The sequence below is a fragment of the Mycobacterium paraffinicum genome, from assembly GCF_025822865.1.
In the GTDB taxonomy this organism is placed as follows: Bacteria; Actinomycetota; Actinomycetes; order Mycobacteriales; family Mycobacteriaceae; genus Mycobacterium; species Mycobacterium paraffinicum.
Window position 1 is genome coordinate 1 of record NZ_JACKUR010000025.1, and the last position, 56,669, is coordinate 56,669.

Genomic DNA, 56,669 nt, shown 5'->3' on the forward strand with positions numbered 1-56,669 from the left:
ACTAGTGGTGTGTCCTGTATTTAGCTGACTTTTTCGAGTGCGATCCGTCCGCGCGCAACCTTGGCGAGGATGGATTCGGCGGTGGCGGTCCATACGTACGGTTTGGGGTCGTCGTTGTGGGCGTCGATGTATTCCTGGATAGAGGCGACGAGGTCGGGCACCGAGTGAAAGACGCCGCGTCGCAACGCTTTATCAGTCAGTTCCCTAAACCAGCGTTCGACAAGGTTGAGCCACGACGACGAGGTTGGGGTGAAGTGCAGATGGAACCGGGGATGTTTGGCCAGCCAGCTGCGGACTTCTTCGTGCTTATGCGTGGCGTAGTTGTCCAGGATCAGGTGTATTTGGAGGTCTTTGGGCACCTGTCGGTCGATGGTCTTGAGGAACTTCAACCATTCCTGGTGCCGGTGCCGAGGCTGGCACTGGCTGATGATCATGCCGGTCAGCACGTCGAGGGCGGCGAACAAGGTGGTGGTGCCGTGACGCTTGTAGTCGTGGGTCATCGTCTCACCGCGGCCTTTGACCATCGGCAGCGATGCCTGGGTGCGATCGAGGGCCTGCACCGAGGACTTCTCGTCGGCGCACAAGACAATCGCCTTTTCCGGCGGATTCAAGTAGAGCCCGACGACATCAATAAGCTTGTCCTCGAACTTTGGATCGTTGGACAGCTTGAACGTCTCAACCCGATGTGGTTTAAGTCCCCGTGCCGACCACACCTGCTGCACCGTCGATTTCGATACCCCTGTGGCAGCGGCCATGGTCCTGCAGCTCCAATGGGTTTCGCCGGCCGGACGATAGTTCAAGGTCAGATCCACGATCTCCTCGATCGTCTCCTGCGGGATCGACTTCTTACGACCCCGACCCTGGCGGACCTGGGCGAAGTTGACCAGCCCCTCTTCGGCGAACCGAGCGCGCCAGCCGCTCACCGACGCCGGCGACACCGACAACGCCTGGGCAATCGCTGTGTTCGCCAGACCGTCGGCCGCCATCAACAAGGCCCGCGCCCGGACCACCTCGCGGTGCGGCGCCGACGACGAGCGGGCCACAGACTCAAGAACCTCACGTTGTCCCGCAGACACCAACAGAGCTGGAACAGGTGGTCGCATGCAAGACATCATACCAACCAACAGCCAATTATTTGCGGGACACACCACTAGCCGAGCGGGCCACAGACTCAAGAACCTCACGTTGTCCCGCAGACACCAACAGAGCTGGAACAGGTGGTCGCATGCAAGACATCATACCAACCAACAGCCAATTATTTGCGGGACACACCACTAGTTACAGCCCTACAGTCGCCCTGAACAACTTGGTGGGCTCGCGCGCGACCAGCCGGATCGGGGCGTCGTCGGCCGCCACCCAGGCGGCCATCCCCCGGTGCAGCGTCAGCGACCCGGACTTGCCGTGCACGGTCGTGCAGCCCTCGGTGCACAGCAGGATCTGCGGACCCTCGTGGCTGCACGAGGCGTCGACCTCGTGGCCCAGATAGTCGCCGTCGAGTTCCAGCAGCGCGACCGCGAACTCGTCGGCCGGGGTCTCGTAGATCAGGCCGAAGCCCTCGCGGCGGATGTGGGGCCGCACCTCCGCCTCGGTCGTCGGCGTGAAGTCCAGCACCCGCAGCAGCTCGGGGACGTCGACGTGCTTGGGGGTCAGGCCGCCGCGTAACACGTTGTCGGAGTTGGCCATGACCTCGACGGCGAAACCCCGCAGGTAGGTGTGCAGGCTGCCGGCCGAGACGAAGATCGCCTCGCCCGGGGCCAGGGTGATGCGGTTCAGCAACAGCGCCGCCAGCACCCCGGCGTCGCCCGGATAGCGTTCCCCGAGCTCCAGCACCGTCTTGACCTCGCCGGCGAATTCCGTTGCGCCGGAGCTGATGTACTGGATGGCGCCGTCCAGCACTGCCGGCACCAGCACGTCGATGTCGGGCTGCGGTGCGGTGATCCAGGTGGTGAACAGCGCGCGCAGGCCGTCGGCGTCGGACTGGTCGTTGAGCAGGTCGATGAAGGGGTCGAGGTCGGAGACGGCCAGGGCCCGCAGCAGCTCGACGGTGCGGGAGGCCTGCCGGAATCCGGCCAGCGCCTCGAACGGCTGCAGCGCCACCAGCAACTCGGGTTTGTGCGAGGTGTCCCGGTAGTTGCGCACCGGGGAGGACAGCGGAATGCCCAGCCGCTCCTCACGCAGGTAACCCTCGGCCGCCTGCGCCGCGCTCGGGTGGGCCTGCAGGGACAGCGGCTCGTCGGCCGCGAGGACCTTGACCATGAACGGCAGCACGTCGCCGAACCGGGCGCGCGTCCCCGGGCCGAGCTGCCCCTCCGGGTCGGCGACCAGCACGTCCATCAACGAGATCTCACCCGTGTCGGTTTCCAGCCAGGCCGGGTCGCCCGGGTGCGCGCCGAACCAGAGCTCGGCCTCCGGGTGGGCGGCCGGAACCGAACGCCCGGTGAATTCCGCTAAGGCGGTACGCGATCCCCAGGCGTAGGTCCTCAAGGCTCCGCGAAGCAGTTCCACTGTTCTATCTATCCCCGCACCAGTCGCGCGTAAACCGCGGCCATCTCCAGTCGAACGGCCAATACTGCCAGTTGCTGCTCGGCGCTGATGGCGCCACCCAACGCCGGCGCGACCGTCGAGCCCGCCGAGCCGCCGGGCCCGTCCGGCACATCTTCGGCGGCGAGCAGATACACGTCGTCCAGCCCGGCGGTCCGGGCCGCCACGATCGGCTGTTCGGCGGACAGGGTGAGGGCCAGCACCAGCGGGCGCGGGGGCAGCGGCCCGTCGATCTGTTCGTCGTGGAAGAGCGCATCGGCGGGGTCCCGGAAGCCGCCGGAGATCCCGGCCCGCAGCGCGACGACGGCGTCCGACAACCCGGTTGCGCCGACCACCTGGTGGGCGATCCGCAGCAGGACCGAACTGCCATGCCGGGCCAGCGCCAGCGTCGCGGCGCAGTCGCCGGCCAGCGCCACCTGGCGGTCGGCGATGCGCGCGGCAATTGTCTTGGCCGGGTTGGTGAACAGCTCGCGGCTCGCGCTGTTGCGCAGCGCCTCGGCGTCCAACTGGTCGGCCAGCGCGCCCAGATCGATGCCGGGTCGCTGGTCAACGCTTTGCACGACGGCGAGGCCGGCAGCCAGGTAGCGGCACAACCCGAACTCGTCGGGGAGCGGAAGCCGCGGCGCCAGCACCGCCGCCCGGCCGGCCGTGGCGTCCCGCAGCGGACCCTCGTACGGGGCGGTGACGACAACCCGCGCCCCGCGGCGCACCCCGGTCGCGGCGGCGGCGACCAGCGCGGGATCCCCGGGATCGTCACCCGCGACGATCAGCACATCGAGCGGCCCGATCCACGGCGGAACGTCGGCCATCTGCACGATCGGCTCGGACGCCGCACCGCCCACCGTCGCGGCCACCATCGCGCCGGCGTTTTCGGCGGCCCCGCGGCCCGCGACCCAGATCAGGCTGCGCGGTCGGTCGTCGGCCCGCAGTGGATCCAGCGCGCCCTCGTCGACGGCGGCGGCAATCGCGCGCACCTGCGCGCCGCCTGACGAGGCCGAGCGCAGCAGGCCGTCCCGGTCGGCGGCCAGCAGGCCCTCGGTGTCCTCCAGATCGATCGCCCGGACCACGCTCACGGCGCGGCCCCGGCGGGCGCCGACTGCGCGTGGATCTGCTCGCTGATCTGGGCGACCACCGCGTCGACGTCCTCTGTGCTGCGCGCCTCCACGTTGAGCCGCAGCAACGGCTCGGTGTTGGAGCTGCGCAGGTTGAACCAGCTGCCGTCGCCCAGGTCGACCGTCACCCCGTCCACGTGGTCGAGCGAGTGGATCCGGGTGCCGAAGGACTTCAGCACTGCCTCCGTGCACAGCGCGGCGTCGGCCACCGTGAAGTTGATCTCGCCGGAGGATTCGTAGCGCTGGTAGTCGGCGGTCAACCCCGACAACGGCCGGTCCTGCTCGCCCAGGGCGGCCAGCACGTGCAGCGCGGCCAGCATTCCGGAGTCCGCGCCCCAGAAGTCGCGGAAGTAATAGTGCGCCGAGTGTTCGCCGCCGAAAATGGCGCCGGTGTCGGCCATCATCGCCTTGATATAGGAGTGCCCGACGCGCGAACGCAGCGGGGTGCCGCCACGTTCGGTGATCAGCTCGGGCACCGCCCGCGACGTGATCACGTTGTGGATGATGGTGGCGCCGATCTCTCGGCCCAGCTCGCGGGCGGCCACCAGGCTGGTCACCGTCGAGGGCGACACCGGCCGGCCGCGTTCGTCGACGACGAAGCACCGGTCGGCGTCCCCGTCGAAGGCCAGCCCGATATCGGCGCCGCTGTCGCGGACGTAGGCCTGCAGGTCGACCAGGTTGGCCGGATCGAGCGGGTTGGCCTCGTGATTGGGAAACGAGCCGTCGAGCTCGAAGTACAACGGCAGCAAGGTGATCGAGCCGATCGCGCCGAGCACCGCGGGCGCGGTGAGGCCGGCCATGCCGTTGCCGGCGTCCACGGCCACTCGCAAGGGACGCAGCCCCGAGGTGTTCACCAGCGAACGCAGGAACGTCCCGTAGTCGTCCAGCACGTCGCGGTCGGTGACGGTTCCGGGTGGTCCGTCATAGCGCTCGACCCCGGCGATCACGTCCTCGCTGATGATGCGCAGGCCGCTGTCGGCGCCGACCGGCTTGGCGGCCGCACGGCACAGCTTGATGCCGTTGTAGGCCGCCGGGTTGTGGCTGGCGGTGAACATCGCGCCCGGGCAGTCCAGCGATCCGGAGGCGAAGTACAGCTGGTCGGTGGAGGACAACCCGATCCGCACCACGTCCAGGCCCTGGCCCGTCACGCCGGACGCGAAAGCCGCGGCCAGCGTGGGCGAACTGTCGCGCATGTCGTGGCCGATCACCACCTGCCGGGCACCCTCGCCGCGCATCAGCTTGGCGAAGGCCGCCCCCAAGGCGGTGACCAGCGGCTCGTCCAGCTCCTCGCCGACCAGCCCGCGTACGTCATAAGCCTTGACGACGCGGTGCACGGTCGCGGCGAGCCGAGACATGCCGGGGCCTCCTGACGCCATCGATTCCTGAGCCTCTTGGCCGTCAGCCTATCGGCCTCCGGGAAACACCGACCGCAGCGGTGCGCGGGGAATGGGATGCGACGCCGGAACGGCTAGTCACTGGGGTCGGGCAACACCCGCAGATGCCCGCGGCGGCGGCCGGATCGATGCTCGGGCGGCGCGAGCACACTGCTGCTGGGGGCGGTGGCCTGCGACCCGCCGTGGTGAATGTGCGGGTCGGCGAAACCGTTCACCGGCGTTGCGGTGTACGGCACGCCGCGATCGCCACCCTCGCGAACCGCGTCGGCCAGGGCGACCAGGTCGTCCTCGTCGGGGTGGGTGGGCTCAGAAACGAGGGGGCCGGCGTGGCGCACCAGATCCCACCCGCGGGGCGCGGTGATCCGGCCGGCATGGCCGACGCACAGGTCCCAGGAATGCGGTTCCCGCGCGGTCGCCAACGGGCCGACGACTGCCGTCGAGTCCGAGTAGACGAACGTCAGGGTCGCCACGGCGTAGTGCGGGCACCCGGGCCGGCAACAGCGACGGGGAACGTTCACGCCGAAAGGCTATCGTGCGGAAACGCCGTCGAAGCGCCGGACACGCGCAACCGGCCGACCCCCGATGTGCAACCGTTACCATCGGCGCGTGGGCGATTCGCGCAGCTCCCCGCGGAGGGATCGGTCCCAGGGCCGATTCGCTTCCCATCGGTCGCGCGGCCGCGACGTGCGCGGCCCGCTGCTACCGCCGACGGTGCCCGGGTGGCGCAGCCGGGCCGAGCGATTCGACATGGCGGTGCTGGAGGCCTACGAACCCATCGAGCGGCATTGGCAGGCCCGCCTGGCCGACCTCGACGTGGCGGTCGACGAGATCCCGCGCATCGCGGCCAAGGATCCAGACAGCGTGCAGTGGCCGCCGGAGGTGATCGCCGACGGGCCGATCCCGCTGGCGCGATTGATCCCGGCCGGCGTCGACGTCCGCGGCAACGCCACGCGGGCACGAATTGTCTTGTTCCGCAAGCCGATTGAGCGACGGGCCAAGGACACCGTCGAGCTCGGTGATTTGCTGCACGAAATCTTGGTGGCCCAGGTGGCCATCTACCTCGATGTCGAGCCGTCGGTCATCGACCCGACGATCGACGACGAATGACCCTGACGTTCAGGCGCCTTCGGCGCCTTAGATGATGCCGCGCTTGAGGCGGCGGCGCTCGCGCTCGGAGAGCCCGCCCCAAATGCCGAAGCGCTCGTCATGCTCCAGGGCGTACTCCAGGCACTCGTGGCGTACCTCGCACCCCAGGCAGATCTTCTTCGCCTCGCGGGTGGAGCCGCCCTTCTCCGGGAAGAACGCCTCGGGATCCGTTTGGGCACACAGCGCCCGGTCCTGCCACTGGTCCGCGACGGGCGCCGGCATCGGCTCGGGCTCGAATGCGACTGGCGCATCGGGAACCACGGTCAGGTGCGGCCGAACGGCTAGGACCGGCGCTGAGACGATGGGGGTGTGCGGCGTGCTCGCCATGACTCCTCGAAGATGTTCGTAAGACATACGGTCGTCCGCCTCCTCAGTTTGATTGGGAGAGTGAGTGGTTCCCACTTTTCTGATGTGTACCGACAATTCGAACAAGTGATCGAATCTCGGTCTGCGACACCGGAACCGGCCGGCCAACCGGGAAATGACACTGTTGTGATTAGACACGGGTTAATCTGCCGGGTCAAGCATTACGGCGCATTTCCATACCATCTCGTGACCGAATTACGGCGTTTCCGTTGTTTTGCGCATTCGGCGTGTCGATCACACCGCGCGCGACTACGCTTAAGGGCCGCGTAACGGCCCCGCCACCGCACAGTCGTCGGGCAGTACTGTCGTCCACGTGAAGGTCACCGTTCTGGTCGGTGGGGTTGGCGGCGCCCGCTTCCTGCTGGGGATTCAACAGTTGCTCGGGCTGGGACAGTTCGAAACGCAACAGCGCCCAGACGCGGGAACCGGCAACCACGAACTTAATGCAATCGTCAACATCGGCGACGACGCCTGGATTCATGGACTGCGGGTCTGCCCGGATTTGGACACCTGCATGTACACCTTAGGTGGAGGGGTAGACCCGGAGCGAGGGTGGGGTCACCGCGACGAAACCTGGCACGCCAAAGAGGAATTGGCGCGCTACGGCGTGCAGCCGGATTGGTTCGGGCTCGGCGACCGGGATATCGCCACCCACCTGGTGCGCACCCAGATGCTGGGCGCCGGCTACCCGCTCTCGCAGATCACCACGGCGCTGTGCGATCGCTGGCAACCCGGCGCCCGACTGCTGCCGGCGAGCGACGACCGCTGCGAGACGCACGTGGTGATCACCGATCCGGACGACGGCACCCGGCGGGCGATTCACTTCCAGGAGTGGTGGGTGCGCTACCGCGCCGACGTGCCCACGCACAGCTTCGCGTTCGTCGGCGCCGAAAAGGCCACCGCCACAAGTGATGCTGTCGCGGCCATCGCCGACGCCGACGTCATCCTGCTGGCGCCGTCCAACCCGGTGGTGAGCGTCGGCGCCATCCTGGCCGTCCCCGGCATCCGGGCCGCCTTGCGCTCGGCGACCGCCCCGGTCGTCGGCTACTCGCCCATCATCGGTGGAAAACCATTGCGCGGCATGGCCGATGCGTGCCTGTCGGTGATCGGGGTGGACTCCACCGCGGAGGCGGTCGGCCGGCACTACGGGGCGCGCGGTGGCACCGGGATCCTGGATTGCTGGCTGGTGCACGAGGGCGACCACGCGGACATCGACGGCGTGGCGGTGACGGCCGCGCCGCTGTTGATGACCGACCCGAAGGCGACCGCCGAGATGGTGAGCGCCGGGCTCGAACTCGCGGGCGTGCAGCCGTGACCGAACACGGCACCGGCGCGGCGATCGAGATCCTGCCCGTCCCCGGGCTGCCCGAATTCCGGCCCGGCGACGACCTGAGCGCGGCCCTGGCCGCGGCCGCGCCCTGGCTGCGCGACGGCGACGTCGTGGTGGTGACGAGCAAGGTGGTGTCCAAGTGCGAGGGCCGGCTGGTGCCGGCGCCGCAGGACGCCGAGGAGCGCGACCAACTCCGGCGCAAGCTGGTCGAGGCCGAGGCGGTGCGGGTGCTGGCGCGCAAGGGCCGCACCCTGATCACCGAGAACCGCATCGGCCTGATTCAGGCCGCCGCGGGTGTGGACGGATCCAACGTGGGCCGCGACGAACTGGCGCTGCTGCCGGTCGACCCGGACGCCAGCGCCGCGGCCCTGCGCGCCGCGCTGGCCGACCGGCTCGGCGTCGACGTCGCCGTGGTCATCACCGACACGATGGGCCGCGCCTGGCGCAACGGCCAGATCGACGCCGCGGTGGGGTCGGCCGGTCTGGCTGTGCTGCACGGCTATTCGGGGGCCGTCGACCGCCACGGCAACGAGCTGGTGGTCACCGAGATCGCGGTGGCCGACGAGGTCGCGGCGGCGGCCGACCTGGTGAAGGGCAAGTTGACCGCCATGCCGGTGGCCGTGGTGCGCGGCCTGGCGGTGGCCGACGACGGCTCGACCGCCCGGCAGCTGTTGCGGCCCGGCGAGGAAGACCTGTTCTGGCTGGGCACCGCCGAGGCCCTCGACATGGGGCGCCGGCAGGCGCAGCTGTTGCGCCGGTCGGTGCGCCGGTTCAGCGCCGAGCCGGTCGCGGCCGGGCTGATCGAAGCCGCCGTCGCCGAGGCGCTCACCGCCCCGGCCCCGCACCACACCCGACCGGTGCGGTTCGTCTGGCTGCAGACCCCCGAGGTTCGGACGCGCCTGCTGGACCGGATGAAGGACAAGTGGCGGTCGGACCTCGCCGGTGACGGCCGGCCCACCGACTCGGTGGAGCGGCGGCTGGCGCGCGGCCAGATCCTCTACGACGCACCCGAGGTCGTCGTCCCGATGCTGGTCCCCGACGGCGCGCACACGTATCCCGACCCCGCCCGCACCGACGCCGAGCACACCATGTTCACCGTCGCGGTCGGGGCGGCCGTGCAGGCCCTGCTGGTCGCGTTGGCCGTGCGGGGGGTGGGCAGCTGCTGGATCGGCTCGACGATCTTCGCCGCCGACCTGGTGCGCGCCGAGCTCAACTTGCCGGGCGATTGGGAGCCGTTGGGCGCCATCGCGATCGGCTACCCCGAGGAACCCGCCGGGCCGCGCGACGCCGCGGACGCCGGGGATTTGTTGATCCGCAAGTGATACTGGCCCCATGAAGACGTTCGCGGGCAAGGCGGCGGCGTCCGCCGACAAGGCCCGCGGCGGCTACTACACACCGGCGCCCGTCGCCCGGTTCCTGGCCCGCTGGGTGCGCGACGCCGGACCGCGCATCGTCGAACCCTCCTGCGGGGACGGTGCGATCCTGCGCGAGCTGGCCGCCCTCGGCGGGCGGGTGCGTGGCGTCGAGCTCGTCGCCGACGAGGCGGCCAAGGCACGGGAATTCGCGCCCGTCGACGCCGCGAATCTGTTCGCCTGGCTCGCCACCGCCTCGCCCGGCGGCTGGGACGGGGTCGCGGGGAACCCGCCCTACATCCGGTTCGGCAACTGGGCGTCCGAGCAGCGCGACCCCGCGCTGGAGCTGATGCGGCGCGAGGGATTGCGGCCCACCCGGCTGACCAACGCCTGGGTCCCCTTCGTGGTGGCGAGCTCGATCTTGGTGCGCGACGGCGGCCGGGTGGGCCTGGTGCTGCCCGCCGAGCTACTTCAGGTCAGCTACGCCGCACAGCTGCGCGAGTTCCTGTTGAGCCGGTTCAGTGACATCACGCTGGTGACGTTCGAGCGATTGGTGTTCGACGGCGTCCTGCAGGAGGTGGTGTTGTTCTGCGGGGTCGCCGGCCCGGGGCCCGCCCGGATCCGCACGGTCCACCTCACCGACGCCGATGCCCTCGCGCACGCGGATCTCGACGCCGACTGGGCACCCGCGCTGTTGCACGAGAACGAGAAGTGGACCAAGTACTTCCTGGACCCGGCCGCGATCCGGCTGCTGCGAATGCTCAAGGGGTCGACGACGCTGACGCGGCTCGGGTCGGTCGCCGACGTGGACGTCGGAATCGTGACGGGCCGCAACAGCTTCTTCACGTTCACCGACGCGCAGGCCCGCGAACTCGGGCTGCTGCCCCACTGCGTCCCGCTCGTCTCGCGCAGCGCGCAGTTGTCCGGGTTGGTCTACGACACCGACTGCCGGGCAAGCGATGTCGCCGCCGGGCGCCGCGGCTGGCTGCTCGACGCGCCGCGCGACCCCGTCGACCCCGCCCTGCTCGCGCACATCGATGCCGGTGCGGCCGCCGGCGTGGATCGGGGCTTCAAGTGCTCGATCCGCAAGCCGTGGTGGAGCACGCCGTCGCTGTGGATCCCGGACCTGTTCATGCTCCGCCAGATCCACCTGGCGCCGCGGCTCACCGTCAATGCCGCGGCGGCGACGAGCACCGACACGGTGCACCGGGTCCGGGTCGCCGCCGGTGTCGACCCGGCCGGGCTGGCCGCGGTGTTCCACAACAGCGTGACGTTCGCCTTCGCCGAGATCGTCGGCCGCAGTTACGGCGGGGGGATCTTGGAGCTGGAACCACGCGAAGCCGAGCAGTTGCCCATTCCCGCGCCGGCGCTCGCCGGCCCCGGGCTCGCCTGCGACGTCGATCTGCTGTTGAAGGCCAACGAGATCGAGAAGGCGCTCGACCTCGTCGACCGCCAGGTCCTGATCGACGGGCTGGGGTTGGCGCCCGACGTGGTGACGCACTGCCGCGCGGCCTGGGTCGCGCTGCGGGACCGCCGGAAACGACGGGGTTCGCGGTGAGCGTCCGGGAGTCGGCGGTCTCGCTGCTGTCCGGGTGGCAGGCGCCCGACGCGGCGCAGGATGCGTTGCGGCACGCGGTCCTGGCGTTCGTGCACGCCCGCCCCGACGCGTGTCGCCGCGAGTGCGTGCCCGGTCATGTCACCGCCTCGGCGCTGGTGCTCGACCACACCGGCGACCGGGTGCTGCTCACCCTGCATCCCCGCGTGGGCCGCTGGGTGCAACTGGGCGGCCATTGCGACGAGGACGACGGCGACATCGTCGCCGCGGCGCTGCGCGAGGCCACCGAGGAATCCGGCGTCGACGGTTTGCGCATCGAGCCGCGGCTGGCCGCGATCCACGTCCACGCGCTCACCTGTTCGTTGGGCGTGCCCACCCGCCATCTGGATCTGCAGTTCGTCGCGCACGCGCCGGCCGGCGCGCGGATCGCGATCAGCGACGAGTCCGACGACCTGCGGTGGTGGCCGGCCGACGCGTTGCCGGACGGCACCGACCACGCGCTGGCGTACCTGGTCGCCCGCGCCACCCGCCCCTAGCCGCCGAGTGTGAAGCTAGCTTCACACTCGGGCTCGAGCGTGCGGCTAGCTTCACACTCGGCGCAGAGGGGTGAAGCGCTCAGACGTCGGACGAGTAGCGGATCCCGCCGTCGGGAATCGAGACCCCGGGCCACACCCGGGCGCCGCGCAGCAGCTCGCAGCGCGCACCGATGTCGGCGCCGTCGCCGATCACGCCGTCGCGAATCAGCGCCCGCGGGCCGATGCGCGCGCCGAAGCCGATGATGGACCGCTCGATCACGCTGCCGGCCTCGACCTTGACGCCGTCGAAGATCACGGCGCCGTCCAGCCGGACGCCGGGGCCGATCTCGGCGCCCCGCCCGACGACCGTGCCGCCGACCAGCACCGCGCCCGGCGACACCGCCGCCCCGTCGTGCACCAGCTGCTCGCCGCGGTGGCCGTGCAGGGCCGGCGACGGCGCGATCCCGCGCACCAGGTCCGCCGATCCGCGCACGAAGTCTTCCGGTGTGCCCATGTCCCGCCAGTAGGTGGCGTCGACATAGCCGCACACCTTGACGTCCGGGTCGGAGAGCAGGGCGGGAAACACCTCGCGTTCGACCGACACCTCGCGGCCCCGCGGGATGCGGTCGATGATGCGGCGCTCGAAGACGTAGCAGCCGGCGTTGATCTGGTCGGTGGGCGGATCCTGCGTCTTCTCCACGAAGGCGGTGACCCTGCCGTTCTCGTCGGTGGTGACGCAGCCGAAGGCCCGCGGGTCGCCCACCCGCACCAGGTGCAGGGTGACGTCGGCCTGCTGGGCGCGGTGGAAGTCGATCATCTGACCCAGGTCGGAACCCGAGAGCACGTCGCCGTTGAACACCATCACGGTGTCGTGTCGCAGGTGGCCGGCCACGTTGGCGATGCCGCCGCCGGTCCCCAGGGGCCGGTCCTCGGTGACGTAGTCGATCTGCAGGCCGAGCTTGGAACCGTCGCCGAACTCCGCCTCGAACACCGCGGCCTGATACGAGGTGCTCAGGATGACGTGCTCGATGCCCGCCGCCGCGATCCTCGACAGCAGGTGGGTCAGGAACGGCAGCCCGGCGGTCGGCAGCATCGGCTTGGGCGCCGACAGCGTCAGCGGCCGCAGCCGGGTGCCCTTGCCGCCGACCAGAATTACGGCATCGACTTGCGGGTTAGCCATCTCAGCGCCGCCCTTCCGCCAGTTTCCGTCTCCGACTGCGCAGCGCGCCACGCACCATCAGGCGGGACCGCAGCGCCAGCGAGGCCCGCAGCGTCCAGCGCAGCGGCGCGCGCCGCCACCCCGAATGCCGGTCGGCCAGGAACATGTAGGTGCTCTCGTGATGCGCCGCCAGGTGGCTGGCCGGGTCGTCCCCGGTGGAGTGGCCCTTGTGATGCAGCACCTCGGCCGACGGCACGTAGACGTTCAGCCAACCGGCCCGGCCGAGCCGGTCCCCGAGGTCGACGTCTTCCATATACATGAAGTAGCGCTCGTCGAACCCGCCGACTTGACCGAAGGCGGACCGGCGCACCAGCAGGCACGACCCCGACAGCCAGCCCACGGGACGTTCGGTGGGCTCCAGCCGCTCCTGGCGATAGGCCGCCGTCCACGGATTGCGTTTCCAGATCGGGCCGACGACCGCGTGCATGCCGCCGCGGATGAGGCTGGGCAGGTGGCGCGCCGACGGGTACACCGAGCCGTCGGGGTCGCGGATGAGCGGGCCCAGGGCGCCGGCGCGCGGCCAGCGGGTGGCGGCGTCCAGCAGGGCGTCGATGCTGCCCGGGCCCCACTGCACGTCGGGGTTGGCCACGATCACCCAGTCGTCGTCGACGTCCGGCGTCTCGGCGAGCTGCGCGACCGCGCGATTGATCGCGGTGCCGTACCCGAGGTTGGCGCCGGTGTGGAACAGCCGCACGTTCGGGTAGCGCTCGACGGCGGCCTGCGGGGTTCCGTCGGTGGAGCCGTTGTCGGCCATCAGCACACACACGGGCCGCTCGGTGGCCAGCGACAGCGAGGCCAGGAATCGCTCGAGGTGTGGGCCCGGTGAGTAGGTCACCGTCACGACCGGCAGGACGTCAGTCACGCGTAGAGGGTAACGGTAGATCGGCGGCAAGCGCCGCGACAAGCGCAGCGCGCCAGGGCCTTAGCGGCCGCAGGCCCGCCGCGGCGGACTCGCGGCCCGACAGCGCGGAATAGGTCGGCCGCGGCGCGGGGCGGGGAAATTCCGCGGTGCTGACCGGGCGTACGCGCTCGGGGTCGGCGCCGCATTCGGAGAAGATCGCGCGGGTCTGCTCGAAGCGGGACACCGCGCCCTCGTTGGCGGCGTGCAGGATCGGCCCGGGCACATGGTCGTCGACGATCTGCAGCAGGGCCTGCGCCAGGTCGCCCACATACGTCGGAGACCCGACCTGGTCGTCGACGACCTTCACCGGGCCGTCCCCCGCGGCGAGCCGGCGCATGACGGCGACGAAGTCCTTGCCGTCACCGCCGGTGTAGACCCAGGCGGTGCGCACGATGACGGCGTCCGGCAGCGCCGCCAGGACGGCCTCCTCCCCGGCATGCTTGCTGCGCCCGTACACGCCCGCCGGGGCGGTTTGATCGCTGGGCTCGTAGGGCCGCGGTTCGGCGCCACCGAAGTCTCCGTTGAAGACGTAGTCGGTGGAGACGTGGATGAACCGGGCGCCGGCGCGCGCGCAGGCCCGGGCGATGTTCTCGGGGCCGGTGGCGTTGACGGCGTAGGCGCCGGCCTCGTCGCTCTCGGCGCCGTCGACGTCGGTGTACGCCGCGCAATTGATCGCCACGTCGCCGCGCTCGATGATCCGTTCGGCGGCGGCGGGGTCGGTGATGTCCCATTCCGACGACGTCAGCGCCACCACGTCGCGGCCCTGACTGGCCGCCAGCGAGCGCAAATAGCTGCCCAGCTGCCCCCCGGCACCGGCGATCACGATCCTGCTCGACATGGTTTGAGTTTGGCATGCCCGGGAAGGCCCGGGCGAACGCCCGGGGCGCGCGGGGGTTCGCTACCCGCGAAGCGGGTGTGCCGCAAGTAACCTAGTGGGATGCCTGTGCAACGTGTGGTTCGTGTGATTGCCACTGCGCTCACGCTCGTGGTGGTCCTCGGCACCGGGCTGGCGTGGAGCAACGTCCGGTCCTTCGAGGACGGCATCTTCCACATGTCCGCGCCCTCGCTCGGCAAGGGCGGCGACGACGGCGCGATCGACATCCTGCTGGTCGGCCTCGACAGCCGCACGGACGCGCACGGCAACCCGCTGTCCCAAGAGGAGCTGGCCAGCCTGCGGGCCGGCGACGAGGAAGCGACCAACACCGACACGATCATCCTGATCCGGATCCCCAACAACGGGAAGTCGGCGACCGCCATCTCGATCCCCCGCGACTCCTACGTCGCGGCCCCCGGGCTGGGCAAGACGAAGATCAACGGCGTCTACGGCCAGACCCGCGAGGCGAAGCGCACCAGCCTGGTCAAGGCCGGCGATTCGGCCGAGGACGCCGCGGCGCAGGGCACCGAGGCCGGGCGCGAGGCCCTGATCAAGACCGTCGCCGACCTCACCGGCGTCACCGTCGACCACTACGCCGAGATCGGGCTGCTCGGCTTCTCGCTGATCACCGACGCGCTCGGCGGCGTGGACGTCTGCCTCAAAGAGCCGGTGTTCGAACCCCTTTCGGGCGCCGACTTCCCGGCCGGCCCGCAACGCCTGGACGGGCCGGAGGCGCTCAGCTTCGTCCGTCAGCGCCACGAGTTGCCGCGCGGCGACCTGGACCGGGTGGTGCGTCAGCAGGTGGTGATGGCCTCGCTTGCCCACCGGGTCATCTCCGGCAAGACGCTGTCCAGCCCCGCCACCGTGCGACGGCTGGAGGCCGCGGTGCAACGCTCGGTGGTGATCTCGCAGGGTTGGGACGTAATGGATTTCGTCCAGCAGATGCAGAAGCTCGCCGGCGGCAATGTCGCGTTCGCCACCATCCCGGTGCTAGACGGGGCCGGCTGGAGTGACGACGGCATGCAGAGCGTGGTGCGGGTGGACCCGCATCAGGTACAGGACTGGGTCAACGGGCTGCTGCACGAGCAGGAGCAGGGCAAGACCGAGGAGATCGCCTACACCCCGGCGAAGACCACCGCCAGCGTGGTCAACGACACCGACATCAACGGCCTGGCATCGGCGGTATCCCAGGTGTTGACCGCCAAGGGATTTGGCGCAGGCACGGTCGGCAACAACGACGGCGGCCACGTCAAGGGCAGCCAGGTCCGGGCCGCCAAGACCGACGACCTCGGGGCCCAGGAGGTGGCCAAGGAGCTCGGCGGGCTGCCGGTGGTCGCCGATCCATCCGTCGCGGCGGGCTCGGTCAAGGTGGTGCTGGGCAACGACTACACCGGCCCCGGCTCCGGACTTTCCGGCACCGCGTCGGTGATGCCCGCCCGGGTGTCCAACGTCGGTGCGGTGGCCGCCGACCCGAACGTCCCCGCGCCCTCGCCGATCCTGACCGCCGGTTCCGACAAGCCCGAGTGCATCAACTGAGCACGCTCTCCGGCGCCATCCTCGACCCGATGCTGCGGACCGACCCGGTCGGCCCGCGCATCACCTACTACGACGACGCGACCGGCGAGCGCATCGAGTTGTCGGCGGCGACGCTGGCCAACTGGGCGGCCAAGACCGGCAACCTGTTACGCGACGAGCTCGGCGCCGGACCGGGCAGCCGGGTCGCGATCCTGCTGCCCGCGCACTGGCAGACCGCGGCGGTGCTGTTCGGGGTGTGGTGGATCGGCGCCGAGGCCGTGCTCGCGCCGGGCCCGGGGGCCGCAACGGACGTAGCCATGTGCACCGCCGAGCGACTGGACGAGGCCGACGAGACGGGGGCCGGCGAGGTGGCGGTGCTGTCGCTGGACCCATTCGGCCGCCCCGCGCCCGGCCTGCCGATCGGCGTCACCGACTACGCGACCGCCGTGCGCGTGCACGGCGACCAGATCGTCGCCGAATCCCAACCCGGTCCGGCGCTGGCCGGCCGATCGGTCGACGACGTCCTGGCCGACTGCCAAAGCTCCTCCGCCGCAAGGGGATTGACGGCCGACGACCGGGTGCTGTCCACCGCCGCGTGGTCGCAACCCGGCGAGCTGGTGGACGGCCTGCTGGCGATCCTGGCCGTCGGCGCGTCGCTGGTGCAGGTGGCCAATCCCGACCCGTCGGCGCTGCAGCGCAGGATCGAGACCGAAAAGGTCACCCGGGTGCTCTAGCCGCGGACGGATACATATTGATATCGCAATATTTCAATGTTAACGTCGAGCGAGCATCAGCTGACGCCGCGACGACAGGGAGGTCCGGGTAATGGCGGGGTACGCGCTCTTGGCAAAGGCGGCATCGACGGTGGTCACCGGCCTGGTCGGCGTGACGGCCTACGAGGTGGTGCGCAAGGCCGTGGCCAAGGCGCCGCTGCACGAGACCGCGGTGTCGGCGGCCGAGCTGGGGCTGCGCGGGACGCGCAAGGCCGAGGAGGCCGCCGAGTCCGCCCGGCTGAAGATCGCCGACGTCATGGCCGAAGCCCGCGAGCGCATCGGCGAGGAAGCGCCCACGCCGGCCGTCGCCGACGTCCACCAGCACGACCACTGATCCCCGCGCAGATGGCGCTCGCCACCGCCCTGGAGCCGGTCGGATCGAAAGACCCCGCGCTGCAGATCCTTTCGGATGCGGCCGGGCGCATGCGGGTTTCCGTCGACTGGCTGCGGTGCGACTCCCGGCGCGCGGTGGCGGTCGAGGAGGCCGTCGCCAACGAGGACGGCGTGCGCGTGGTGCACGCCTACCCGCGCACCGGATCCGTCGTCGTCTGGTATTCGCCCCGGCGTTGTGACCGCGCCGCGGTGCTGGCCGCGATCAGTTCCGCCGCGCATGTCGCCGCCGAGCTGATTCCCGCACGCGCGCCGCATTCGGAGGAGATCCGCAACACCGACGTGTTGCGGATGGTCGTCGGCGGTGCCGCGCTGGCCCTGCTCGGCGTGCGCCGCTACGTGTTCGCCCGGCCGCCGCTGCTCGGCCCGAACGGCCGGGTTCTGGCCACCGGCGTCACCGTCTTCACCGGCTACCCGTTCCTGCGCGGCGCGCTGCGCTCGCTGCGCTCCGGCCGGGCCGGCACCGACGCCCTGGTGTCGGCGGCGACGGTGGCGAGCCTGGTGCTGCGCGAGAACGTGGTGGCGCTGACGGTGCTGTGGCTGCTCAACATCGGCGAGTACCTGCAAGACCTCACCCTGCGCCGGACCCGGCGGGCCATTTCCGAACTGCTGCGCGGCAGCCAGGACTCGGCGTGGATCCGGCTGACCGACGGGGCGGAAGTCCAGGTCCCCATCGACAGCGTCCAGATCGGCGACGAGGTGATCATCCACGATCACGTCGCGATACCGGTGGACGGCGAAGTGGTCGACGGCGAGGCGATCGTCAACCAGTCCGCGATCACCGGCGAGAACCTGCCCGTTTCCGTCATGGTCGGCGCGCACGTGCACGCCGGGTCGGTCGTGGTGCGCGGGCGCCTGGTGGTGCGCGCGCAGGCCGTCGGCAACCAGACGGCGATCGGGCGCATCATCACCCGGGTCGAGGAGGCCCAGCACGACCGCGCGCCCATCCAGACCGTGGGCGAAAACTTCTCCCGCCGTTTCGTTCCCACCTCGTTCATCGTGTCGGCCCTCACCCTGGCGGTCACCGGCGATGTGCGCCGCGCGATGACCATGCTGTTGATCGCGTGCCCCTGCGCGGTGGGCCTGTCCACCCCGACCGCGATCAGCGCCGCGATCGGCAACGGCGCGCGCCGCGGCATCCTGATCAAGGGCGGCTCCCACCTCGAACAGGCCGGCCGGGTCGACGCGATCGTGTTCGACAAGACCGGAACGCTGACCGTCGGCCGCCCGGTTGTCACCAATATCATTGCCCTGCACAAGGATTGGGAACCCGAGCAGGTGCTGGCGTATGCCGCCAGCTCGGAGATCCATTCCCGCCATCCGCTGGCCGAGGCGGTGATCCGCTCCACCGAGGAACGCCACATCACCATCCCGCCGCACGAGGAGTGCGAGGTCCTGGTGGGCCTGGGCATGCGAACCTGGGCCGACGGCCGCACCCTGCTGCTGGGCAGCCCGGGGCTGCTGCGAGCCGAAAAGGTGCGGGTGTCGAAGAAGGCGTCGGAGTGGGTGGACAGGCTGCGCCGCCAGGCCGAGACCCCGCTGCTGCTCGCGGTCGACGGCAAGCTGGTGGGGTTGATCAGCCTGCGCGACGAGGTGCGGACCGAGGCGGTCGAGGTGCTGAAGCAGCTGCGGGACAACGGCATCCGCCGCATCGTCATGCTCACCGGCGACCACCCGGACATCGCCCAGGTGGTCGCCGAGGAGCTGGGCATCGACGAGTGGCGCGCCGAGGTGATGCCGGAGGACAAGCTCGAGGTGGTGCGCGGGCTGCAGAACGACGGCTACGTGGTCGGCATGGTCGGCGACGGCATCAACGACGCCCCGGCGCTGGCGGCCGCCGACATCGGGATCGCCATGGGCCTGGCCGGAACCGACGTCGCCGTCGAGACCGCCGACGTGGCATTGGCCAACGACGACCTGCACCGGCTGCTCGACGTGCGCGACCTGGGCGCCCGGGCCGTCGACGTCATCCGGGAGAACTACGGCATGTCCATCGCCGTCAACGCCGCCGGGCTGATCATCGGCGCCGGGGGCGCGCTGTCCCCCGTGCTGGCCGCGATCCTGCACAACGCGTCGTCAGTCGCGGTGGTGGCCAACAGCTCCCGGCTGATCCGCTACCGGCTGGAGTAGCAATAGTGGCGGGCAGGCGCCGCAGAAGAACTCAGCAGCCGCAGTCATGGCCGCGCCAGGCGCGGACGCCCTGCCAGGCGGCGACGCCGGCGATCCCGAGTCCGACCGCCGGGTCGATCCACCATCCGCCCGACCACGACGCCGTCGCGGCGAGCCCCACGAGCACCCCGGCCGCCTGGGCGGCGCACAGGTAGTTCTGGATCCCCTCGGCCTCGGTGGCTTCCGAGTCCAGCCGCAGGCCGAGCCGGCGGTTGGCGCGGCCGAGAATCGGCATCAGCAGCAAACCGCTGGCCGTCAGCGCGATGCCGATCAGCGAGGCCCCGGCGTGGCGCTCGCCCATCAGCTCGCGAAGTGATTCGGCGGCGACGTAGGGGGCGGTCAGCCAGAACGACACCGCGACACCGCGTTGCGCGCGCCGCTCGGCGTTCGGGTCGAACGTCCGCGCCCCGCTGAACCGCCACACCACCATCGCGCTGGCCAGCGCCTCGGACACCCCGCCGAGGGCCCACCCGGTCAGGGCCACGGACCCGACGGCCAGCCCCTGCCACAGGCCGATGCCGCCCTCGACGAGCACCGCGGCCAGGCTGACCCAGGCCAGCCGCCGCGCCCACTCGGCGTCGCGCTGCCAACCGGCGTCCCGCGTCGCTGCGATGGTGCATTCATCGGCGATGACAGAGGAGGTGGTCATTGCGCGAGGCTAGCGGCGATCGCGCACGCTCGCGGGCCCAGACACCCGCTAGTAACACAATCGTGTCAAACCCGACTGGTCAGCACCCGCTTGAGCACCTTGCCGCCGGCGTTGCGCGGCAGCTCGTCGACGAACAGCACGTCGCGCGGAATCTTGAAGCGCGCCAGCCGGTTTCGTACGTATTCCCGAACTTCGTGCTCGGTGAGCGTCGTGCCCGGGCGGAGCACGAGGTAGGCGCGCAACCGCTGCCCGAACTCCTCGTCGTCGACGCCGACGACGGCCGCGTCGAGGATGCCGGGATGCTGCACAAGCGCCTCTTCGACCTCGCCGGGGTAGACGTTCTCCCCGCCGGAGACGATCATCTCGTCGTCGCGCCCGTCGATGAAGAGCCTGCCGTCGGAATCGAAATGACCGATGTCGCCGGTGGACATCAGGCCCTGAACCGACTCCTTGGTGCCGCCATCGGTGTATCCCTCGAAGGTCAGCACGTTGCCGACGAAGATCCGACCCCGCGTCCCCGGCGGGACCTCGCGGCCGTCGTCGCCGAAGATCTTGACGACCGAGCCCGGGACCACCGCACCCACGCAGCCGGGCGCGACGGTCAGGTCCGCGGGCGTGGCGATGGTGGCGTAGGCGACCTCGGTCGATCCGTACATGTTGTAGACCACGGGGCCGAGCGCCTCGAGCGCCCGGGTGGCCAGCGCGCCACCGAGCTGGGAACCGCCGATGAACACGATGCGCAGCGACGACAGGTCGTGCTCGGCCAGGGCCGCCGGGCCCAGATCAAGGATGCGCCGCAACATGATCGGCACGACGATCATGGCGCTGGCCCGATGCGCGGCCACGCTGGCCAGCGTCTCTCGGGCATCGAATCGGCGGCGCAGTACCAGGGTCGAGCCCAGCACAATCGCATACAGTGGCTGAAACCCATCGAATGAAGCAGTGGCACACAGCATTCCGTGACCTCCCGGCCGCGGAACGGCACCTTGCCGAGCAGACCGCCCACCGGTATCAGCGAGTGCGGCTCGGAACGCGCGGCGCCCTTCGGTGTTCCCGTCGTCCCACTGGTCGAGATGACGATCTTGGGCCGCCCACCCGACGAGGGCGGCGGACGGGGATCCCCGCGTTTGATCAGCGCGTCCAGGGTGTCGGGCGCGGGCGTATCGGTCCAGGCCCGGATCCGGCCCAGCCTCGGCCGGACGTCCCCGACGACGGCGCTGTACTCCTCGTCGTAGACCAGGAGGTCCGCGCCCTCGCGGGCCAGCGTCTCGGCGAACTGCGTGCGCCCGAAGCCGGTGTTGAGCAGCAGGATGAATGCGCCGCACTTGCCGGCGGCGAAGACGGCCTCGAGAAAGCCCCGGTGGTTGCCGGCCAGGATGGCCACGCCGGCGCCCGGGCCGAGCCCGCGCCGCCGCCACTCGTTGGCCAACGCGTTGGTCCGCTCGTCCAGCTCACCGAACGTCAGGGGCCCGCGCTCGTCGATCAGCGCCACCCCGTCGCGGTCTCGCCCGGCCGCGATCGCCGGCGCCGCCCCCAGCAGCCCGTAGCGATCGAGGGCGCGCAGCACCGGCACGATCCGCCCGGGCGGCAGCCACCCCAATCCGCCGGAGCGGGCATAGAGAAACAGCGACCGGGCTTCCAAACCCGCGCGCCCGAAAAGGTCCACATGTCGATGCTGCCGCCGCCCCTCGCCTTGGATAAGGGCGCAACGCCACTCCGACAGGGGTCTTTCGTCACCATCGTTACTCTGGTTAACGACTAGACGGAAAGGGCATTGCCGATGACGCGCACCGACAACGACAGCTGGGACCTGGCCACCAGCGTGGGGGCCACCGCCACCATGGTGGCGGCCGGACGGGCCCGGGCCACCCGTGACGCGCTGATCGACGACCCGTTCGCCGAGCCGCTGGTGCGCGCCGTCGGCGTCGATTTCATGACGCGATGGGCCGCCGGCGAATTGAGTTCGGCCGACGTCGACGAGCCCGGCGCCCCGTGGGGCATGCAACGCATGACCGACATGCTGGCCGCCCGCACGCGCTACATCGACGCGTTCTTCGCCGAGGCGGGTGCGGCGGGCATCCGCCAGGTCGTCATCCTGGCCTCCGGCCTGGACGCGCGCGCCTACCGGCTGCCGTGGGCGGCGGGCACCACGGTGTTCGAGATCGACCAGCCGCAGGTCATCGAATTCAAGACGGCAACCATCGCCGAGCTGGGCGCCCAGCCCAGCGCCGAGGTGCGGGCCGTCCCGATCGACCTGCGCCACGATTGGCCGTCGGCGCTGCGCGAGGCCGGCTTCGACACCGGGCGGCCGGCCGCCTGGGCCGCCGAGGGCCTGCTCGGCTTCCTGCCCCCCGAGGCGCAGGACCGGTTGCTCGACGACATCACCGCGCTCAGCGCCGACGGGAGCCGGCTGGTGGCCGAGATCTTCAGCAACTCCGGCGACAACGGGGACGCCCTGAACGCCGCGAGCGAGAAGTGGCGGGAGAACGGGCTGGACATCGCGCTCGGCGACCTCGGGTTTCCCGGCGAGCGCAACGACGCGGCTACGTATCTACAGCGGCGGGGCTGGCGCCCGGTTCGCACACCCCTGAATCAGTTGTTGGCCGACAACGGGTTACCTTTGCAGCGCACCGAAGCCGGTGCGCCGTTCGCCGAGAACTACTACTGCATCGCGGAGTTGCACACGGCCCGTTGACGGAAGGCCACCCATGGCAGACAGCACGCCCGCCAAGCCGCTTGACGGGTTCCGGGTACTCGATTTCACCCAGAACATCGCCGGGCCGCTGGCCGGCCAGGTGCTGGCCGACCTGGGCGCCGAGGTGATCAAGGTCGAGGCGCCCCTGGGCGAGGCGGCCCGGCAGATCACCGCGGTCCTGCCCGGGCGCCCGCCGCTGCCCACGCTGTTTCTGCCGCACAACCGGGGCAAGAAGTCGGTGGCGGTCGACCTCACGAACGACGAAGCCAAGCAACAGATCCTGCGGCTGGTCGACACCGCCGACGTCGTGCTGGAAGGGTTCCGCCCCGGCGTGATGGAGCGGATGGGCCTGGGCCCCGACGAGTTGCGCGCCCGCAACCCCCGGCTCGTCTACGCGCGGCTGTCTGCCTACGGCGGCAACGGCCCGCACGGCAGCAGGCCGGGCGTCGACCTGATGGTCGCGGCCGAGTCGGGCATGACGACCGGGATGCCGACGCCGACCGGCAAACCGCAGATCATCCCCTTCCAGCTCGTCGACGCCGCCAGCGGTCACGTGCTGGCCCAGGCGGTGCTGGCCGCGCTGCTCAACCGGGAGCGCCACGGCGTGGCCGACGTGGTGCGCGTCGCCATGTACGACGTCGCGGTCAACTTGCAGGCCGGCCAGCTCACGATTCATCTGAACAAGCCCAGCGCGGCGGCCAACCCCGACGCCACACCGAAACCCAAGAAGCGCAAGGGAGTTGGCTTCGCCACCCAACCGTCCGACGCGTTCAAGGCCGCCGACGGGTACCTGGTGATCAGCGCGTACGTGCCCAAGCATTGGGCGAAGCTGTGCCAGATCATCGGTCGGCCGGATCTGCTGGACGACGAGCGGTTCATCGATCAGCGTTCGCGGGCAATGAATTACCCCGAGTTGACCGAGGAACTCGAGTCGGCGCTGGCCGCCAAGACGGCGGCCGAATGGGTTGAGCTGCTTCAGGAAGCTGGCCTGATGGCCTGCCTGGCCTACACCTGGAAGCAGGTGGTGGACACCCCGCTGTTCGGGGAGAACGAGCTCGCCCTGCGGGTGGGCACCGGCGGCGACGCGGTCACGGTGGTGCGCATGCCGGCGCGCTACGCGAGCTTCGACGCGGCGGTCACCGATCCGCCGCCCGCGCCCGGGCAGCACAACGACGAGTTCCTCACCGCGCCATAGCCTTACAGGCTGGGCAGGCGCACCACCTGGACGAAGAACTCGTCGATCTGGCGGACCGCCTTCATGAACTGGTCCAGGTCGACCGGCTTGGTGACGTAGGCGTTGGCGTGCAGCTTGTAGCTGCGCAGGATGTCCTCCTCGGCCGAGGAGGTGGTGAGTACGACGACCGGGATCCGGGCCAGGTCCGGGTCGGACTTGACCTTCTCCAGCAGCTGGCGGCCGTCGTACTTGGGCAGGTTCAGGTCCAGCAGGATGAGGTCGGGCCGCGGCGCATCCTCGAACTTACCGCGCTGGTAGAGGTAGTCGAGGCCTTCCTCTCCGTCGTGCGCCACGTGGAGCCGGTTCTTGAGCTTGTTGTGCTCGAACGCTTCCCGCGTGATGAGCTCGTCCCCCGGGTCGTCCTCGACGAGCAGGATGTCGATCGCTCTGCCTTCTGATGTCATTGATGCGCTCCTTCCAAAGCGTCTGAGTCTGCTTCGCCGGCGGGCTCGGGCATCGGCAGCGTGAACTCGAACCGCGTCCCCTCGGTGTGAGTCGGGTCGATCCGGATGGTGCCGCCGTGGTGCTCGACGATCTTCTTGACCAACGCCAGGCCGACGCCCGTCCCGGCGTACACGTCGCGGCCGTGCAGGCGTTGGAAGATGACGAAGACCTTGTCGGCGAACTCGGCCGGGATGCCGATGCCGTTGTCCGACACGGTGATCAACCACTCGCCGTCGTGGATGCCGGTGCCCGGCGTGCACTCGATGACGACGCGGGGCCGGCGATCTTTGTGCCGGAACTTCACCGCGTTGCCGATGAGGTTCTGCCACAGCATCGTCAGCAGCATGGGGTCGCCCTTGATCCGCGGCAGCGCGTCGGGGCGCACGACTTCGGCGTCCGACTCCTCGATCGCGGTGGACAGGTTGGCCAGGCCGGAGTCCAGCGCCGTGTCGAGCTCCACGTCGGTCTCCGTGGCGCCCAGCCGGCCGACGCGCGAGAAGGTGAGCAGGTCGTTGATCAGCGCCTGCATCCGTTTGGCCCCGTCGACCGCGAATCCGATGTATTCGATGCCGCGCTCGTCGAGCTTGTCGCCGTATCGCCGCTCCAGCAGCTGGCAGAACGAGGCGACCTTGCGCAGCGGCTCCTGCAGGTCGTGCGATGCGACGTAGGCGAACTGCTCGAGTTCGGTGTTGGACCGGCGCAATTCGGCCGTCTGCTCGTCCAGCTGCGCCTGGGCCGTGCGCGACGTTTCGAGCTCGTCCACCATGCGCTTGCGCATGTTCTCCACGTCGATCGCCATGTCGCGGATGTCTTTGGGCCGCTTGGGCGGTGAGATGCTTTCCTCGAAGTTGCCCTCGGTGATCCGCCGGCACGCCGCGGCCAGCGCGGCGAGCGGACGCGCGACCGTGTCGCGGATCAGGAACCCCAGCAGCCCGGCCGTGACGAAGAACAGCAACACCATGGCGCCGAACGCCCTGTCGCGCCAGGCATCGACGCGTTTGAGTTCGTTCGCGGCGGTCGTCCGCGCGGCGGACAGGTTCGCGTTCTGGCTATCGAAAAGCATTCGCAAATGGTCGAATTCGGCTTTGCCGCGCTCCGCCGACGGTTTGCTCGTGACGTTCTTGCCGTTCGGCCTGACGGTGCCGATGACCGGTTCGGCATAGCTCGCCCGCCACCTGGCCGCGGCGTTCTCGATCGCGTCCAGGTCGCCGATGAGGTCCGGACGCTCGCTCAGGCGGCGCCGGATCTCGTCCACCGCGGCGCGTTCGGCGTGCTGCCCGTCGTAGTAGGGAGTGAGGAATTGCCGGTCCCCGGCGATCAGGTAGCCCCGGATGCCCGTCTCCTGGTCGCGCAGCGCGGCCTGCAGCTGGAAGGCCGCCACGCGCGCCGGCTGGATGTTGTCGAGGAGGTCGCGCGTCATCTGGTCGGTGCGGTCCAGCAACAGCGCGCCGACGAGTGCGCCGGCGAGCACCATCACGCCCATGCTGACCAGGACGAGGGCCTGCCAGCCACGCACGGTGAGCTGCGCCAGGGGCAGGCGGCGCGACCTCGGGGTCACGGGGTGGTCCGTTCGACCCGCAGCACGGCGATGTCGTCGGTGAGCCCGCCGTGCGACTGGGCGAGTTCCTGGGCGCCGTCGATGAGCGCGTCGACGAACTCCGGACCCGGCCGGTTCGCGTGCGACCGGGCCAGCTCGAGCAGACCGTCCTCGCCGAGGCGCTGGGTGCCTCGTCCGGAGTATCCCTCGAAGAGTCCGTCGGTCAGCAGCAGCAGGCCGTGGCCCGCGGGAAACTCCATCTCATAGCGCGGCCAGTCGTCGTCGGCGCGCAGGCCCAGCGCCGGACCTCCGGGCGGCTCCACCCACTCGACCGTTCCGCCGCGCTGCAACAGCATCCCGGGGTGACCGGCGCGGATGACGGTGATGCGCGAGCTGTCGGCCGGGATCTCCAGGCTGAGCACCGTCGCGAAAACGCCTGTGCCCGTTCGCTCGGAGTGCAGCACCCGCTCGAGCTGCCGCATCAGCTCCACCCCGTGCACGCCGGCGAAGGTGAGCGCGCGGAAGGCGATGCGCAGCGCCGCGCCCAGGGCGGCCTCGTGCGGCCCGTGCCCCGCGACGTCGCCGATCAGGACGTGAACGACCCGGTCGGGCGTCTGGACCACGTCGTAGAAGTCCCCGCACAGCAGCGCGTCCTCGCGGCTCGGCCGGTACCGCGCGACGATGTCGACGCCCGGGTTGTCCAGCAGCAGCGGGGAGGGCAGCAGGCCGCGTTCCAGCAGGGCGTTCTCGCGGGCCCGCAGCTGGGTCGCGTGCAGGTCGGCGGCGATCAGCTCGGCACGCTTGCGCTCGATCGCGTACAGCAGCGCGCGCCGCAGCATCTCGGGCTCGACACGGCCCTTCACCAGGTAGTCCTGGGCGCCGGCGGCGACCGCCGAGGCGCCGAAGTATTCGTCGTTCAGCCCGGTCAGCACGACGATGGGAACCGTGGCGTCGTGCTTGGCGATGCGGTCCAGCGCGTCCATGCCGTTGGCGTCGGGCAGGTGCAGGTCCAGCAGCACGCAGTCGGGCCGGGCGGAGGCGAGCTCACGCTCGGCATGGGCCATCGACTGCGCCCACACCACCTGGATATCGGCGACCGCATCGGCGATCAGGTCCTCCACCAGCACCGCGTCGGCGCGGTCGTCCTCGACCAACAGCAACGACAACGACTGCCAATTCGCCGCCGGGGTCACTGGAGCGCGTACGGGCATCAATTGCCGGTCATCCCGGCGCGCGCAGACGACGCCACGCCGTTCACTGAGACCCCCACGGTCAGACCCATTCGCACGACTCTACGTGTGGCCCCACCACCCCGAATGGCGGCCCTGAGAGATCCTAGCGTCGCGTTCAGCGCAGCAGCGCCCGCGACATGACGACGCGCTGAATCTGATTCGTGCCCTCGTAGATCTGGGTGATCTTGGCGTCGCGCATCATCCGCTCGACCGGGAAGTCGACGGTGTAGCCGGCGCCGCCGAAGAGCTGCACCGCGTCGGTGGTCACCTCCATCGCGACGTCGGAGGCCCAGCACTTGGACGCCGCGGAGATGAAGCCCAGGTTGGATTCGCCACGTTCCGCGCGGGCGGCCGCGTGGTAGACCATCAGCCGGGCCGACTCCAGCTTCATGGCCATGTCGGCGATCATGAATTGCACACCCTGGTTGTCGCTGACGGGGCGGCCGAACTGCTTGCGGTCCTTGGTGTAGGCGATGGCGGCGTCCAGCGCGCCCTGCGCGATGCCGACCGCCTGGGCACCGATGGTGGGGCGGGTGTGGTCCAGCGTCGCCAGCGCGGTCTTGAAGCCGGTACCCGGCTCACCGATGATCCGGTCGCCCGGGATGCGGCAGTTCTCGAAGTACAGCTCGGTGGTCGGGGAACCCTTGATGCCGAGCTTGCGCTCTTTGGGCCCGACGGTGAACCCCTCGTCGTCGGCGTGCACCATGAACGAGGAGATGCCGTTGGCGCCCTTGTCCGGATCGGTGACGGCCATGACCGTGTACCAGCTCGACTTGCCGCCGTTGGTGATCCAGCACTTTGCGCCGTTGAGAATCCAGTCGTCGCCGTCGGCCTTGGCCCGCGTGCGCATGGAGGCCGCGTCGCTGCCGGCTTCCCGCTCGCTCAGCGCGTAGGACGCCATCGCGGTGCCGTCGGCGATCGACGGCAGCACCTGCTTCTTCAGCTCGTCGGAGCCCCGCAGGATCAGCCCCATGGTGCCCAGCTTGTTCACCGCGGGGATCAGCGACGCCGAAGCGTCGACGCGGGCGACCTCCTCGATCACGATGCACGCCGCGACGGAATCCGCCCCCTGGCCGCCGTACTCCTCGGGTACGTGGACCGCGTTGAAGCCGGACGCGTTCAGCGCCTCCAGCGCCTCGTCCGGGAAGCGCGAATTCTCGTCCACGTCGGCGGCGTGCGGGGCGATCTCCTTCTCCGCCAGCGCGCGGATCGCCGCCCTCAGCTCCTGGTGCTCCTCGGGCAACTGGAACAAATCGAACGACGGGTCTCCGGCCCAACCAGCCATCTCTCAAGCCTCCTTGCTACTCGCCGGTAACTTTACCGTGCAGCTGCTGTAGCGCCTCATCCTTGGCACGCACGCTCTCGGCCAGCTGGCCTTGGAACTCGACGAGGCGGGCCCGCAGCGCGGGATCGGATGCGCCGAGGATGCGCACGGCGAGCAGCCCCGCGTTGCGCGCGCCACCGATCGAGACCGTGGCCACCGGGACGCCCGCGGGCATCTGCACGATCGACAGCAACGAGTCGAGGCCGTCCAGCCGCGCCAGCGGCACCGGCACCCCGATCACCGGCAGCGGCGTCGCCGACGCGACCATCCCGGGCAGGTGGGCGGCGCCGCCGGCGCCGGCGATGATGACCTCGATGCCGCGGTCGGCCGCGCCGCGCGCGTAGTCGAACATCACCTGGGGCGTGCGATGCGCCGAGACCACCCGAACCTCGGCCGGTACGTCGAACTCGGCCAGCGCCGCCGCGGCGTCGGACATCACCGACCAGTCGCTGTCGCTGCCCATGATGACCCCGACGCGCGGTTGCTCACTCATGGCCATTTATGCCGCTTCTCCCGCCTTTTCCTATCGCACTGCTCTTTTTATCGTCGCCGGCATGCGGATCCCATCCGTCCGTCCACCGCCCGTGCGACAACCAGTGTGCCGCCAACTCGGCGCGCGTCCGCAGCGCGGCCACCTCCGCCATGTCGGTGCCCAGGAAATTGACGTGGCCGACCTTGCGACCGGGGCGTTCCTCCTTGCCGTAGAGGTGCACCCGGGCGTCGGGCATCCGCGCGAACAGGTGGTGCAACCGCTCGTCGATCGTCATCGCGGGCCGCTCCGCGGCGCCGAGCACGTTGGCCATCACCGTCACCGGCGCGATCGCGTCGGTGTCGCCCAGCGGATAGTCCAGCACCGCGCGCACGTGCTGTTCGAATTGACTGGTGCGCGCCCCGTCCATGGTCCAGTGCCCGGAGTTGTGCGGCCGCATCGCCAGCTCGTTGACGAGCAGCTCTGAGTCGGTGGTCTCGAACAGCTCGACCGCGAACACCCCGACCACACCCAGCTCGGCGGCCAGGCGCAACGCCAGCTGCTGGGCGGCGGCGGCGACGTTGTCGGGCAGCCCGGGCGCGGGCGCGATCACCTGCACGCAGATCCCGTCCTGTTGCACCGTCTCGACGACCGGCCACGCCGCACCCTGGCCGAACGGTGAGCGCGCCACCAACGCCGACAATTCACGGCGCAGACTGACCTGCTCCTCGGCCATCACCGGCACCTCAGCCGCCAGGAAGTCGGCCGCGATCTCCCGGGCGTGCAGAGGATCGCGTGCCATCCGCACCCCGCGCCCGTCGTAGCCGCCGCGGACCGCTTTCACCACCACGGGGCCGGCGATGCGCCGCGCGAAGGCATCGAGTTCTTCGACGCTCCGGATTTCGGCGTAACCGGGCACCGGAACGCCCAGCGACTCCAGCCGCCGGCGCATGACCAGCTTGTCCTGGGCGTGCAGCAGCGCCTGCGGCGGCGGGGCGACGTTGACGCCCTCGGCGACCAGCTTGTCCAGCAGCTCGCCCGGCACATGCTCGTGGTCGAACGTCAGGACATGGGCCCCGGCGGCGACCCGGCGCAGGTCCTCCAGCTCGGTGTGCGAACCGATCACGACGTCCGGGGTGACCTGCGCGGCCGGCTCGTCGGCGGCGGTCGCCAGCACCCGCAGCGTCTGCCCCAGGGCGATCGCGGCCTGATGGGTCATCCGGGCGAGCTGGCCGCCGCCGACCATGGCGACCAACGGCGCTACTGCGGGGGCGGCCCTGGGCGGGCGTGTACTCGGCACGGCCATCATGGTGTCACGGCGCGGGCGGCGTGTTGACCGGCGGTGACACCGAATCGTTATGTACGATTTTGCGTCGATTTTGTGTCCGTCCGTACACTGACCACTTGTGCCCTTCGCCGACGCCGCAATCGCGCGCATGCCCGGGTTTCTTCAGCCCTATTTGCTGCGCCACCACGAGCTGATCAAATTCGCCATCGTCGGCGGAACCACGTTCGTGATCGACTCGGCGATTTTCTACACGCTGAAGCTGACAATTCTGGACTCCAAGCCGGTCACCGCGAAGGTCATCGCCGGAATCGTCGCGGTGATCGCGTCCTACGTGTTGAACCGCGAGTGGAGCTTCCGCGATCGCGGCGGCCGGGAACGTCACCACGAGGCGCTGCTGTTCTTCGCCTTCAGCGGCGTGGGGGTGCTGCTGTCCATGGCGCCGCTGTGGTTCTCCAGCTACGTCCTGCAGCTGCGGGAGCCGATGGTCTCGCTGACCTTGGAGAACATCGCCGACTTCATCTCGGCCTACATCATCGGCAACCTGCTGCAGATGGCCTTCCGCTTCTGGGCGTTCCGGCGCTGGGTGTTCCCCGACGAGTTCGCGCGCAACCCCGACAAGGCACTGGAATCCGCCCTCACCGCCGGCGGCATCGCCGAGATGCTCGAGGACGAGATCGAGGGCGGGAACGTCACTCCGCTGCGCACCTGGCGCAACCGGGCGGGCCGGTGGGGTCAGCTGGGCGACTCCTCCGAACCCAGGGTGTCGAAAACTTCGTGATACAGCAGCGCGTGCACCTCGCGCAGGCGGGGAATGTCGTAGAACTCCAACGGATCCTGTGACGCCGATTCGATAATCAGCGTGCCGGTGCGAAACATTCGCTCGGTGATCCGGTCGCGGAATTCCACGCTGTTGATCCGCGCCAGGGGAATATCGATTCCGGTGCGGGTCAGCACCCCGTGCCGAAACATCACCCGCCGGTTCGTCACGACGAAATGAGTGGTCAGCCAGCTCAGGAACGGCCACAGCGTCAGCCAGCCGACGATCACCAGCCAGATGCCCCAGATGACGCCGTAGATGATGTTCTTGGCCAGCTGGCCCCAATGCGTCGAGTTCAGGTATCCCGACCCGAACGCCGCCAGCGCGGTCGCCAGCAGCAAGGCCACGACGGGCCAGATCAACCGCTTCCAGTGCGGGTGGCGGTGGACGATAACCTGCTCGCCCGCGGCCAGGACGTTATCCGGGTAGCTCATGCCCGCCGACATTAGCCGCGCGGGGCCGGACAACTAGCGCAAATGCACCACGTCGCCCGCCGAGACGACGACGGTCTCTCCCCCGGTGTCGATGCACAGCCTGCCCTGCTCGTCGACGGCGGTCGCGTCCCCGATGACTTCCTTGCCTCCGGGCAGGTGGGCCCGCACCCGGTGGCCGATGGTCAGGCTGCGCGCCCGGTAGTCGGCCGCCAGCGCCCAGTCCGCCCCGCGCGCGGCGCGCCACGCCACGATCCGCCGGCCGAGCTCGGACAACAGCCCGCACACCAGCAGGGTGCGGTCGGGAGCCCGCACACCGAGGTCGAGCAGCGAGGTGGCCCCCTCGATGCCGTCGGGCGCCTGAAACACGTTGAGCCCCAATCCGATCACCACGACCGGCCGGGCCACCTCGGCGAGGATGCCGGCCAGCTTGCCCGGGGATTCGGGGGCGCCCGCCAGCACGTCGTTGGGCCACTTGAGCCCCACCGGGACCCCGCCGAGCAGCGGGGCCACAGTGTCGACCACCGCGACCCCGGTGGCCAGGGGCAACCAGCCCCAGCCGGCGGTCGGCACGTCGACGATGCTGACGCCGACCGACATCGTGATCTGGGTCCGCGGGGTGGCCGACCAGGTGCGACCGTGCCGCCCGCGGCCCGCCGTCTGGTGCTCGGCGATCAGCACCGCCCCGGCCACGTCGGTCCCCGACGCCGCTCGCGCGAGCAGGTCGGCGTTCGTGGAGCCGGCCTGTTCGACGACGTCGAGTCGGCGCCAGCCCAGTCCGGTGCCGATCAGTTCGGCGCGCAGCGCACCCTGGTCCAGCGGTGCCCTGAGCTGATCTCGGTCTGTCACTGGACCCAGCCTAGAACTCACCGGCACCGGCGGCTCGCGTCTCGCATGTCCAGGGCGGCCAGGTGGCTGAACAGCATGCTGGTTCCGATCGGGTTGCCGCCCCCGGGGTAGGCGGTGCCGCTGGGCGCGGCCATCGTGTTGCCGGCGGCGTACAAACCGGGGATTGGGTGGCCGGACGTGTCGAGCACCCGGGCGGCGGTGTCGGTGCGCAGGCCGCCCTTGGTGCCCAGATCCGAAATGCCGAAAGCCGCGGCGTGATACGGCGGCCGATCGATGGGTACCAGTGGCGAGGCGCCCCCCGAGAACGCGCGGTCGAAAGCCTCGTCGCCCCTTCCGAAGTCCTCGTCGACGCCGGACGCGGCAAAACCGTTGAACCGGGCCACCGTTGCCGCCAGCTGCCGGCCCGGGACACCGATCTTGTCGGCCAGTTCCTCCAGGGTGTCCGCGGAGTGCCACAGGCCGGCGGCGACGTAGCGCTCCGTCTCGACGATGGAGACGTTGGCCGCCTTCACCGGCGGCACTTCGCCGTCGGTGTCGTCGTAGATCATCCAGTACGGCAACGTGATTGACCCGTTCTGCAGTTGCGCGATGATCTCGCGGCCGGCCCGGTCGTACGCGCGGGACTCGTTGACGAACCGGTTGCCGTCCTGGTTCACGAAGATGCCACCGGTGAACCACAGCGCGAAGGCGGACCGGCCGTCCGGGTGGGTCATGCCCGGCGACCACCACGCCTGATCCAGCAGGTCGGTGTCGGCGCCCGCGGCGATGCCGGCCTGTAGCGCCAGCCCCCGGCTTCCCGGGCCGCCCATGGTGTCTCGGGCCGCGCCCGGCACCCCGTATTGGCGCCGCAACTCCTCGTTGTTCTCGAAGCCGCCGGCGGCCAGCAGCACCCCCCGCCGGCTCCGGATCGCGCGGCGCTCACCGTCGCTCTCGACGATCGCGCCCGTCACCGCCCCTTCGGACATCACCAGCTCGACCAGGGCGGTGTCCCGCCGCAGCGACGCCGTCGGATACTGCTCAATCGCCTTGAGGAACCGCGCGATCAGCGCGCGACCCCCGAGGTAGTAGTCCGACGGCGGTTCCGCGCCGAGCCGGTCGGTGTCCAGCGGCCCGCGGATCACCTCCCGCAGTTCGGGGGCTGCGGCCACCTTCCAGGGCTTCGCGGCGATGTGGCGGCGGCCGTCCAGCCGCGCCTTCGGCGCTCTGCCGTAGTAGTCCGGCCAGGGCAACGGTACGAACTTCAGCAGGGGGTCGGCTTCCAGGTACTCGATCAGCCGGGCGCCGCCGCGGACATAGGTTTCCTGCAGTTCACGGGGGGTGCGGTCACCGACGACGGCGTGGTAGTAGGTCAGCGCGTCCTCGATGGTGTCGTCAAACGAGCCAGGGTCCCCGGCCCGCACCAGCACCGGGTTGCACGGGAACCAGACGCCGCCCCCACCGGAGTAGGCGGTGGTCCCGCCGAATTTCGACGTCGCCTCCACCAGCAACACGTCCAGGCCTTCGCGCGCCGCGGTGTAGGCACCGGTGACCCCGCCACCGCCCGATCCCGCAACCAGCACATCGCATTCGGTCGCCCAGTCCATCAGCGGAGACTAGCCCGCCGCTAAGCTCGGATCCCATGACAAGCGTTACCGACCACACCGCGGAGCCGGCCGCCGAGCACACCATCGACATCCACACCACCGCCGGCAAGCTGGCCGAGCTGCACAAGCGCCGCGAAGAGTCGCTGCACCCGGTGGGCGAAGAGGCCGTCGAGAAGGTGCACGCCAAGGGCAAGCTGACCGCCCGTGAGCGCATCCTCGCCCTGCTCGACGAGGACTCGTTCGTCGAACTCGACGCGCTGGCGCGGCACCGCAGCAAGAACTTCGGCCTGGAGAACAACCGCCCGCTCGGCGACGGCGTGATCACCGGCTACGGCACCATCGACGGTCGCGAAGTGTGCATCTTCAGCCAGGACGCCACGGTGTTCGGCGGCAGCCTCGGCGAGGTGTACGGCGAGAAGATCGTCAAGATCCAGGAACTGGCGATCAAGGCCGGCCGCCCGCTGATCGGCATCAACGACGGCGCCGGCGCGCGCATCCAGGAGGGCGTCGTCTCGCTCGGCCTGTACAGCAAGATCTTCCGGAACAACATCCTGGCCTCCGGCGTGATCCCGCAGATCTCGCTGATCATGGGCGCCGCCGCCGGTGGGCACGTCTACTCCCCCGCCCTGACCGACTTCGTGGTGATGGTCGACCAGACCAGCCAGATGTTCATCACCGGCCCGGACGTCATCAAGACCGTCACGGGCGAGGACGTCACGATGGAGGAGCTCGGCGGCGCCCACACCCACATGGCCAAATCGGGCACCCTGCACTACGTCGCCTCGGGCGAGCAGGACGCCTTCGACTGGGTGCGCGACCTGCTGAGCTACCTGCCGCCCAACAACGCCACCGACGCGCCGCGCTACGCCGAGCCCGTCCCCGAGGGCGCCATCGAGGACAACCTCACCGAGGAGGACCTCGAGCTGGACACGCTGATCCCGGACTCGGCCAACCAGCCGTACGACATGCACGAGGTGATCACCCGGATCCTCGACGACGACGAGTTCCTGGAAATCCAGAACGGCTACGCCACCAACATCGTCGTCGGCTTCGGCCGCATCGAGGGCCGGCCGGTCGGGATCGTGGCCAACCAGCCCACCCAGTTCGCCGGCTGCCTGGACATCAACGCCTCGGAGAAGGCGGCCCGGTTCGTGCGGACCTGCGACTGCTTCAACATCCCGATCATCATGTTGGTGGACGTCCCGGGCTTCCTGCCGGGCACCGGCCAGGAATACAACGGCATCATCCGGCGCGGCGCCAAGCTGCTGTTCGCCTACGGCGAGGCCACCGTCCCGAAGATCACCGTGATCACCCGCAAGGCCTACGGCGGCGCGTACTGCGTCATGGGCTCCAAGGACATGGGCTGCGACGTCAACATCGCCTGGCCGACCGCGCAGATCGCGGTGATGGGCGCCTCCGGGGCCGTCGGCTTCGTCTACCGCAAGCAGCTGGCCGAGGCGGCCAAGGAGGGCAAGGACGTCGACGCCCTGCGGCTAGAGCTGCAGCAGGAGTACGAGGACACGTTGGTCAACCCCTACGTCGCCGCCGAGCGGGGCTACGTCGACGCGGTGATCCCGCCGTCGCACACCCGCGGCTACATCGGCACGGCGCTGCGGCTGCTGGAACGAAAGATCGCGCACCTGCCCCCCAAGAAGCACGGGAACATCCCCCTGTGAGCCGAACGAGCGGAGCGAACGCGGTGAGCGACGGGAGTGAGGCGAACGATCCGGCCATGACAGACGAAAACGGTTCTGAGACAACCGAAGCCGCGCACCAACCGCACGAGCCGCACATCCACGTCCTCAAGGGTCGCCCCACCGACGAAGAGGTGGCCGCGCTGGTCACCGCGCTGGGCGTCGTCGGTGGCGGCGTCCCCGAGCCCACCGAGCCCGAGCCCACCCGCTGGGGTCTGCCGGTGGACCGCCTGCGGTTCGCGATGTCCAACTACCAGCGGCTCACCATGCAGCAAATGACGCACATGAAGCATTGACCCGGCTGGTCCTCGGGTCGGCCTCGTCGGGCCGCCTGCAGGTGCTGCGCCAGGCCGGCATCGATCCGCTGGTCGTCGTCTCCGGCGTGGACGAAGACGCCGTGGTCGCGAAGCTGCGGCCCGAAGCCGCGCCCGCCGAGGTGGTGTGCGCGCTGGCCGCGGCCAAGGCCGAGCGCGTGGCGGGCGAGCTGGCCGGTGCCGTCGCCGCCGATTGCGTTGTCGTCGGCTGCGATTCGCTGCTCTATCTCGACGGCGAACTGTTCGGCAAGCCCGGGTCGGCCGGCGAAGCGATGGCCCAGTGGCGTCGGATGGGTGGCCGGTCGGGCCGGCTGCATACCGGGCACTGCCTGCTGCGGCTGGTCGGCGGCGCGATCACCCATCGCGAAGTGGAATCTGCTTGCACCACAGTGCGTTTCGCCACACCCACGGAGGCCGACCTGCGGGCATACGTCGCCAGCGGCGAGCCGCTGCACGTGGCCGGCGGGTTCACCCTCGACGGGCTGGGCGGCTGGTTCGTCGACGGGATCGACGGGGACCCGTCGAACGTGATCGGTGTGAGCCTGCCGCTGCTGCGGTCGCTGTTGCAGCGGGCGGGGCTGTCGGTGACCGCGTTGTGGGCGGCGAACCCCCTGGGCCGCGAGACATAATCCGCTGCGACCCGTGACGGCGTGTCGTCGCAGACGTTTATGTGTCGCGGGCGGCCAACTCCCGGGACCGGCCGCTGAGCCCTGACGGTAGGCTTTCAGGCGTGGCATTACCCCCGGATCCAAGCCCGACTCTGACGGCCTACGCCCACCCCGAACGCCTGGTCACCGCCGACTGGCTCTCCGCCCATCAGGGCACCCCCGGCCTGGTGATCGTCGAATCCGACGAGGACGTCTTGCTCTACGACGTCGGCCATATCCCCGGCGCCGTCAAGATCGACTGGCACACCGACCTCAACGACCCGAGGGTGCGCGACTACATCAACGGCGAGCAGTTCGCCGAATTGATGGACCGCAAAGGCATCTCGCGCGACGACACCGTGGTGATCTACGGCGACAAGAGCAACTGGTGGGCCGCCTACGCGCTGTGGGTCTTCACGTTGTTCGGCCACCCCGATGTGCGCCTGCTCAACGGCGGGCGCGACCTGTGGCTGGCCGAGCGCCGGGAGACCACCCTGGACGTCCCCACCAAGACCTCCACCGGCTACCCCGTCGTCGCCCGCAACGACGAGCCCATCCGGGCCTTCAAGGACGACGTGCTGGCCATCCTGGGCACCCAGCCGCTGATCGACGTGCGCTCGCCGGACGAGTACACCGGCAAGCGCACACACATGCCCGACTACCCCGAGGAGGGCGTGCTGCGCGGCGGCCACATCCCCACCGCCCGGTCCATCCCGTGGGCCAAGGCGGTCGACGAGAGCGGGCGATTCCGCAGCCGCGAGGAGCTCGAGGAGCTCTACGACTTCATCACCCCGGACGACAAGACCGTGGTGTACTGCCGCATCGGCGAGCGGTCCAGCCACACCTGGTTCGTGCTCACTTACCTGCTGGGCAAGCCCGGGGTGCGCAACTACGACGGATCGTGGACCGAGTGGGGCAACACCGTGCGCACGCCTATCGTCGCAGGTGAAGAGCCGGGAGCCGTTCCGGTCCGATGACCCTGCCCGCCCCGTTGGCCGAGGTGGTCTCCGACTTCGCCGAAGTCCAGGGCCAGGACAAGCTGACGCTGCTGCTGGAATTCGCCAACGACCTCCCGGCCCTGCCTCCCGAGCTGGAAGAGCAGGCCATGGAGCCGGTGCCCGAATGCCAGACCCCGCTCTTCCTCCACGTCGATGCCAGCGACCCGAACCGGGTGCGGTTGCACTTCAGCGCGCCCGCCGAGGCGCCGACCACCCGGGGGTTCGCGTCGATCCTGGCCGCCGGTCTCGACGAGCAGCCCGCGGCCGACATTTTGGCGGTGCCCGAAGACTTTTACACCGACCTGGGCTTGGCCGCGCTGATCAGCCCGCTGCGGCTGCGCGGCATGTCGGCGATGCTCGCCCGCATCAAGCGGCGGCTGCGCGAGTCGGCTCCAAATTCCGGCACCGGCTGATCGGCCCGACGGTGCGGCGCTTAGACTTCCCGGGAGTTGTAAGAAACTCTCTTAAAGAAGCCCACGGCGGAAACACGTCCGCTTCAGATATGCCAAACAGGAGGCGCAGTGGCTAGTCACGCCAGCTCGAGGATCTCCAAAGTGCTTGTCGCCAACCGCGGCGAGATCGCTGTCCGGGTGATCCGCGCGGCTCGCGATGCGGGCCTGCCCAGCGTGGCGGTGTACGCCGAGCCCGACGCCGACGCCCCGCACGTGCGCCTCGCCGACGAGGCGTTCGCCTTGGGTGGCCAGACTTCCGCGGAGTCCTACCTGGACTTCGGCAAGCTCCTCGACGCGGCGGCCAAGTCGGGCGCCAACGCCGTCCACCCCGGCTACGGCTTCCTCTCGGAGAACGCCGATTTCGCGCAGGCGGTCCTCGACGCCGGCCTGATCTGGATCGGCCCGAGCCCCCAGTCGATCCGCGACCTCGGTGACAAGGTCACCGCCCGCCACATCGCGGCGCGCGCCCAGGCTCCCCTGGTGCCCGGCACGCCCGACCCGGTCAAGGACGCCGACGAGGTGGTGGCCTTCGCCGAGGAGTACGGCGTCCCGATCGCCATCAAGGCGGCCTTCGGTGGCGGCGGCCGCGGCATGAAGGTAGCGCGCACCATCGAGGAGATCCCGCACCTGTACGAGTCGGCGGTGCGCGAAGCCGTCGCCGCCTTCGGCCGCGGCGAGTGCTTCGTCGAGCGCTACCTGGACAAGCCCCGCCACGTCGAGGCGCAGGTGATCGCCGACCAGCACGGCAACGTCATCGTGGCGGGCACCCGCGACTGCTCGCTGCAGCGCCGCTTCCAGAAGCTGGTGGAGGAGGCACCCGCGCCGTTCCTGACCGACGCGCAGCGCAAGGAGATCCACGAGTCGGCCAAGCGCATCTGCAAGGAGGCGCACTACTACGGCGCCGGCACCGTCGAATACCTGGTCGGCCAGGACGGCCTGATCTCGTTCCTGGAGGTCAACACCCGGCTGCAGGTCGAGCACCCGGTCACCGAGGAGACCGCGGGCATCGACCTGGTGTTGCAGCAGTTCAAGATCGCCAACGGCGAAAAGCTGGATCTCACCGAGGATCCGACGCCACGCGGCCACGCCATCGAATTCCGGATCAACGGCGAGGACGCCGGACGCGGCTTCCTGCCGGCGCCCGGCCCGGTCACCCGCTACGACACTCCAAGCGGGCCCGGCGTCCGCCTGGACTCCGGCGTCGAGGCCGGCTCGGTGATCGGCGGCCAGTTCGACTCGATGCTGGCCAAGCTGATCGTGTACGGCGCCGACCGGGATGAAGCACTGCGCCGCGCCCGCCGGGCTCTTGATGAATTCCACGTGGAAGGGCTGGCCACCGTCATCCCCTTCCACCGCGCCGTGGTGTCCGATCCCGCTTTCATCGGTGACGGCGACAGCTTCTCGGTGCACACCCGCTGGATCGAGACCGAGTGGAACAACACCATCGAGCCCTTCACCGCCGGCGAGCCCCTCGACGAGGAAGACGCCCGGCCCCGCCAGACGGTGGTCGTGGAGGTCGGCGGCCGCCGGCTCGAGGTGTCGCTGCCCGGCGATCTGGCGCTGTCCAACGGCGCCGCGGATCCGGCCGGCGTCATCCGCAAGAAGCCCAAGCCGCGCAAGCGCGGGGCGCACGCGGGCGCCGCCGCCTCCGGTGACGCCGTGACCGCCCCCATGCAGGGCACCGTGGTCAAGGTCGCGGTCGAGGAGGGACAGGAGGTCGCCACCGGCGACCTGGTCGTGGTCCTGGAGGCGATGAAGATGGAGAACCCGGTCACCGCGCACAAGGACGGTGTCATCACCGGCCTTGCGGTCGAGGCCGGCGCCGCCATCACCCAGGGCACGGTGCTCGCCGAGATCAAATAGCCGCCGGACAATATTCCTGGGAAACAGTTGTCGACCAGGTCTGACGCGGGTAGCGTTCGGGTCAGGTTGAGTTCACAGCCGTCCGGATCACGTCAATTGGCGCGGGGAGGGCGGAACTCCCTGGTTTCCCGCTTCAATCCACGCCTGACGTTTTCCGCAGCACAACTGCTCTACGGATGGAGTCAGTAATGTCTGTGGCCCAATCTTGGCAGCACAGTCGCGCGGCGCAGTTCACGGCGCGCTGGGGGCCGTCGGGGACCCTGGTCACGGTGGACGGTGAGCTCGACGCCGCCAACGCCGACCAGCTCGCGGCCTACGTCCGAAACGTCGTCGGTCGTTCCCGGCGCGTGATCCTGGACCTGCGCGGCCTGAAGTTCATTGGCACGGCCGGCTTTTCGGCACTACACCGCATCAACGTCGTCTGCTCGGGCGCCCAGGCCGATTGGGCGATGGCACCGAGCCCGGCGGTGACAAGGTTGCTGCGCATCTGCGACCCCGACGGCACCCTCCCGGTGACGACACCGATGGCCGAGCCACTTCTGGAACCGCTGCGAGCGGAGGGCGAAGAGCCGCCGTCCCTACTGCAGTTGGTCGCGCAGCCGCGTTAGCGACTTCGCCAGCAGCCGCGACACGTGCATCTGCGAGATGCCGACCCGCTCGGCGATCTGGGTCTGAGTCATCGACTCGAAGAACCTGAGCACCAACACCGTCCGCTCCCGCTCGGGCAGGGCCTCCAGCAGTGGGCGCAGCGACTCCTGATCCTCGATCCGGTCCAGACCGGTATCCACGTCGCCCAGGGTGTCGGCGATCGCGCGGGCTTCGTCCTCCTCGCTGCCGCCGCCGCTGTCGATGGACAAAGTGTTGTACGAGCTGCCCGCCACCAGGCCCTCGACGACCTCCTCGCGGTCCATGTCCAGTTCGGCGGCCAGTTCGGTCGCGGTGGGCGCCCGGCCGAGCCGTTGCGACAGATCCGCGGTGGCGGTGCCGAGGCGCAGATGCAGTTCCTTGAGGCGCCGCGGCACCTTGACCGACCAGCTGTTGTCGCGGAAGTGCCGGCGGACCTCGCCCATGATCGTGGGCACCGCGAAGGACACGAAGTCGGAGCCGGCCTCGACGTCGAACCGCACCACCGCGTTGACCAGCCCCACGCGCGCCACCTGGACCAGGTCGTCGCGGGGCTCGCCGCGGCCCTCGAACCGGCGGGCGATGTGATCGGCGAGGGGCAGGCAGCGCTCGACAATCTTGTCCCGTTGACGCTGGAATTCCATCGAGTCGGCGTCGATAGTCGCCAACTCTCGGAACATCTCCGGGACATCGGCGTACTCGTTCGGGCGCGAGACCGAACCGCCGGCAGCTGGTGGTGTCACCTGCTGGAGGCCGCCCGTCGCGCCGTCAGCGTGATACCGAAAACGCTGCCGGTTTGGTTGGGCTCGCGACCATCGTGGAATGTCTGGACGTCATCGGCCAAGGATGTCAGCACGTGCCAGCTGAAGCTGCCGGGCGCGACCACGTCGTGGGTGTCACACGCCGCCGACGCCTCCACCACCAACTGGTCGTCCTGCGGGTCCACCACCACGACGAGGGTCGCGTCGGGCGTCGCGCAGCGGATCAGCCGGGTGCACACTTCGTCGACCGCAAGCCGCAGGTCCGCGACGGCGTCGAAGTCCAGGTCCTCGAAGGTGCCGATCGCACCGACCAGCGTCCGCAGCATCGCCAAGTTCTCCAGACGTGCCGCGACGTGCAATTCGACGGCGCGGTGGCCGCGCTGACGTTTGTTAGTGCGCAATCCCGCATCGTTCATCTGGTCTCCCGGCAATGTTTGACTGACACTACTACCGCCCCGCAGCCCGCCGTGGACCGTGCGTTCGAGCCGATTAGTCATGGTTTCCGCCGGGTGTGCGGCCCGATGTGGACAGGCCGGAAACCACCGAAACGGTTCGGACACGGCGGCTCGAGCGCGTGGCGATGATCGCCGGGATCGCGCTGGTCGTATTGGTAGTTCTCGCTATAAGCATCTATGTCGGTGTCTTCGTGTTCCTGCCCCCCATGGGGTGAGCACGCTGACGCAACCCTTCCCGCACTCGTCATGGTGCACACCTGATACCCACTCGACGAGGCGGGTAACCCCCCCGCGTTTACTTCCCGACAAAAAAGGGTTCGGCGCTCAGCGACGCCGCGGCGCAAGCGCTCCTAGCTGGCGGGCCACTGCCTGTGTACCTCGGGGTGCTCGGCGTACCAGCGATCAGCGATCCGGCGGATCCGCCGGTGCTCGATCGCCAGCCACACCAACCCGAGGACCGTGGCGATGATCGCCACCACGCCCGCGGTCATGCCCTCGTGGTAATGCCCGCTGCCGAAGGCCGACAGGCTTCCGGATCCTCCGATCACACCCGCTACGACCAACAGGTAGCCGGGCCAGTGCAGTACGTCGATCAGCGACTCCCCGGCGAGTGGCCGCGTTGTCCTGAGATGGTCGACGGGGTCGTGAAATGTGTCTCCCATGGCTGCTCCTAGTGGAGATCGGTAAACCATTCGCAGCTCAATACGGGTTGCACCATCAACGGTAGATCCCCCGGCAGGCCTTGGCGAGGCCCCAGTCAGAGGATCAGCGCCGGGCCGGCGATCGGGGCCACGCCTATGGCGACCATCAGCACCATCAGCGTGAACAGAAACCAGCCCGCGCCGTGCCATCCCCGCCAGGTGCCTTGCGCCTTCCATACCTGATAGGTCCGCAGGAAAGCCCAGAGGCCCCCCGCCAGCAGGATCAGTGGTCCGCCCAGCGCCAGCACCGTCCGCTGGGGCGCGCCGCACGCCGCGGTGTCCACACCGGTGCCAGGACAGGTGCTCACCCACAGCGCGGCCATGACCAGGAAGCCGACCGCCACGGCCGCGGCCGCTGCTGCGAACCGGATGGCGGCACGCACCTCGCCGTCCTCCTGTCCCAAGCGATCACCACCCGATCGCTCATCCGCCTTGTGCATCCGTGCCCCTCATATCCCGGGTAATCAATGTTTTGTTCATCGTTTGCTGCGCCGCAATGGTTACCGCGCGATGACAAGCGGAAATCGCATGGGGACAAATACCCATCGGCAAACCCGGTAAAACGGCCCAGTCCTGGGTATGTTTGCGAAATTCTCATCGGCGCACGAATAGCCCGCACCGTCAATTATTCGGATCCATTACCGCTGGCCCGGGGCGTGGAGCCGGGATAGACACAATGTTGTCGGTGACTCAGGACCGGTGAGTACTATCTGTCACATGCCGACAGCCCGAAGGCGCTTGTCCCCCGAGGATCGACGCGCTGAGCTGCTCGCTTTGGGGGCGGAAGTCTTCGGGAAGCGACCGTATGACGAGGTGCGCATCGACGAGATTGCCGAGCGCGCCGGAGTGTCGCGGGCGCTGATGTATCACTACTTCCCCGACAAGCGGGCTTTCTTCGCCGCGGTGGTCAAGGACGAAGCCGACCGGCTGTACGAGACCACCAACATGGACGACGCCACCGGCCTCACGATGCACGAGGAGGTGCGCGTCGGCGTCATGGCCTACATGGCCTACCACGAGCAGAACCCCGAGGCCGCGTGGGCGGCGTACGTCGGGCTGGGCCGGTCGGACCCGGTCCTGCTGGGCGTCGACGACGAGGCCAAGAATCGTCAGCTCGAACACATCATGAGCCGCATCCACGACCTGGTGGCCAACATCTCGGGGGCCAAGCTGGAGGCCGACGTAGAGCGGGACCTGCGGGTGATCTGTCACGGCTGGCTGGCGTTCACCTTCGAGCTGTGCCGCCAGCGCATCATCGACCCCACGATCAACGCCGAGCGCCTCGCCGACGCGTGCGCGCATTCGCTGTTCGACGCCATTGCCCGGGTGCCGGAGATTCCCGAGGAGCTGTCCCACGCGATGGCGACGGCCCGGATCCAGCCGCGCTAGCCCGCGTACTTGTCGGTGGGCCTTGGCACCATGGTTTAGGTGACCACCCGTGACCCGTTAGGCCGGTTCAGCGCGACCACGCGCGAATGGTTCACCAGCACGTTCGCCGGCCCCACCACAGCGCAGGCCGAAGCCTGGGACGCGATCGCCGACGGCGACAACACGCTGGTGATCGCCCCGACCGGATCCGGCAAGACGCTCGCGGCCTTCCTGTGGGCGCTGGATTCGCTCGCCGGCTCGGCCGAAAGGCCGGCCGGCACCCGCGTGCTCTACGTGTCGCCGCTCAAGGCGCTGGCGGTCGACGTCGAGCGCAACCTGCGCACCCCGCTGGCGGGCCTCACCCGCATCGCCGAGCGCCACGGACTCCCCCCGCCCGACATCAGCGTCGGCGTCCGCTCCGGCGACACCCCACCCGCCGAACGCCGGCAGCTCATCGCCCGCCCCCCGGACGTGCTGATCACTACGCCGGAGTCGCTGTTCCTGATGCTCACCTCGGCCGCGCGCGAGACGCTGGCCGGCGTGCAGACGGTGATCGTCGACGAGATCCACGCCATCGCGGCCGGCAAGCGCGGCGCGCACCTGGCGCTGTCGCTGGAGCGGCTCGAGGACTTGTCGCAGGAGTTGCGGGAGGGGCCGCCCGCACAGCGCATCGGGTTGTCGGCGACGGTGCGCCCACCCGAAGAGCTCGCCCGGTTCCTGTCCGGTCAGCAACCGACCACCATCGTCGCGCCCCGGGCGGCCAAGACCGTCGAGCTGGCGGTGCAGGTGCCGGTGCCAGACATGGCCAACCTGGCCAACAACAGCATCTGGCCCGACGTCGAGGAGCGGCTGGTCGACCTGATCGAGGCGCACAACTCGACCATCGTGTTCGCCAACTCGCGGCGGCTGGCCGAGCGGCTCACCGCACGGCTCAACGAGATCCACGCCGAACGCTGTGGTGTGGGGCTGTCGGGCGAGACCAACCCGAAGGTGGCGGGCGGGGCGCCCGCGCACATCATGGGCAGCGGCCAGACCTACGGCGCCGAGCCGCTGTTGGCGCGCGCCCACCACGGCTCGGTCAGCAAGGAGCAGCGCGCCCTCGTCGAGGAGGACCTCAAGCGCGGGCTGCTCAAGGCGGTGGTGGCGACATCGAGCCTGGAACTCGGCATCGACATGGGCGCGGTGGACCTGGTGATCCAGGTCGAGGCACCGCCGTCGGTGGCCAGCGGCCTGCAACGCATCGGGCGGGCCGGCCACCAGGTCGGCGAGGTGTCCCAGGGCGTGCTGTTCCCGAAGCACCGCACCGACCTGATCGGCTGCGCCGTGACCGTGCAGCGGATGCTCGCCGGCGAGATCGAGACGATGCGGGTGCCCGCCAACCCGCTGGACATCCTGGCGCAGCAGACGGTGGCGGCCGCCGCGCTGGAGCCGCTGGACGCCGACCGGTGGTTCGACACGGTGCGGCGGGCCGCCCCCTTCGCGACGTTGCCGCGCAGCGTGTACGAGGCCACCCTCGACCTGCTGTCGGGCAAGTACCCCTCGACCGAGTTCGCCGAGTTGCGTCCCCGCCTGGTCTACGACCGCGACACCGGCACGCTGACGGCGCGGCCCGGCGCGCAGCGGCTGGCCGTCACCTCCGGCGGCGCCATCCCGGACCGCGGCATGTTCACCGTCTACCTCGCCAGCGAGTCGGAAAAGCCGTCGCGCGTCGGCGAACTGGACGAGGAGATGGTCTACGAGTCCCGGCCCGGTGACGTCATCTCGCTGGGCGCCACCAGCTGGCGAATCACCGAGATCACCCACGACCGCGTTTTGGTGATCCCCGCGCCCGGCCAGCCGGCCCGGCTGCCCTTCTGGCGCGGCGACGACGCGGGCCGGCCCGCCGAGCTCGGCGCCGCGCTGGGCGCGTTCACCGGTGAGCTGGCCGGTCTCGACCGCGCCGCCTTCGACGCCCGGTGCGCGGGCCTGGGCTTCGACGCCTACGCCACCGACAACCTGTGGGCGCTGCTGGACGAGCAGCGGACCGCTGCCGGCGTGGTCCCCACCGACACCACCCTGCTGGTCGAGCGGTTCCGCGACGAACTGGGCGACTGGCGGGTGATCCTGCACTCGCCGTACGGGCTGCGGGTGAACGGGCCGCTGGCGCTGGCGGTGGGCCGGCGGCTGCGCGAACGCTACGGCCTCGATGAGAAGCCGACCGCCTCCGACGACGGCATCGTGGTGCGGCTGCCGGACACGCTGTCCGACACCGGCGAGACCCCGCCCGGCGCCGAGCTGTTCGTCTTCGACGCCGACGAGATCGATCCGATCGTCACCGACGAGGTGGGCGGTTCGGCGCTGTTCGCGTCGCGGTTCCGGGAGTGCGCGGCCCGCGCGCTGCTGCTGCCCCGCCGACACCCGGGTAAGCGATCGCCGCTGTGGCACCAGCGCCAGCGGGCCGCCCAGCTGCTGGACGTGGCCCGCAAATACCCCGACTTCCCGGTGGTGCTGGAAACCATCCGCGAATGCCTGCAGGACGTGTACGACGTGCCCGCCCTGGTCGCCCTGATGGCCGGCATCGCCCAGCGCAAGGTGCGGGTGCTCGAAACGGAGACGGCGCGGCCGTCCCCGTTCGCGGCATCCCTGCTGTTCGGCTACGTCGGCGCCTTCATATACGAGGGCGACACCCCGCTGGCCGAGCGCCGGGCCGCGGCGCTGTCGCTGGACAGCACGCTGCTGGCCGAGCTGCTCGGCCGGGTCGAGCTGCGCGAGCTGCTCGACCCGGACGTCATCGCCGCCACCGGCCGCCAGTTGCAGCACCTGTCGGCCGACCGGGCCGCGCGCGACGCCGAAGGCGTCGCGGACCTGCTGCGGCTGCTGGGTCCGATGACCGAGGACGAGGTCGCCGCCCGGGCCGGCGGCGCCGACGTGGGGGGTTGGCTCGAAGGCCTGCTCGCGGCGCGGCGGGCGCTGCCCGTGTCGTTCGCCGGCCGCAGCTGGTGGGTGGCCATCGAGGACATCGGCCGGCTGCGCGACGGCGTCGGGGCGCCGGTTCCGCTGGGCGTGCCGGCCGCCTTCACCGAGGCGGTGGCCGACCCGCTGGGCGAGCTGCTGGGCCGCTACGCGCGCACCCACACCCCGTTCACCACCGCCGCAGCCGCCGCCCGGTTCGGGCTGGGGCTGCGGGTGACGGCCGACGTGCTGGGCCGGCTGGCCGCCGACGGCCGGCTGGTGCGCGGTGACTTCGTCGCCGCCACGGAAACCTCCGCGGCGCCCGGAGGCGAACAGTGGTGCGACGCCGAGGTGCTGCGCGTGTTGCGGCGGCGTTCGCTGGCCGCGCTGCGCGCGCAGGTCGAACCGGTGAGCACCGCCGCGTACGGAAGGTTCCTGCCGGCCTGGCACCGGGTGGCCTCCCCCGGTTCGTCGGGCCAATCGGGGCTGGACGGCCTGATGTCCGTGGTCGACCAGCTGGCCGGGGTCCGGATGCCGGCGTCGGCGATCGAACCGCTGGTGCTGGCTCCGCGGGTCCGGGACTACTCCCCCGCCATGCTCGACGAGCTGCTCGCCGCCGGGGAGGTGACCTGGTCGGGCGCCGGGTCGATCTCGCCCAGCGACGGCTGGGTTGCGTTGCACGTGGGCGACTCCGCACCCTTGACGCTGGCCGGGCCCGCCGAAATCGACTTCACCGAAGCCCACCGCGCGATCCTGGAAACGCTGGCCGGCGGCGGCGCGTACTTCTTCCGGCAGCTGGCCCGGAGTGGCATCCCCGACGCCGAACTCAAAGCCGCGCTGTGGGAGCTGATCTGGGCCGGATGGGTCACCGGTGACACCTTCGCGCCGGTGCGCGCGATGCTCGGCGGCGTGGGCAACCGCAAACGCTCGGCCCCGGCGCACCGGTCGCATCGGCCGCCGCGCCTGAGCCGATACAGCGTGGCGCACGCGCAGTCCCGCCCCACCGACCCGACGGTGGCGGGCCGGTGGTCGGCCCTGCCGCAACCAGAGCCCGATTCCACGGTGCGCGCCCACTACCAGGCGGAGCTGCTGCTGGGCCGCCACGGCGTGCTCACCCGGGGCGCGGTCGCGGCCGAGGGTGTCACCGGCGGGTTCGCCACGCTTTACAAGGTGCTGAGCACCTTCGAGGAAGCCGGGCGGTGCCAGCGCGGGTATTTCGTCGAGTCGCTGGGCGGCGCCCAGTTCGCCGTCGCCTCGACCGTCGACCGGCTGCGCAGCTACAGCGACGGGATCGACCCAGAGCGGCCGGAGTACCGGGCGGTCGTGCTGGCCGCCGCCGACCCGGCCAATCCCTACGGCGCCGCGCTGCCGTGGCCGGCGTCCGGCGCGGAGGGTGCGCGGCCTGGCCGCAAGGCCGGCGCGCTCGTCGTGCTGGTCGACGGCCACCTGGCGTGGTTCCTGGAGCGCGGCGGGCGATCGCTGCTCACCTTCACCGACGACCCGGCGGCCCACCAGGCGGCGGCCGCGGCGCTGGCCGAGCTCGTCGCCTCCCGGCGCGTCGCGTCGATCCTGGTCGAACGCATCGACGGCGCACCGGCGCTGCAGCCCAACAACGGGCCCAGCCGGGTGGCGGATGGCTTGCAGGAAGCGGGGTTCGCCCGCACACCGCGCGGACTACGGCTCCGGTAAGGCCGCGATAGCGATGCCCGAAGGAGACACCGTCTGGCACACCGCGGCCGTCCTGCGCGAGCACCTGGTCGGGCGCACCCTGACGCGCTGTGACGTCCGCGTCCCCCGGTACGCGACCGTCGACTTCACCGGGCAGGCGGTCGACGAGGTGATCAGCCGAGGCAAGCACCTCTTCATCCGGGTGGGCCAAGCAAGCATCCACTCACACCTGAAGATGGACGGCAGCTGGCGGGTCGGCGACCGGCCGGTGCGGGTCGACCACCGGGCGCGGATCGTCCTGGAAGCCGGCCCCGTCCGCGCCGTCGGTGTGGACCTCGGCGTGCTGGAGATCCTGGAGCGCGACCGCGACGGGGACGCCGTCGCGCACCTGGGGCCCGATCTGCTGGGCGAGGACTGGGACGCCACCATCGCCGCCGCCAACCTGGCGGCCCAACCGGACCGGCCGCTCGCCCAGGCGCTGCTCGACCAGCGGGTGCTGGCGGGCATCGGCAATGTCTACTGCAACGAGCTGTGTTTCGTCAGCGGACACCTGCCCACCGCGCCGGTGAGCGCGGTCGCCGACCCGCGCCGGCTGGTCGCCCGTGCCCGAGACATGTTGTGGCTGAACCGCTCCCGCTGGAACCGCTGCACCACCGGCGATACCCGGGCCGGGCGGCAGCTATGGGTCTACGGGCGCGCCGGGCAGGGCTGCCGTCGCTGCGGCGCCCCCATCAACTACGACGACTCCGGGGAACGGGTCACGTACTGGTGCCCGTCCTGCCAGCGCTGACACCGCGCTTGCGATCGCCACTAGTCCCGGGCGTGCGCCAGGAAGAACTCCGCGATCGCCTCCGACCCGTCGAGCGCGCGGGTGGTGGGCCCGATGATCGCCTTGGGCAGGTATTGCCTGCCGCCCGGCCAGGTGTGCCCGCCGCTGTCGATCTGGTAGAAGGTCACCTCGGTGGACGCCGCGCACGCCGCGGAGTCGAAGCGATGCACGACGGTGCCGTCCCCGACGTTGGGCAGCGCCTGCACCGAGGGGTCGCCCTGGCATCCATCGGCCGAACGCCACTTGTTCACCATGGTGGTGGCGGAGATGGAGTGGCTCAGCCCGCCTCGGCCGCGCACAGCCCCACCGTTGAACGGCACCAGCGGGTCGGCGGTGCCGTGGGCCTCCCAGACCGACACCGGCCGCGACGGATTGCACGCCACCCCCACGCCCAAGGTGCCCGCCACGGGCGCGACCGCGGCGAACACGTCGGCGCGGTCACACGCCAGCCGATTGGACATGAAGCCCCCGTTCGACATCCCGGTGACGAAAACGTGCCCGGGGGGGATGCCGTAGTCGTTTTGCACCTTGTTCACCAGGCCCGTCAGGAAGCCGACGTCGTCGATGTGCCGGCGATCCGCCGGCGACGCCCCCCGCCCGTCGGCCCAGCTCTTGTCGTAACCGTCGGGATAGACCACGAGCAGGTTGTGGGCGTCGGCCACGGCATCGAAGCCGGTCAGCCCCCGCTGACCGTTCCCGGTACCGCCGCCGCCGTGCAGGCTCAGCACCAGACCGACTGGGCTACCCGGCGGCACGTGCAGCAGGTAGGTTCGATCCATGCCGCCGGAACGGAACGTCCCGGAAGCATCCCGAGCCGTGGCCGCCGAAACATGCCGCACACCACATCCCACCAAGCACACCGCCACAACGGCCACTGACAACCAACGCACGTACGGCATACCGTCAATACACCGACGGAGCCGATGCCGGAGCAAACCTGGGTGTGGCGATGATCGCAATATCAGTGATCCTGCACCGTGCGACGCCGCAACGTGCGAATAATATTCGGGCAGCCCCCGCGGTCAACGAGCAACGGCACTTCGATGTCACGGGAGTATCAGAAATGACGAGGACCCAGATCCGCAACCCCAGCCTGCTGGTGTTGCTGTTGGCTGCCGGGGTCGTCCCCGCGACCGGACTGCTGGGCGCGCTGGGCGCGGTCCCGGCTGCCCACGCCAGCGCGGCAGACGACGCTTTCCTCGCGGCGCTGACGGCCAAGGGCATCAACTACGAGTCGCCCGAAACCGCTATCCGGTCCGGTCATTTGGTGTGCCAGGAACTCGAATCCGGTGAGTCGCCGCAGCAGGTGGCCAACGACGTCATGACCAACAGCCACCTCGATGGCTACCACGCCGGCTACTTCGTGGGCGTGAGCATCCGGGCGTACTGCCCCAAGTATCAGGCCTGAAATTTACAGGCAGTTGACAGGCTCGTGACAAGCGCGCCGGTAAAATTGGGCTGAACGTATCTCGAGAACTCGAAGGCCAAATGATTCCTAAACTTTTGGTCGGCGTTGCACTCATTTTCGGCGCTGCAGGTTGGACGGCAGCATCGGCAACGGCCGACCCAAGCCCGTTTAGCACGCTGAGCTGCAGTTGCCAGGAGACGGCTCCGGCGGGCAGCACCACCCTGACGGACAAGGTCGATCGGGGAATCCAGCAAGGCCTTTCGGATCTGCCGGCGATCGCCGTGCAGCACTGACACTCACTTCCGCGTCCGCCGCTCGATGTAGTGGTAGCGCGCGGCCCGTCGCCGGATGCGATCCGCGCTTCCGCGGGTGCGGTGCGGTTGACCGACGATGTGCATCGGCTCGCTGTAGAAGAGCAACTTGCCCAGCTCCACCAGCACCAAATAACAGACGACAAACGTGCCCAGCGCGGCGAAGAACTGCCACGGCAGCGGCGTGAAGCCCAGGGTGCGGGCCAGCGGTGAAATCGTCAACCCGGCACCGACGGCGACCACGGTCAGGCTGGTGACGGCCAGCAGCGCGCTGGGCCGGCTGCGAAAGAACGGCACCATGCGGGTGCGAATGACGAAGATGATCAGCGTCTGCGTCGCGAGGGATTCCACGAACCAGCCCGTCCGGAACTCGATGGCACCGGCGTGCAGCACGCCCAGCATCAACCCGAACGTCAGGAAGTCGAACAGCGAACTGATCGGTCCGAAAATCAGCATGAAGCGGCGGATGAACGCGACATTCCAATGCGACGGCGCGTGCAGCTGCGCCGCGTCGACCCGGTCGGACGGGATCGCCAGCTGCGAGGTGTCGTAAAGCAGGTTGTTGAGCAGGATCTGGCTGGGCAGCATCGGCAGGAACGGCAGCAGCGCCGACGCGGCCGCGGCGCTGAACATGTTCCCGAAATTGCTCGATGTGCCCATCAGCACGTACTTGATGGTGTTGGCGAAGATGCGGCGGCCCTCGGCCACCCCGGTGGCCAGCACACTGAGGTCTTTTTCCAGCAGCACGACGTCGGCCGCATCCTTGGCCACGTCGGTTGCGCTGTCGACCGAGATCCCCACATCGGCGGCGTGCAAGGCCAGCGCGTCGTTGACACCGTCGCCGAGGAAGCCGACGGATCGCCCCTCGCGCCGCAGCGCGACGATCAGCCGCGCCTTCTGCTCGGGGGAGACGCGCGCGAAGATGGTGCGCTTTTGCGCCATCTCGGCGAACGCGTCGTCGTCCAACGGGTCCAGCTCCGCGCCGGTGATGGTGCCCTTCGACGCCAAACCCAGTTCGGCGCAAACCTTTTCGGCGACGCGTGGGTTGTCCCCGGTGGCGATCTTCAGCTCGATGCCCAGGTCGGCCAGCTCGGAGAGCGATTGCCGCGCAGCCGATTTGGGCTCGTCGGCAAACACCAGGAACCCAGCGAGCGACAGATCGCATTCGTCCGCCCGGGTGAGCGTCGTCAGCGCCGGCGCCGGTTTGGCGGCCACGGCCACCACCCGACGCCCGGCGGCGAACAACTCCGCGAGAGTCTCCTCCGCCGCCGGCGGGACCGCTCGGCACTGGGCCAGCACTTGCTCGGGCGCCCCCTTGACCACCAGCAGCCGGCCTCCGTCGTCGTCGACCAGCGCCGACGTTGCCCGGCGTGCGTGGTCGAACGGCAGCATCGCGACCCGGTGCGCCGCACCGGCCACCAATTGGTGCGCCTGCGGGGACTCCCAGAGTGCCGCGTCGAGCGAATTCGCGCTCGCACCACCGGTTTCCGGGTCCACATCGGTGGCCAGCAGCCCCAGCCGGCATACCGCGTCGCTGTGCGCACCGGCGGGATCGACCGAGTCCACCAGACGGATCCGGCCCTCCGTCAGGGTTCCGGTCTTGTCGGTGATCAGGATGTCGATGTCACCGAGGTCCTCGATGCACACCAGCCGCTTCACGAGCACCTTCGCTTTGGCCAACTGTCGTGATCCGGTCGCCAGGCCGGTGCTGACGACGGCGGGCAGCAGCTGCGGCGTGATCCCCACCGCGATCGCGAGCGAGAACAGCACGGAGTCGATGAGCGGCTTCTGCAGCAGCAGGTTGCTGATCAAAATGATCACCATCAGCGCGACGGCGACCTGCAGCAACAGGTAGGAGAACCGGCGCAGCCCGACCTGGAAGGCGGTTTCGGGCTGGCGTTCGTCCAAACCCGATGCGATTCGCCCGAATTCGGCGTTTCGACCGGTGGCATACACCACCCCGGCGCCCTCGCCGGCACTGACGATGGTGCCCATGAAGGCCAGGTCGGTCGCATCAGCCAGACCGTCCCCGGCGGGCACCGGTTCCGGCGATTTCTCCGATCCCGTGGATTCCCCGGTCAGGATGCTCTCGTTGCATTCCAGGCCGGTGACCTCGATCAGCCGGACGTCCGCCGGCACCGCCTCCCCCAGCGAGAGCCGGATCACGTCGCCCGGGACGAGCGCGGTCACGGCGAGCGAGACGAACTTCCCGTCCCGGCGCACCACGGCGTTGTGGTGCACGCTGGCATGCAGGTCGGCGGCGGCCCGCTCAGCGCGGTATTCGTTGATGAAGCCCAGGCCGATGCTGGCCGCCAGGATGATGCCGATGATGACGGCCTGCATGCTGTCGCCCAGGAAATACGAGACGATCGCGGTGCCGAATAGCAGGATGAGCACGGCGTTGCGCAGTTGACGGCCCAGCACCGCAAGGACATTGACGCGATGGGTGCGCACCGCGTTCGGCCCGTAGCGCGCCAGCCGGGCGGCGGCCTCCGCACTGGACAACCCGTCCGCCGAGCTGTCCAGCCGGCGCAGCACCTCGTCGACCGGGGCGGCCGCGACCAGCGTCGTGTTCGGGGCCGCAAGATCCGGCAGCAGGTCAGCCGTCATAGCCAGTCCCGACGTTTGAACATCACGTAGATCACCACCATCAACACGGCTATCAGGGTGGTACTGGCAAGGAAGCCGGCGAGGTGGCCGGATCCCGGGTATGGGACGTTCTGGCCGTAGAAGCCCGTGATCGCGGTGGGGACGGCGATGATGGCCGCCCATCCGGTCAGCTTCTTCATGATGGTGTTCAGCCGGGCGTCTTGCAGCGACAGGTTGGTTTCGAAAATCGTTGTGACCATATCGCGCAACGACTCCGTCCATTCCGACACGCGAAGCACGTGGTCGTACAGGTCGGCGTATAGCGGGTCCAGTTCCGGGGCGGTGCCCACCTCGTGGCGATGGTGCTGAATCGAGTTGACAACCTCCCGCATCGGGAGCGCCACCCGGCGCAGGGCGACCAGGTCGCGTCTCATCTGAAACGTTCTGCGCTGAAAGCTCGCCTGGCGCGGCTTGCCGTCGAACAGTTCGTCTTCGATGTCTTCGATGCAGTCGTCCAGGGCCTCCACCGCCGCGAAGTGACTGTCCACCACGACGTCGAGCAGCCCGTGCACCAGCGCGCCCACCCCGTACTGCTGGGCGCCGATCTCCTCCCAGCGCCGGGGGAGCTCGGCGATGTCGAAGTCGGGCGTCAGGCGCACGGTGATCAAACCGCGGGGAAGCACGAACGCCGAGATCCGCTGCATGGACAGCATCCGCCGCGGCTCGTCGGTGCCTTCGCCCTCGACGTGCACGGCATAGACGGTGAAAAACGTGTGGGTCTCGTACGCGGTGGCCTTGACGCGCTCGGCCGCCGCCACGGCGTCCTCGACGGCCCACGTGTTGAGGCCGAGTTCGGCTGCCAGGCCGCACAGCGCGTCGTGGTCCGGCTCGCACAAATCCACCCAGACCAGGGCGTCGGGCTCGCGCAGGTACTCGGAGATGTCATCGAACGCGAACTCGTCCTGCGGCTTGCCGTGGCGCCACAGGCGTCCTTGGATGTTGGGCGCGACCTGCACGAGGCCATCCTCTCAGCCCAGCCCGTCCAGCGCCTCTCAGTAGGTGGAGATTTCGTCCTGCGCGGGTAGGTCGCCGCTGACCATGAAGACGACCCGGCGACCGACTTCCACGGCATGGTCGGCGAAGCGCTCGTAGAAGCGGCCCAGCAACGCCGCGTCCACGGCGACGGGAATGTTGTCGGTCCAGTCGTCATCCAACAGCACGCTGAACAACTGCCGGTAGAGCTCGTCCATCGCGTCGTCTTGTTCGCGAAGCCGGGCGGCCTGCTGCGGATCGTGGGAAATCAGCACCTGTGTTGCGCTGTCGCCCAACGCGATTGCCACCTTGGCCATGTCGGCGAAACACGCGCGAACCTTTTCCGGAAGAACCTGATTCGGGTGCTCCCGCCGGGCGATCTTGGCGACGTGCACGGCCAGTGCGCCCATGCGTTCGATATCGGCGATCAGCTGTATGGCGCTGAAGACCGCCCGTAACTCCCCGGCAACCGGTTGTTGCAGCGCCAGCAACGCAAAGGCTTCCCGCTCCGCGCGCGCCCGCATCACCACCATTCGGTCGTGTTCCCGGATGACCTCTTCGGTGGCGTCGAGGTCGGCCTCCAACAGGGCCTCGGTCGCCCGCCGCATGGCGCCGTTGGCCAGGCCGCACATCTGGCTGAGTTCGACGGTCAGCTCGGCCAGCTGGTGGTGATAGGCGGTTCGCATAGCGCAACGGTGGCGCAACGCGAGCCGATTTCACAAGGGACGAAAGCCACCCGAAAAGGGCCTGAACGACTCCTCCCCCGCGCGCCACCGCCCGTTAATCTCCCGCTATTACCATGCCGAGAACACTCGGAAGATCCACCTGAGCCGGGAGAGCACGGTGAGCACACGACGCGGCCTGCCCGGCTTTGGCATGCTGTTGGCGCCGCTGCGCGTCGCCGCCGTGGGCACCGAGATCGCCGCCGGCACCGCCCTGTTGGGCGGCAACGTCGCGATGAGCGTGGGCAGGTCCCTGGTGCGCGCCACGCCGGACGTTCCGGCGCTGACCCGCGCGGCGGCGGGCGCGGTGTTCGAGGCGGCGGGCGGACCACCGGCGCGGCGCACCAGCAGCAATGGCGCGCGGCACTGGATCGAGGTGCGGGGGCTCGAAAGCCAGCACGCCGCGGCGATCGCAACCGATGTTTTGGCGGCCTTCCGCGCGACACCGGGCGTGCGGCAGGCCTACCTGAACCGCACCCTCGCGCGGGTGGTGGTCACCGTGGCCGACGGCGGACCGTCGGCTTCAGCGCTGAGCCGCACCGTCGCCGGCGCCGAACGACGGCGCGGGGGCAGGCACCTGCCGGCCAGCCTGCCGGGCGACGACGCGCTACTGATGGGCCGGATGGTCGCGGCCACGGCCGCGTCTGTGGGCCTTGGCCTTTCACTGACCGGCAGTCTGCTGCGGCTGCCCCGGCTGCCGGACTTGGTGGCCGTCCCTCCGACGGTCGCCGACCACCTGCCGCGACTGCGCAGGGAGCTGGAGCGGCGTCTCGGGCCCGACGGCACCGACGTGTTGTTCGGCATCGTGAACGCCACCACCGCCGCCCTGACGCTGTCGCCGACGGCGGCGGCGGCCGAGGCCGCCACCCGCACGATGCTGGCGGCCGAGGCGTGGAACGGCAGGCTGGCGTGGTCCCGGCATGAGCCCGGGCTGGCCGGCCGGCCGGTGCCCGACGACGCCGGCGCGGCGCCGATCGCCAACCCGGCGCCCCCCGATGGGCCCGCGGAACACTACGCCAACCGCATCGGCATGGCGGGCCTCGGAGCCGCCGCCGCGGTCGGCCTGCTCACCCGCAACCCGGACGCGGCCGGCGCCGCCGCGCTGGCCGCCATGCCCAAGCCGTTGCGCACCGTGCGGGAAGCGTTCGGTTGCACGATGAACCGCGGCCTTTCCACCCGCCACGACGCGCTGGTGCTGCACCCCCGGGTGTTGCGGACACTCGACCGGATCGACGCGATCATGATCGACCCGCGCGCGCTGTACACCGACGAATTGACGGTCAGTCGGGTACTCGGAGTGGACAATTCGGCCCGCGCCCACGCCTGGGAGGCGGTTCGGGCCGCGCTCGACAACGACGGCCTGAAACCGGGATGGCACCCGCTGGCCGGGATACCCGGGGCCGGCAGCGTCGGCGAGGCACTCATCAGCCCCGTCCGCAATCCGTTCGCCGCCGCGGTGCTCACCGAGGCGCGGCGGTCACAACCGCGCGTCTATTCCCTCGACGACGACGGATTACGTTCCCTGGCACAGGGTTTCGACCAGCTCTACCCCGCGGACGGGTCGATCGACCACGCGGTGGCGGCGGCCGTCGCGGAAC

The 56,669-nt window shown here is 69.9% G+C and carries 52 protein-coding genes and 1 pseudogene (1 of these 53 running past the window's edge); 24 read left to right on the forward strand and 29 right to left on the reverse strand.

Features of this window, described 5'->3' with window-relative positions; all coding sequences use genetic code 11:
* Window positions 1-20: 20 nt before the first annotated feature.
* The 5 genes from H7J89_RS14515 to H7J89_RS14535 form a co-directional block, all read right to left on the reverse strand.
* A complete protein-coding gene (locus tag H7J89_RS14515; protein ID WP_264044841.1) occupies window positions 21-1,103 on the reverse strand; it encodes an IS630 family transposase in 1,083 nt (360 codons plus the stop codon).
* Between the two features lie 175 nt (window positions 1,104-1,278).
* On the reverse strand, window positions 1,279-2,505 hold the full coding sequence (gene manA, locus H7J89_RS14520) for a mannose-6-phosphate isomerase, class I (RefSeq protein WP_264044395.1): 1,227 nt from the start codon (window positions 2,503-2,505) through the stop codon (window positions 1,279-1,281).
* An 8-nt stretch (window positions 2,506-2,513) separates the two neighbouring features.
* Window positions 2,514-3,614: a TobH protein gene (locus H7J89_RS14525; protein ID WP_264044396.1), complete on the reverse strand. Its 1,101-nt coding sequence runs from the start codon at window positions 3,612-3,614 to the stop codon at window positions 2,514-2,516.
* Window positions 3,611-5,008, reverse strand: coding sequence for a phosphomannomutase/phosphoglucomutase (locus tag H7J89_RS14530; protein ID WP_264044397.1), 1,398 nt, complete (start codon window positions 5,006-5,008; stop codon window positions 3,611-3,613). The genes H7J89_RS14525 and H7J89_RS14530 overlap by 4 nt, the downstream gene beginning before the upstream one ends.
* Before the next feature lie 113 nt (window positions 5,009-5,121).
* Window positions 5,122-5,565 carry a DUF3499 domain-containing protein gene (locus H7J89_RS14535; protein WP_264044398.1) on the reverse strand — a complete coding sequence of 148 codons (444 nt, stop codon included), beginning with the start codon at window positions 5,563-5,565 and terminating at the stop codon, window positions 5,122-5,124.
* A 166-nt stretch (window positions 5,566-5,731) separates the two neighbouring features.
* Here H7J89_RS14535 and H7J89_RS14540 point away from each other — a divergent pair, with 166 nt between their 5' ends.
* Complete coding sequence (locus tag H7J89_RS14540) at window positions 5,732-6,154, forward strand: metallopeptidase family protein (RefSeq protein WP_007168084.1); 423 nt, start codon at window positions 5,732-5,734, stop codon at window positions 6,152-6,154.
* Between the two features lie 27 nt (window positions 6,155-6,181).
* Here H7J89_RS14540 and H7J89_RS14545 read toward each other — a convergent pair whose 3' ends face one another.
* Entirely contained in the window at window positions 6,182-6,520 is a 339-nt protein-coding gene (locus tag H7J89_RS14545) for a WhiB family transcriptional regulator (RefSeq protein ID WP_308205122.1), read from the reverse strand.
* Window positions 6,521-6,872: 352 nt separating this feature from the next.
* On the opposite strand from H7J89_RS14545, the gene cofD reads away from it, so the two are divergent.
* The 4 genes from cofD to H7J89_RS14565 are packed head-to-tail and all read left to right on the forward strand — an operon-like array spanning window position 6,873 to window position 11,332.
* A complete protein-coding gene (cofD, locus tag H7J89_RS14550) occupies window positions 6,873-7,874 on the forward strand; it encodes a 2-phospho-L-lactate transferase (RefSeq protein WP_264044399.1) in 1,002 nt (333 codons plus the stop codon).
* Window positions 7,871-9,211 carry a coenzyme F420-0:L-glutamate ligase gene (locus tag H7J89_RS14555; protein ID WP_264044400.1) on the forward strand — a complete coding sequence of 447 codons (1,341 nt, stop codon included), beginning with the start codon at window positions 7,871-7,873 and terminating at the stop codon, window positions 9,209-9,211. The genes cofD and H7J89_RS14555 overlap by 4 nt, the downstream gene beginning before the upstream one ends.
* Window positions 9,212-9,221: 10 nt before the next feature.
* Complete coding sequence (locus tag H7J89_RS14560; protein WP_264044401.1) at window positions 9,222-10,799, forward strand: Eco57I restriction-modification methylase domain-containing protein; 1,578 nt, start codon at window positions 9,222-9,224, stop codon at window positions 10,797-10,799.
* Window positions 10,796-11,332: an NUDIX hydrolase gene (locus H7J89_RS14565; RefSeq protein WP_264044402.1), complete on the forward strand. Its 537-nt coding sequence runs from the start codon at window positions 10,796-10,798 to the stop codon at window positions 11,330-11,332. Before H7J89_RS14560 ends, H7J89_RS14565 begins: the two co-directional genes overlap by 4 nt.
* Before the next feature lie 79 nt (window positions 11,333-11,411).
* Here H7J89_RS14565 and manB read toward each other — a convergent pair whose 3' ends face one another.
* From manB to rfbD, 3 genes are read right to left on the reverse strand one after another with little or no spacing between them, the layout of a single operon-like run.
* Entirely contained in the window at window positions 11,412-12,491 is a 1,080-nt protein-coding gene (gene manB, locus H7J89_RS14570) for a mannose-1-phosphate guanylyltransferase (protein WP_264044403.1), read from the reverse strand.
* A gap of 1 nt (window position 12,492) precedes the next feature.
* Complete coding sequence (locus H7J89_RS14575) at window positions 12,493-13,392, reverse strand: glycosyltransferase family 2 protein (RefSeq protein WP_067205309.1); 900 nt, start codon at window positions 13,390-13,392, stop codon at window positions 12,493-12,495.
* Window positions 13,385-14,269, reverse strand: a complete 885-nt coding sequence (rfbD, locus tag H7J89_RS14580; RefSeq protein WP_264044404.1) for a dTDP-4-dehydrorhamnose reductase — start codon at window positions 14,267-14,269, stop codon at window positions 13,385-13,387. The genes H7J89_RS14575 and rfbD overlap by 8 nt, the downstream gene beginning before the upstream one ends.
* A 99-nt stretch (window positions 14,270-14,368) precedes the next feature.
* Here rfbD and H7J89_RS14585 point away from each other — a divergent pair, with 99 nt between their 5' ends.
* From H7J89_RS14585 to ctpC, 4 genes are all read left to right on the forward strand, one after another.
* The gene (locus tag H7J89_RS14585; protein WP_264044405.1) at window positions 14,369-15,841 is read left to right on the forward strand and encodes an LCP family protein; all 1,473 of its coding nucleotides are present in this window, start codon (window positions 14,369-14,371) and stop codon (window positions 15,839-15,841) included.
* Window positions 15,829-16,554 (forward strand): TIGR03089 family protein, encoded by a 726-nt coding sequence (locus tag H7J89_RS14590; RefSeq protein ID WP_264044406.1) that lies wholly within the window; start codon window positions 15,829-15,831, stop codon window positions 16,552-16,554. Before H7J89_RS14585 ends, H7J89_RS14590 begins: the two co-directional genes overlap by 13 nt.
* 91 nt (window positions 16,555-16,645) lie before the next feature.
* The gene (locus H7J89_RS14595; RefSeq protein WP_066949897.1) at window positions 16,646-16,927 is read left to right on the forward strand and encodes a DUF1490 family protein; all 282 of its coding nucleotides are present in this window, start codon (window positions 16,646-16,648) and stop codon (window positions 16,925-16,927) included.
* An 11-nt stretch (window positions 16,928-16,938) separates the two neighbouring features.
* Entirely contained in the window at window positions 16,939-19,113 is a 2,175-nt protein-coding gene (ctpC, locus tag H7J89_RS14600) for a manganese-exporting P-type ATPase CtpC (RefSeq protein WP_264044407.1), read from the forward strand.
* A 31-nt stretch (window positions 19,114-19,144) separates the two neighbouring features.
* Here the strand turns inward: ctpC and H7J89_RS14605 are convergent, their stop codons facing one another.
* The 3 genes and pseudogenes from H7J89_RS14605 to H7J89_RS25755 all read right to left on the reverse strand — a co-directional run.
* Complete coding sequence (locus H7J89_RS14605; RefSeq protein ID WP_264044408.1) at window positions 19,145-19,801, reverse strand: cation efflux transmembrane domain-containing protein; 657 nt, start codon at window positions 19,799-19,801, stop codon at window positions 19,145-19,147.
* Window positions 19,802-19,866: 65 nt separating this feature from the next.
* Window positions 19,867-20,232, reverse strand: coding sequence for an AMP-binding enzyme (locus H7J89_RS25935; protein ID WP_372513787.1), 366 nt, complete (start codon window positions 20,230-20,232; stop codon window positions 19,867-19,869).
* Window positions 20,233-20,328: 96 nt separating this feature from the next.
* Window positions 20,329-21,467, reverse strand: a pseudogene (locus H7J89_RS25755) (AMP-binding protein); the annotation flags it as partial.
* 114 nt (window positions 21,468-21,581) lie between these two features.
* Here H7J89_RS25755 and H7J89_RS14615 point away from each other — a divergent pair.
* Complete coding sequence (locus H7J89_RS14615) at window positions 21,582-22,496, forward strand: class I SAM-dependent methyltransferase (protein ID WP_264044409.1); 915 nt, start codon at window positions 21,582-21,584, stop codon at window positions 22,494-22,496.
* Window positions 22,497-22,509: 13 nt separating this feature from the next.
* Window positions 22,510-23,691, forward strand: a complete 1,182-nt coding sequence (locus tag H7J89_RS14620) for a CoA transferase (RefSeq protein WP_264044410.1) — start codon at window positions 22,510-22,512, stop codon at window positions 23,689-23,691.
* A gap of 2 nt (window positions 23,692-23,693) precedes the next feature.
* Here H7J89_RS14620 and H7J89_RS14625 read toward each other — a convergent pair whose 3' ends face one another.
* The 6 genes from H7J89_RS14625 to H7J89_RS14650 form a co-directional block, all read right to left on the reverse strand.
* Complete coding sequence (locus H7J89_RS14625; protein WP_068007929.1) at window positions 23,694-24,134, reverse strand: response regulator; 441 nt, start codon at window positions 24,132-24,134, stop codon at window positions 23,694-23,696.
* On the reverse strand, window positions 24,131-25,657 hold the full coding sequence (locus H7J89_RS14630) for a sensor histidine kinase (RefSeq protein WP_264044842.1): 1,527 nt from the start codon (window positions 25,655-25,657) through the stop codon (window positions 24,131-24,133). The genes H7J89_RS14625 and H7J89_RS14630 overlap by 4 nt, the downstream gene beginning before the upstream one ends.
* 71 nt (window positions 25,658-25,728) lie before the next feature.
* Window positions 25,729-26,922 (reverse strand): PP2C family protein-serine/threonine phosphatase, encoded by a 1,194-nt coding sequence (locus H7J89_RS14635; protein ID WP_372513781.1) that lies wholly within the window; start codon window positions 26,920-26,922, stop codon window positions 25,729-25,731.
* 136 nt (window positions 26,923-27,058) lie between these two features.
* Window positions 27,059-28,228, reverse strand: a complete 1,170-nt coding sequence (locus tag H7J89_RS14640; RefSeq protein WP_264044411.1) for an acyl-CoA dehydrogenase — start codon at window positions 28,226-28,228, stop codon at window positions 27,059-27,061.
* A 16-nt stretch (window positions 28,229-28,244) separates the two neighbouring features.
* Window positions 28,245-28,766, reverse strand: coding sequence for a 5-(carboxyamino)imidazole ribonucleotide mutase (gene purE, locus H7J89_RS14645; RefSeq protein ID WP_264044412.1), 522 nt, complete (start codon window positions 28,764-28,766; stop codon window positions 28,245-28,247).
* Entirely contained in the window at window positions 28,753-30,045 is a 1,293-nt protein-coding gene (locus H7J89_RS14650) for a 5-(carboxyamino)imidazole ribonucleotide synthase (RefSeq protein ID WP_264044413.1), read from the reverse strand. Before H7J89_RS14650 ends, purE begins: the two co-directional genes overlap by 14 nt.
* Before the next feature lie 97 nt (window positions 30,046-30,142).
* Between H7J89_RS14650 and H7J89_RS14655 the strand changes: the two genes are divergently transcribed.
* Complete coding sequence (locus H7J89_RS14655) at window positions 30,143-30,802, forward strand: GtrA family protein (RefSeq protein ID WP_264044414.1); 660 nt, start codon at window positions 30,143-30,145, stop codon at window positions 30,800-30,802.
* Here the strand turns inward: H7J89_RS14655 and H7J89_RS14660 are convergent.
* Genes H7J89_RS14660 through H7J89_RS14670 form a run of 3 tightly spaced genes read right to left on the reverse strand, consistent with a single transcriptional unit; the run spans window position 30,757 to window position 33,704 of the window.
* Window positions 30,757-31,275 (reverse strand): PH domain-containing protein, encoded by a 519-nt coding sequence (locus H7J89_RS14660; RefSeq protein WP_066949936.1) that lies wholly within the window; start codon window positions 31,273-31,275, stop codon window positions 30,757-30,759. The two genes, H7J89_RS14655 and H7J89_RS14660, sit on opposite strands and share 46 nt — an antisense overlap.
* 33 nt (window positions 31,276-31,308) lie before the next feature.
* The gene (locus H7J89_RS14665; RefSeq protein WP_264044415.1) at window positions 31,309-32,121 is read right to left on the reverse strand and encodes a biotin--[acetyl-CoA-carboxylase] ligase; all 813 of its coding nucleotides are present in this window, start codon (window positions 32,119-32,121) and stop codon (window positions 31,309-31,311) included.
* Window positions 32,122-32,138: 17 nt separating this feature from the next.
* On the reverse strand, window positions 32,139-33,704 hold the full coding sequence (locus H7J89_RS14670) for an FAD-binding protein (protein WP_264044416.1): 1,566 nt from the start codon (window positions 33,702-33,704) through the stop codon (window positions 32,139-32,141).
* Window positions 33,705-33,739: 35 nt separating this feature from the next.
* On the opposite strand from H7J89_RS14670, the gene H7J89_RS14675 reads away from it, so the two are divergent.
* From H7J89_RS14675 to H7J89_RS14705, 7 genes are all read left to right on the forward strand, one after another.
* On the forward strand, window positions 33,740-35,380 hold the full coding sequence (locus H7J89_RS14675; protein WP_264044417.1) for an acyl-CoA carboxylase subunit beta: 1,641 nt from the start codon (window positions 33,740-33,742) through the stop codon (window positions 35,378-35,380).
* Between the two features lie 56 nt (window positions 35,381-35,436).
* Window positions 35,437-35,694 carry an acyl-CoA carboxylase subunit epsilon gene (locus H7J89_RS14680; RefSeq protein ID WP_264044418.1) on the forward strand — a complete coding sequence of 86 codons (258 nt, stop codon included), beginning with the start codon at window positions 35,437-35,439 and terminating at the stop codon, window positions 35,692-35,694.
* The gene (locus H7J89_RS14685) at window positions 35,691-36,341 is read left to right on the forward strand and encodes a Maf family protein (RefSeq protein ID WP_264044419.1); all 651 of its coding nucleotides are present in this window, start codon (window positions 35,691-35,693) and stop codon (window positions 36,339-36,341) included. The genes H7J89_RS14680 and H7J89_RS14685 overlap by 4 nt, the downstream gene beginning before the upstream one ends.
* A gap of 101 nt (window positions 36,342-36,442) precedes the next feature.
* Entirely contained in the window at window positions 36,443-37,336 is an 894-nt protein-coding gene (locus tag H7J89_RS14690; RefSeq protein WP_067205237.1) for a sulfurtransferase, read from the forward strand.
* On the forward strand, window positions 37,333-37,770 hold the full coding sequence (locus tag H7J89_RS14695; RefSeq protein ID WP_264044420.1) for a SufE family protein: 438 nt from the start codon (window positions 37,333-37,335) through the stop codon (window positions 37,768-37,770). The genes H7J89_RS14690 and H7J89_RS14695 overlap by 4 nt, the downstream gene beginning before the upstream one ends.
* Before the next feature lie 108 nt (window positions 37,771-37,878).
* Window positions 37,879-39,672: an acetyl/propionyl/methylcrotonyl-CoA carboxylase subunit alpha gene (locus H7J89_RS14700; protein WP_264044421.1), complete on the forward strand. Its 1,794-nt coding sequence runs from the start codon at window positions 37,879-37,881 to the stop codon at window positions 39,670-39,672.
* A gap of 176 nt (window positions 39,673-39,848) precedes the next feature.
* Window positions 39,849-40,280, forward strand: a complete 432-nt coding sequence (locus H7J89_RS14705; RefSeq protein WP_264044422.1) for an STAS domain-containing protein — start codon at window positions 39,849-39,851, stop codon at window positions 40,278-40,280.
* On the opposite strand, the gene H7J89_RS14710 is transcribed toward H7J89_RS14705, so the two are convergent.
* The 4 genes from H7J89_RS14710 to H7J89_RS14725 form a co-directional block, all read right to left on the reverse strand.
* The gene (locus H7J89_RS14710; protein WP_264044423.1) at window positions 40,251-41,039 is read right to left on the reverse strand and encodes an RNA polymerase sigma factor SigF; all 789 of its coding nucleotides are present in this window, start codon (window positions 41,037-41,039) and stop codon (window positions 40,251-40,253) included. The genes H7J89_RS14705 and H7J89_RS14710 overlap by 30 nt on opposite strands.
* On the reverse strand, window positions 41,036-41,473 hold the full coding sequence (locus H7J89_RS14715; RefSeq protein WP_055405180.1) for an ATP-binding protein: 438 nt from the start codon (window positions 41,471-41,473) through the stop codon (window positions 41,036-41,038). Before H7J89_RS14715 ends, H7J89_RS14710 begins: the two co-directional genes overlap by 4 nt.
* A gap of 389 nt (window positions 41,474-41,862) precedes the next feature.
* Window positions 41,863-42,174 carry a protein UsfY gene (gene usfY, locus H7J89_RS14720; protein WP_264044424.1) on the reverse strand — a complete coding sequence of 104 codons (312 nt, stop codon included), beginning with the start codon at window positions 42,172-42,174 and terminating at the stop codon, window positions 41,863-41,865.
* A 95-nt stretch (window positions 42,175-42,269) separates the two neighbouring features.
* Window positions 42,270-42,653: a hypothetical protein gene (locus tag H7J89_RS14725; RefSeq protein WP_264044425.1), complete on the reverse strand. Its 384-nt coding sequence runs from the start codon at window positions 42,651-42,653 to the stop codon at window positions 42,270-42,272.
* 277 nt (window positions 42,654-42,930) lie between these two features.
* Between H7J89_RS14725 and H7J89_RS14730 the strand changes: the two genes are divergently transcribed.
* Genes H7J89_RS14730 through nei2 form a run of 3 tightly spaced genes read left to right on the forward strand, consistent with a single transcriptional unit; the run spans window position 42,931 to window position 48,970 of the window.
* Window positions 42,931-43,602, forward strand: a complete 672-nt coding sequence (locus tag H7J89_RS14730; protein ID WP_264044426.1) for a TetR/AcrR family transcriptional regulator — start codon at window positions 42,931-42,933, stop codon at window positions 43,600-43,602.
* A 39-nt stretch (window positions 43,603-43,641) separates the two neighbouring features.
* Window positions 43,642-48,201, forward strand: a complete 4,560-nt coding sequence (locus H7J89_RS14735) for an ATP-dependent helicase (RefSeq protein WP_264044427.1) — start codon at window positions 43,642-43,644, stop codon at window positions 48,199-48,201.
* 13 nt (window positions 48,202-48,214) lie between these two features.
* On the forward strand, window positions 48,215-48,970 hold the full coding sequence (nei2, locus tag H7J89_RS14740) for an endonuclease VIII Nei2 (RefSeq protein WP_264044428.1): 756 nt from the start codon (window positions 48,215-48,217) through the stop codon (window positions 48,968-48,970).
* Between the two features lie 20 nt (window positions 48,971-48,990).
* Here nei2 and H7J89_RS14745 read toward each other — a convergent pair whose 3' ends face one another.
* Window positions 48,991-49,908, reverse strand: coding sequence for an extracellular catalytic domain type 1 short-chain-length polyhydroxyalkanoate depolymerase (locus H7J89_RS14745; protein WP_264044429.1), 918 nt, complete (start codon window positions 49,906-49,908; stop codon window positions 48,991-48,993).
* Between the two features lie 164 nt (window positions 49,909-50,072).
* Between H7J89_RS14745 and H7J89_RS14750 the strand changes: the two genes are divergently transcribed.
* Window positions 50,073-50,417, forward strand: a complete 345-nt coding sequence (locus H7J89_RS14750) for a DUF732 domain-containing protein (RefSeq protein ID WP_264044430.1) — start codon at window positions 50,073-50,075, stop codon at window positions 50,415-50,417.
* Window positions 50,418-50,713: 296 nt separating this feature from the next.
* Here the strand turns inward: H7J89_RS14750 and mgtA are convergent, their stop codons facing one another.
* Genes mgtA through phoU form a run of 3 tightly spaced genes read right to left on the reverse strand, consistent with a single transcriptional unit; the run spans window position 50,714 to window position 55,035 of the window.
* The gene (gene mgtA / locus H7J89_RS14755; RefSeq protein WP_264044431.1) at window positions 50,714-53,338 is read right to left on the reverse strand and encodes a magnesium-translocating P-type ATPase; all 2,625 of its coding nucleotides are present in this window, start codon (window positions 53,336-53,338) and stop codon (window positions 50,714-50,716) included.
* Complete coding sequence (locus tag H7J89_RS14760; protein WP_264044432.1) at window positions 53,335-54,333, reverse strand: magnesium transporter CorA family protein; 999 nt, start codon at window positions 54,331-54,333, stop codon at window positions 53,335-53,337. The genes mgtA and H7J89_RS14760 overlap by 4 nt, the downstream gene beginning before the upstream one ends.
* A 36-nt stretch (window positions 54,334-54,369) precedes the next feature.
* Entirely contained in the window at window positions 54,370-55,035 is a 666-nt protein-coding gene (phoU, locus tag H7J89_RS14765) for a phosphate signaling complex protein PhoU (protein ID WP_264044433.1), read from the reverse strand.
* Between the two features lie 190 nt (window positions 55,036-55,225).
* Between phoU and H7J89_RS14770 the strand changes: the two genes are divergently transcribed.
* Window positions 55,226-56,669, forward strand: the start of a protein-coding gene (locus H7J89_RS14770; protein WP_264044844.1) for a cation-translocating P-type ATPase. It continues 2,993 nt past the right edge of the window; the window shows 1,444 of its 4,437 coding nt (coding positions 1-1,444); it begins with the start codon at window positions 55,226-55,228; its stop codon lies beyond the right edge, outside the window.

Bases quoted from the DNA above. Each gene is read 5' to 3' on its own strand.
- H7J89_RS14515 (WP_264044841.1), bottom strand. From the start codon at position 1,103: ATGCGACCACCTGTTCCAGCTCTGTTGGTGTCTGCGGGACAACGTGAG.
- H7J89_RS14530 (WP_264044397.1), bottom strand. From the start codon at position 5,008: ATGTCTCGGCTCGCCGCGACCGTGCACCGCGTCGTCAAGGCTTATGAC.
- H7J89_RS14545 (WP_308205122.1), bottom strand. From the start codon at position 6,520: ATGGCGAGCACGCCGCACACCCCCATCGTCTCAGCGCCGGTCCTAGCC.
- H7J89_RS14560 (WP_264044401.1), top strand. From the start codon at position 9,222: ATGAAGACGTTCGCGGGCAAGGCGGCGGCGTCCGCCGACAAGGCCCGC.
- manB (WP_264044403.1), bottom strand. From the start codon at position 12,491: ATGGCTAACCCGCAAGTCGATGCCGTAATTCTGGTCGGCGGCAAGGGC.
- rfbD (WP_264044404.1), bottom strand. From the start codon at position 14,269: ATGTCGAGCAGGATCGTGATCGCCGGTGCCGGGGGGCAGCTGGGCAGC.
- H7J89_RS14585 (WP_264044405.1), top strand. From the start codon at position 14,369: ATGCCTGTGCAACGTGTGGTTCGTGTGATTGCCACTGCGCTCACGCTC.
- H7J89_RS14595 (WP_066949897.1), top strand. From the start codon at position 16,646: ATGGCGGGGTACGCGCTCTTGGCAAAGGCGGCATCGACGGTGGTCACC.
- ctpC (WP_264044407.1), top strand. From the start codon at position 16,939: ATGGCGCTCGCCACCGCCCTGGAGCCGGTCGGATCGAAAGACCCCGCG.
- H7J89_RS14605 (WP_264044408.1), bottom strand. From the start codon at position 19,801: ATGACCACCTCCTCTGTCATCGCCGATGAATGCACCATCGCAGCGACG.
- H7J89_RS25935 (WP_372513787.1), bottom strand. From the start codon at position 20,232: ATGTCCACCGGCGACATCGGTCATTTCGATTCCGACGGCAGGCTCTTC.
- H7J89_RS14615 (WP_264044409.1), top strand. From the start codon at position 21,582: ATGACGCGCACCGACAACGACAGCTGGGACCTGGCCACCAGCGTGGGG.
- H7J89_RS14620 (WP_264044410.1), top strand. From the start codon at position 22,510: ATGGCAGACAGCACGCCCGCCAAGCCGCTTGACGGGTTCCGGGTACTC.
- H7J89_RS14625 (WP_068007929.1), bottom strand. From the start codon at position 24,134: ATGACATCAGAAGGCAGAGCGATCGACATCCTGCTCGTCGAGGACGAC.
- H7J89_RS14630 (WP_264044842.1), bottom strand. From the start codon at position 25,657: ATGGGCGTGATGGTGCTCGCCGGCGCACTCGTCGGCGCGCTGTTGCTG.
- H7J89_RS14635 (WP_372513781.1), bottom strand. From the start codon at position 26,922: ATGCCCGTACGCGCTCCAGTGACCCCGGCGGCGAATTGGCAGTCGTTG.
- H7J89_RS14640 (WP_264044411.1), bottom strand. From the start codon at position 28,228: ATGGCTGGTTGGGCCGGAGACCCGTCGTTCGATTTGTTCCAGTTGCCC.
- purE (WP_264044412.1), bottom strand. From the start codon at position 28,766: ATGGCCATGAGTGAGCAACCGCGCGTCGGGGTCATCATGGGCAGCGAC.
- H7J89_RS14650 (WP_264044413.1), bottom strand. From the start codon at position 30,045: ATGATGGCCGTGCCGAGTACACGCCCGCCCAGGGCCGCCCCCGCAGTA.
- H7J89_RS14660 (WP_066949936.1), bottom strand. From the start codon at position 31,275: ATGAGCTACCCGGATAACGTCCTGGCCGCGGGCGAGCAGGTTATCGTC.
- H7J89_RS14670 (WP_264044416.1), bottom strand. From the start codon at position 33,704: ATGGACTGGGCGACCGAATGCGATGTGCTGGTTGCGGGATCGGGCGGT.
- H7J89_RS14675 (WP_264044417.1), top strand. From the start codon at position 33,740: ATGACAAGCGTTACCGACCACACCGCGGAGCCGGCCGCCGAGCACACC.
- H7J89_RS14680 (WP_264044418.1), top strand. From the start codon at position 35,437: ATGACAGACGAAAACGGTTCTGAGACAACCGAAGCCGCGCACCAACCG.
- H7J89_RS14695 (WP_264044420.1), top strand. From the start codon at position 37,333: ATGACCCTGCCCGCCCCGTTGGCCGAGGTGGTCTCCGACTTCGCCGAA.
- H7J89_RS14705 (WP_264044422.1), top strand. From the start codon at position 39,849: ATGGAGTCAGTAATGTCTGTGGCCCAATCTTGGCAGCACAGTCGCGCG.
- H7J89_RS14715 (WP_055405180.1), bottom strand. From the start codon at position 41,473: ATGAACGATGCGGGATTGCGCACTAACAAACGTCAGCGCGGCCACCGC.
- usfY (WP_264044424.1), bottom strand. From the start codon at position 42,174: ATGGGAGACACATTTCACGACCCCGTCGACCATCTCAGGACAACGCGG.
- H7J89_RS14725 (WP_264044425.1), bottom strand. From the start codon at position 42,653: ATGCACAAGGCGGATGAGCGATCGGGTGGTGATCGCTTGGGACAGGAG.
- H7J89_RS14730 (WP_264044426.1), top strand. From the start codon at position 42,931: ATGCCGACAGCCCGAAGGCGCTTGTCCCCCGAGGATCGACGCGCTGAG.
- nei2 (WP_264044428.1), top strand. From the start codon at position 48,215: ATGCCCGAAGGAGACACCGTCTGGCACACCGCGGCCGTCCTGCGCGAG.
- H7J89_RS14745 (WP_264044429.1), bottom strand. From the start codon at position 49,908: ATGCCGTACGTGCGTTGGTTGTCAGTGGCCGTTGTGGCGGTGTGCTTG.
- H7J89_RS14750 (WP_264044430.1), top strand. From the start codon at position 50,073: ATGACGAGGACCCAGATCCGCAACCCCAGCCTGCTGGTGTTGCTGTTG.
- mgtA (WP_264044431.1), bottom strand. From the start codon at position 53,338: ATGACGGCTGACCTGCTGCCGGATCTTGCGGCCCCGAACACGACGCTG.
- phoU (WP_264044433.1), bottom strand. From the start codon at position 55,035: ATGCGAACCGCCTATCACCACCAGCTGGCCGAGCTGACCGTCGAACTC.